The following is a 56,359-nucleotide window of genomic DNA, read 5'->3' as shown; positions in this document are numbered from 1 at the left end:
GTAGCGACCACGACGCGCAGGCCGGAGCCTCCGGAGTCGACGGCGAGCACGCCGTCCGTGCCCCTGTCGGGACCCGGTCCGCCGCTCGCCCCGTCGGTCACGGCAGGCGCCAGTCCACGGGTTGTCCGCCCTGCCCGATCAGCAGGTCGTTGGCCCGGCTGAAGGGTCGGGAGCCGAAGAAGCCTCGGTCGGCCGACATGGGGGAGGGGTGGGCGGACTCCACCGACGGCAGATTGCCGAGCAGGGGGCGCAGATTGCGCGCGTCACGCCCCCACAGGATGGACACCAGCGGCTTGCCGCGCCCGGCCAGGGCCCGTATCGCCTGCTCGGTGACCGACTCCCAGCCTTTGTCACGGTGTGCGCCCGGCTTGCGCGGGGCCGTGGTGAGCGCCCTGTTGAGCAGCAGTACGCCCTGCTGGCTCCACGGCGTCAGATCGCCGTTGGAGGGCTGGGGCAGGCCCAGGTCGGTGTTCAGCTCCCGGTAGATGTTGATGAGACTGCCGGGCAGCGGACGCACCTCGGGCGCCACCGAGAACGACAGCCCCACCGCGTGTCCCGGTGTCGGGTACGGATCCTGTCCGACGATCAGGACGCGTACGTCGTCGAAGGGCTGCTGGAAGGCTCGCAGGACGTTCGGTCCGGCCGGGAGATAGGTGCGCCCGGCGGCGATCTCCGCGCGCAGGAAGTCGCCCATCTCGGCGATCCGTCCGGCTACGGGTTCCAGGGCCTGCGCCCAGCCCGCTTCGACGATTTCATGCAACGGTCGTGGTGCCACGGGCGTCACCCTACTGCCGTAACGACAGTGGAGATCAACCGGTGGCCAATGCCTGCTGCCCGACCGGCAGTTCCCCCCGCCCGGATCATCCGACCACCGCGGCCCGCACGCACAGCACGTCCGGCAGGTGGGAGGCCAACTGCCGCCAGCTGTCGCCGTCGTCGGACGAGGCGAACAACTCGCCGTTGCGATTGCCGAAGTACACGCCCGCCGGGTCGGCGTCGTCGGTGCACAGCGCGTCGCGCAGCACGGTGCCGTAGTGGTCCTCCTGGGGCAGCCCCGCCGACAGGGGCTCCCAGCTCTCGCCCGCGTCCGCCGTGCGGAAGACCCGGCACCGGCGGTCGGCGGGCACCCGGTCCGCGTCGGCGTTGATCGGGAACACGTACGCCGTGCCGCCGCGGTGCGGGTGGGCGGCCGCCGCGAAGCCGAACGTGGACGGCAGGCCCTTGCCGATGTCCGTCCACTGCCCGCCCGCGTCGTCGCTGCGGTAAACACCCCAGTGGTTCTGCAAATACAGCCGGTCCGGGTCCGTCGCGTCCTGGGCGATCTTGTGCACGCACTGCCCGAACTCCGGGTTCGGATCGGGCAGGAACACCGCCGCGACACCGGAGTTGGACGGCGCCCAGCTCGCGCCGCCGTCGGCGGTGCGGAACACTCCGGCCGTCGAGACGGCGACCGTCACGGCCTGCGGGTCGCGCTCGTCGGTGAGCACGGTGTGCAGACCCTCACCGCCACCGCCCGGCACCCACTTCGAGCGGGTGGGGTGCTCCCACAGCGGCCGGACCAACTCGAACGTCTCCCCGCGGTCCTCCGAGCGGTACAGCGCGGCCGGTTCCGTGCCCGCGTACACCACGTCCGCCTCCCCTGCCGCCGGGTGCAGCTGCCACACCCGCTCCAGCGAAGCGCCGGTGTCCTTGGGGAACTTCACGGCGGGCCGGGCCGGTTCGGTCCACGTGCGGCCCAGGTCGTCGGAGTGGAACACGGACGGGCCCCAGTGGGAGCTGTCCCCGCCGGCCAGCAGGCGCGGACGATCACCGCGGGTGTCGACTGCGACCGAGTACACGGCCTGCGCGTTGAAGTACGGGCTCTCGTCGAACTCCCAGGAGTCACCGCGCCGCCGCCCGATGAACAGGCCTTTGCGCGTGCCCACGGCGAGTAGTACCTCGGTCATGCCGGTCACCTCCGCGACGTCTTTGTCCCAGACACCTGCCAGTCTGCACCCCGCCACTGACAGCCACCCCTGGGCGTCTCATCACCACAGGTCAGAGTGGTCGCAGCGGTTTGGCGCGGCACTCCGGGCGATCCTTTTCGGCCAGTCACCCGGGCGATTTCGCGCAGACGCCTGCGCGAGCGGGACCTCTCGTGCGACCGTCGCGTGGGGGACTCGACCTGAGCATCCGACGGCCTTCGCCCGTATGGGAAGGAGGTTGGATGGTCGTGCGCTCATGAGGAGGATGCCTTCGATGGCGTTCCGTGGTCCGAAGGTGTGGCTCTGGCGCTGGCGGCGCAATCCGCTCAAGCGCCGCGCCGACTCGGTGGAGACCTGGGTGGTGCTCGGCACCTGGCTGGTCACCGTTCTCGCGGGGGTGCTGGCAGGCCTCGCGGCAACCCAATCGGTGGAGCAGGGTCTGGCGCGTGAACGCGTCGAGTGGCGTGCCGTCGAGGGACACCTCACCGAGAAGGCGCCCGGCACGGCTGCCGAGCACTCCAGTGCGTCTACCGCCGACCGGGTGTGGGGCAAGGTCCGCTGGACCGCCCCGGACGGCTCCAGCCATACCGGCCAGGTCCGGGTCCGCCCGGGCAGCACCGTCGGCACCGAGGTCACCGTGTGGACGGATCCGCAGGGCCACCTGGTCACCAAGCCCGCCACCGCCGCCGAGGCCCAACTGCGGGCCGATCTCATCGGCGTCCTGGTAGGGGCCGGCGCCGCCCTGGTCCCGTTCGTCTGCGGCCGTATGGTCTGTGGCCGCCTGGAACGCCGCCGCATGGCCCAGTGGGACGCCGAGTGGGCCGGCTTCGACCCGCTGTGGGGGCGCAAGACCTGGGCCGACGGGGACACCTGACACGAGGAGCGGCGGGGCACGGCCCGGCGCCCGCCCCAAGGCCCACCGTGCCCGCCCGCCCTCACGCCTACCCGCCCTCCAGCGCCCCTCGGCAGATCCGCAGCAACTGCTCGTCCTGATAGACCTCGCTGCTGTACCTGGCGGTCGGGTCCTGATGGCGACGCCTCTCCGCCAGCTCCGCGCGCAGCAGGTCGTGGAGGGGCGCACCCGCCGGACCCAGGTCGGCCGCACACGCGGCGATCGCGCAGCGCGTGTCGGGGTCCTGGGCCCAGGCAGCCCGCAGCACCGGGACGGCCACGTCCGGGTCCCCGCCGATCCGCCACACGGCGCACGCGCCGTCCAGCCGCTCCCGGAAGTCGTCGGACCCGGTCATGCCGTACAGCTCGGGCAGCGCGGCACGAGCCGTCGGGCCCAGCAGCCCCAGAGCCTCGGCCGCCGCCCGGGAACGGAACCCTCGTGCGTCCGCCAACTCCCGCCTCAGCACAGGCAGTACGGCGGACGAGTCACCCTCCACCAGCCACAATGCCGCCGCCGCGTCGATCGCGGACTCCGTGTCCAACAGCCCCCGCAGCGTGGGTATCGCCTCGTGCGCGGCCGGCCCGAACGCCCCGAGCGCCTCCACCGCGGTCTTCACCACCACGTCGCGGGCCCGCAACTCGTCGGGCATGCCCAGCAGCAGGCGCAGCACCTCGGGCACGCACCGCGTGTCGCGCAGCGCCGTGAGCGCATGCAGCAGCGGGGCCGCCCGGTCGTACGTCTGGTGTGCGTCGACCGGCACGGCACTGAGCCTGCGCCGCAGTTCGGGGGCGAGGGGAGCCGCGGCCGGACCCAGGTGGACGATCAGGTTCCCCAGTTCGTCCGGCACGACGGGCGCGGCCAGCATCTCCGCCAGGACGGGCACGGCTCGTGGATCCCCGGTCCTGGCCAAGGACTTGACGGCCTCGCCCACGGTCGGCGCCCCGTGCTCCCACTGCCGTACCCGCAGCTCGGGACGTGAGACCACCAGCGCGTGGAGGTGGTCGGCGGCCGGGGCGGCCAGGGCGAAGAGATCGCCGAGGAAGGACTCCGCGGCCTCCCGCAACCGGTCCTCCGGCGTGTCCAGTTGGGCACCGATGAGCGTCACGAGCTCCCGGTAGTCGGCACGCCATCCGCGCAGCAGCCCCGACGACATCCACACCGCGTTGCACCGGTCGGCCACGGACGGACTGCTCAACTGCCCCGCCAGCAGGGCGATGCGGTCGGCCACCCGCCCGTCGAGCGCGTTGTGCAGGGTGCGCAGCAGCTGCGAGCCCTCCTCGTCCGACGGCCGCAGCTTCCGCAGTTTGCCGATGAGCGTGTCGGTGTCGGGCCGGTCGGGCTCCTCCGACCGGCACGGCGGCCGCTCGGACCGGTCCCGCAGCAGGCGTACGACGGTGGGCACCAGGTCGGCCGGAAGCCGGTCGGGCGCACAGCCCGCGAGCTGTCCCAGCGCGGCCAGCCGCAGCCCCGGGCCGAACGGTGGCGCGCTCTGGGCGGCCAGGAGGTCCACCGCGTCGGCCGCGTGTCCGGGGTGCCGTCGGGCGAAGATGCCCAGGCTCTCGGCGAGCGCGAGCAGCACCCGGTCGTCGCGCTCCACGGTGATCCGCTCGCGCAACAGGCCCAGCACCCGCGCCGGTTCGTCGTGGAACCGCACGAGCGCGACCGCCGCCGTCCGCCGGACCCCCGCGTCCCGATCCCCGGTCAGCCGGGCGAAGACCTCGGCACCCGCGCGGACGGAGGTGCACGCCATCGCGTAGGCGCCGTTCGTGATCCCCGCCCGGGTCTCGCCCTCCTGTCCGATGCTGACGAGCAACTCCACGATGCCGCCCCGCTCCTGCACCGCCTCGCTCTCCACGAGTTCGAAGAGAAACGGAATGCAGGCCAGCGTCGAGTCGTACACGTCCCCCTGGTGGTGCACCCCGCCGTACATCGCGTCGAGCGCGATCTCGCGCTCGGCGGGGTCGGCCGAGGCCAGCCCTCTCAGCAGTCCGGGCACGTCCTCGGCGCTGCCGTACGCATGCCGCATCGCGGCCCAGTCGACCTCGTCGATCCCGCTGAACACGTAGTCCTCCCCCGGCGAAGTGCCTCCTGATCGTGAGTCTGCACCACGCCACTGACAACGAAGCGGAATCGGGAGATGACTCTGCGCCAACTGTGCGCCGACGGCGGGGGAGTACTCAGTCGGCGGGCAGCGCGCGGTCCAGGATCGCGCCCAGATCGGCGATGTCGGGCAGGGTGCCGAAGGCGTGTCCCCAGTCGCCGGCCAGCCGGGTCGCGCAGAAGGCGTCGGCGACCGCGGGCGGGGCGTGCCGGACCAGGAGGGAGGCCTGCAGGGTCAGGGCCATCTGCTCCACCAGTCGGCGTGCGCCGGTCTCGGACCCGTTCACCAGCAGGCCCTCGAGGCGCGTCACGGCGGCGTCCAGCCGGGCGTCCGCGCCCTGGGCGAGGGCGAGTTCGTCGAAGAACGCCTGGGCGCTGCCGGGTTCGCGCCTGAGCGCCCGCAGCACGTCCAGCGCGTTGACGTTGCCCGAGCCCTCCCAGATCGACAGCAGCGGAGCCTCGCGGTAGTGGCGGGGCATGCCAGACTCCTCCACGTAGCCGTTGCCGCCGAGGCACTCCAGGGCCTCCGCGGTGAAGGCCGGACCGCGCTTGGTGACCCAGTACTTGCCGACGGCGGTCGCGATCCGGCGGAAGGCCGCCTCGCCCGCGTCCCCAGGCACCGCACGGTCGGCGGCCCCCGCCAGCCGCAGTGTGAGCGTCGTGGCCGCCTCGGACTCCAGCGCCAGGTCGGCCAACACGTTGCGCATCAGCGGCTGGTCGACCAACCGGGCCCCGAACGCGCTGCGGTGGCGCGCGTGATGCCCCGCTTCGACCAGCGTCTTGCGCATCAGAGTCGCCGACATCATCACGCAGTCCAGGCGCGTGCAGTTGACCATCTCGATGATCGTCTTGACCCCGCGTCCCTCGGGGCCGACCAGCCAGGCGACGGTACCGTCGAACTCCGGCTCGGAGGAGGCGTTGGACCGGTTGCCCAGCTTGTCCTTGAGGCGCTGGATGCGGAAGGTGTTGCGGCTGCCGTCGGGCAGGATCCGCGGCACCAGGAAGCACGACAGGCCCTCCGGCGCCTGCGCCAGCACCAGGAACACGTCGCACATCGGCGCCGACGTGAACCACTTGTGCCCACGCAGCGTGTACACGCCGGGCTCGGCCGTCGGCGTCGCCGCGGTCGTGTTCGTACGGACGTCGGAGCCGCCCTGCTTCTCCGTCATCCCCATGCCGGCCAGCAGCCCCGACTTCTGTGTCGGCACCCGCAGTTCGGGCTCGTACTCGCGGCCGGTCAGCAGGGGTTCGTAGACCTTGGCGAGGTCCGGCTGGGCGCGCAGCGCGGGGACGGCCGCGTACGTCATCGACGTGGGGCAGCCGTGCCCGGCGTCGGTGTGCCCCCACACCAACCCGCCCGCGCTCCGCGCCACATGGGCGCCGGGCCGTGCGTCCGCCCACGGTGCGCCTGCCAGGCCCTCGGCGACCGAGGCCCGCATCAGGTGGTGCCAGCTCGGGTGGAAGTCGACCTCGTCGATCCGGTTGCCGTACCGGTCGTGCGTGCGCAGCACCGGCTCGTGCACGTTGGCCTGCTCGGCCCACTCCTGCGCCTCGGCGCTGCCGGCCCGCAGGCCGAGGCGCCGGATGCCCTCCTCGGCCCAGCCGGCCCCCTCCCGGCGCAGCCCTTCCAGCAGGGCCGTGTCCTCGGAGGCGTCGTACGGCGCCAGGAGAGGAGGCTGGTTGGTGACTTCGTGCGTGGCGTGCAGCGGCTGCCGTGCGGGTGCGGGTGTCGAGACCATACGGCCATGTTGCATCTTTCCTGCGGCCGTGGCAATGATGCAACAAGAAGGCGCACGTAAGGTACGTGACCATGCGCATGAACGTCTCGGACCGGTCCGGCGAGGCCGGCCTGCGGCCCCTGTCCGCACGGTCGGTCGTGCTGAGCCTGCTGCTGGGCACACATCCGCCGCAGCTCGCGGTGAAGGACCTCGTCCGCGCGGTGGAGCCGTTCGGCGTCGGCGGCTCCACGCTCAGGGCCGCGCTCAGCCGGATGGTGGCCGCCGGCGACCTGCGCCGCACCGATGCCGTCTACCGCCTCAGCGACCGGCTGCTCGCCCGTCAGCGGCGGCAGGACGAGGCCGTACACCCCCGCACGCGCGCGTGGGACGGCGACTGGGAGATGCTGGTGATCACCGCGACAGGTCGCGAGCCCGCCGAACGCGCCGAACTGCGCGCCCGGTTGACCGCCCTGCGGCTCGCGGAACTGCGCGAGGGAGTGTGGCTGCGCCCCGCCAACCTGAACCGGCCCCTGCCGGACGACCTCGCATCCGTGGCCCAGTCCTACACCGCCCGCCCCGAGCTCCCGGCATCCGAACTGGCCGCGCTCCTGTGGCCCTTGGACGCCTGGTCCGCGACCGCCCGCTCCCTGCTCGCCCACCTCGCCGGGGCCGACCGCCCCGCCGACCGCTTCACGGCCTTCGCCGCGGTCGTACGCCACCTGCTCGCCGACCCGGTCCTGCCCCCTGAACTCCTCCCCGCCGACTGGCCGGGGGAGCCCCTGCGCGCCGCCTACGCGGAGTACCAGCGCGAGATCACCGGATCCCTCGGCGCCATCGAATGCGACGGAGCCGCTGGAGCCGGTGAGTGACGCCACGGCCTACTTGTAAGTGATGTCGCTGGTCGCGTACTTGCAGTACGTCGAGTCGGGGCCGGTGCCGTTCGTGGTCGGCTCGGCGCCCGTGTTGTTCCCGATGTACTTCTGGCAGGGGATGATCTTCTTGCTGGAGTCACCGACGATGGTGATCTTCTTCAGGGTCGCGCTGTCGCCGTAGTTGGTGTTGATGCCGACGAGCCGACTGCCCTTGTAGGTCGCCTCGATGGTGTTGAGGTTGATCGTCCGCTTGTACTGCGTCTTGCAGTTGCCGCAGGAGCGGACGAAGGTGCCGAAGGTCTGCGCGGCGAAGTTGGAGACGTTCAGGGTGCCCGCGCCGTTGAACTGGAACACCTTGTCGCCGGCCTCCTTCGCGCCACCGCCGGAGACGGTGTACACGTTGGACGACGAGGAGCCCAGGAAGGTCGCCGCGTCCTCGCCGACGTCCTCCCACCACACGTTCTGCAGGGTGCAACTGCCCAGGCAGTGGATGCCGTCGGCGGCCGGGGCGCCGATGATGACGTTCTTGAGCGTGGCGCCGGCCGCGAGTTCGAGGATCGGCCCCTGGTCCTCGTCCTGGCTGCCGCTGCCGAGGTCACCGCTGCCGTACAGACGCAGCATCCCGTAGTCCTTGGTGCCGGACACGGAGATGGTCTTGGTGACCGCCTGGCTGCCGCTCGCGGTGGGCCAGGTGGCGGCACTGGCGGGAGACAACGCGCCGGATGTCATGATCATGCCAACAGTGAGTCCGAAGGTCGCCACCGCGCCGGTGAGCGCACGTGGCCGGATGGAAGAAGTCATGTCCCGATTCCTTCTCCGAGGTGGGGGGAGTGGTCAGAGCTTTCCGGTGCCCGCGCCCGCGGTCACCGAGGCGATGACGGTCGAGGCGGGCTCGGCGGTGTAGCTGTAGGGCGGACTGGTGAAGGTGCCGACCTGCGAGACCTCGGTCGCGGCCCCGCCGAGGTCGTTCCCGCTCAGGTTGGCGTAGCCGTCCACGTCGCTGTCCCGGTTGGTGGTGACGGCGACCGCTGTGTCCCGGAAGACGTTGTTCTGGACGAGCATCTGGGCGCCCATGCGCGAGTGCACGGCGGTCGAGGCACCGACGACGTAGTTGTCGTAGAAGTGCCCGGTGCCGAAACGAAGGCTGGGGATACGGGAGTTGACCTGGTCGAACCAGTTGTGGTGGTACGTCACCCGCAGATGCCCGGTGTCCTCGCTCGCGTTGTTGTCGCTGTGGCCGATCAGCGATCCCTTGTAGTGGTTCTTGAAGGTGTTCCAGGAGACCGTGACGTAGTCGGAGGCGTGACTGATGTCGACCAGGCCGTCGTAGTAGTCCTTGCCGTGGTCGAGGTCGGACGAGAAGGCGTTGTGGTCGAGCCACACCTTCGTCGACGCCTGCACGGTGATGCCGTCGGCGGGCGCGACCGGCTTGCTGATGTTCAGGTTGCGGACGACGACGTTCGTCACCTTCTTCAGCCGCAGCCCGCCACCGGTGAACCCGGACGCCGAACCGACGCCCAGCACTGTGGTGTTGGACCCGATGTCGACCTGACCGCTCAGCGAGATCAGGCCGTTGACCTTGACCACCTTCGAAGTGCCGCCGGTGACCGCCGACTTGAAGGCGTCCAGCGTCGACACCGTGACCGCCGCGGCGCTTCCGCCACCGGTCGTCCCGGCGCCGAACCCGACCGGCGAGGACTCCGCCGCCCCCGCCGACCGGGGGAAGACGAGGACGGTGGCCACGGCGAGTGCGGCCACGGCCGCCGTCGTCAGGGCGGTTCTTTGCGGGTGTGCACGTGGGGGGCGAGTACGCATGCGGGTGCGTCCCTTCGGGAGGATTCCTCAGTTCGTGTACGTGATCGATGTACATCATGTTGAACGCCATGTGCGGGCCTCACGACCGTTCGGGGATGCCATGGCCCCTAACGGTCACACTGCTGAACGGAACGTAGAGGGCAAGCGCTTTCTAGTCAACGCTTTGCGCAGGGGGTGTTCCGTCTGTGCTGGTAGGTGGCAAGGGCTGTCTTAAACGGTCCGCAGTGTCGTCGTGGGAGCGCTTCCATGGCGGTCGTGTCCATGCCACTATGCCGAGCGAACGCCTGCCTTCCGCGAGAGGAGCATGGACGTGCCCACCCCCACCCGCACCGCCACGAGGAGACCGCCGCGGCCGGTCCTCCTGGCGTTCTTCGCCGCGCTGGTGCCGTTATTGGCGCTCGCACTCCTCGGCGCACCGCCGGCCGCCGCCCGCCCCCAGGCTCCGGCGGCCGTCCCCACCGCGACGCTCACCGAGGTCACGGACTTCGGCAGCAACCCCAGCGACCTGCAGATGTACGTTTACGTCCCCGGCAGCGTCACCGCGCACCCCGCCGTCCTGGTGGCCGTGCACTACTGCACGGGATCCGGCCCTGCGATGTACTCGGGCACCGAATTCGCCTCGCTGGCCGACCGGTTCGGCTTCGTCGTGATCTACCCGTCGGTCACCCGGGCCAGCAAGTGCTTCGACGTCTCCTCGCCCCAGGCCCTGCACCGGGACGGCGGCAGCGACCCCGTCGGCATCAAGTCCATGGTCGACTGGGTGAGTCGGACCTACGCCGCCGACCCGACGAGGATCTTCGCGACGGGCATCTCCTCGGGCGCGATGATGACGAACGTCCTGCTCGGCGACTACCCGGACGTGTTCGCCGCCGGCGCCGCCTTCTCCGGGGTCCCCTTCGGCTGCTTCGCCACCACCGACGGCTCCGAGTGGAACAGCGCCTGCTCGGGCGGCACCGTGCTCCACACCCCGCAGGAGTGGGGCGACCTGGCCCGCGGCGCCCACCCCGGCTACACCGGCCCGCGACCCCGTATGCAGCTCTGGCACGGCACCACGGACGACGTCCTGCGCTATCCCAACTTCGGGGAGGAGATCGAACAGTGGACGAACGTGCTCGGCGTCAGCCAGACCCCGACCTCCACCGACACCCCCGCCACCGGCTGGACCCGCACCCGCTACGGGGGCACCGGTGACCGTGCCCCCGTCGAGGCGATCAGCCTCCAGGGCGTCGGCCACAACCTCTACGCCTACGGCATGGCCGCCCGCGTCCTCACCTTCTTCGGCCTGGACGCCGACGGCCCCGCACCCCAACCCCCGCCGGGCGCCTGCAAGGTGACGGCCACGACCAACGCCTGGACCACCGGCCTGACCGCCTCCGTGACGATCACCAACACCGGCACGACGACGATCAACGGCTGGCAACTCGCCTTCACCCTGCCGACCGGCCAGACCATCACCAACGGCTGGAACGCCACGTATGCCCCGGCCTCCGGCTCGGTGACCGCGACGAACGCCTCGTACAACGCCACGATCGCGCCGAACGCGAGCGTGTCCGTCGGGTATCAGGCGACGCACACCGGGAACAGTGCGGCGCCGGGCACGTTCAAGCTCAACGGAACGGCCTGCACGGTCGGTTGACCGGAGGACACTGCTCTGGCTCATCTGGACGCCTTCCCGAGGCGGTGACACACTCACGCCACTGAGGCCGTGTCGCCGCCTCACAGGGGGGAGTCTGCTGGTGAGGGGTGTAAGGGGGAGTACTACAGGGGTTCGGTCGGTCCCCGGAGACGAGCGGTCCCATGGGCGCGTCTGACGAAGTTCGACTTCTTGAAATCACGATGCCGCAGGCAGGTTCGGCCGACGCGTACGCGGCCATGGACTCCGTGATTGCCTCTTTGGACCGACGCCGGGTCGTCTTGCATTTTGCGGGCGGCCTGCTCGGCCATGAGTCCGCAGCCTTGGCCTTGGGCGGTGCCGCCGAGGCCTATGACGGGGCGGGCGCATGTTCCGTCTTCCTTCTCCAGGGCGGCGGATTGAGGCAGACGCTGACACGGAATCTGCCGCGAGTTCTGCGTGAGGCTGTCTTCCAGATCGTCCTGGCGCGTGTGCTGTGGTGTGTTCTCGGCAAGGCCGCCGAGCGGTCGGTCCTCGGCGCACGCGGAGGGGCACAGTCCGGGAAGCTGCCCATTCCGACGGTCAATCGTGTCGCGGTCGAACTCTCCGCTCTCCAACGGGGAGACGAGCCCTACGCCACGACGGCTCCGCGAGTGGACGTGTCCTCCCTGACAGCGGCGGAGGAACGATGGCTCACCGAGTCGCTGTCGAGGGACAGGCAGTTACGGAGTCTCGGTCACTCGGTGCGGGAGGACGAGGGGCTGTTGATGTCGTCCACCCGTGCAGAGGCGGCGGAACACCACGGGAGCGGCCACGGTTCCCGTGCCGTCCTGGAATTGGCGACCGGTCTCCTGGTCCGGAAGGTGGTGAACGCGGTACGAGCGGTGATCGAACGGTTCCGGGCGGGCACCCATCACGGTCTCTACCCTACGGTCGTCGAGGAGATACTGCGCGAGTTCTGCCTCGCTCACCTGGGCGGCGCGGTATGGGCCGGGATGAAGGACGAAGCGGTCACGGCCTTCCGGTCTGGCGACGGGAGTTCGACAGGCCTGGGGCGCCATTTCCTCAACGGTTTCATCGACACCGTGTCGGGGCCGGAGACGAGGGAGGTCACGCTGGTCGGGCACGGCTCGGGTGTCCCCTTGATGAATGCGTTCCTGGCCGCGTTGGACGCTCGCAGGGGCTTGGCGGAGGGCATCCTTCCGGCGGACTTCCGGATACGCGACGTGGTCGCAGTGGCTCCGATGTGTACCTTCCCCGAACTGGCGTCGATGCTCAGGTGTAGGAACACGGCCTTCGAACGCTTCCGCATGTTCGCGCTGACGGACGAAGCCGAGCAGGCTGATCACCTCGTGCCCGTCGCCTATCCACGCTCGCTGCTGTATTTCGTCTCCGGCGTCCTGGAGCGCGACGCCAACGGTACGAGCGCGGTGCTTCCGCTGTCCGGCATGGCGCGCTGGTATGGGCCGGGGCAGACCGCGGGCGGTCCGGAGGCCGAGGAGGTACGTGTTCTGGCCGACGCTCAGCCGGCCTCGTTCATCTGGCTACCGGAGACCGGGCCGTCGGTCGGCGCGAGCGTCACCCGGTCCCATTCGGAGATACTCGCGGACCCCATGGTGCTCTCCAACCTGCAAGCATTGATTTCCAGTTGATACGGGGGACCTCCATGCGCCCACATCACTACGCTGTGATTTCCGGGATCAACCGGTACGTGTCGCTGGACGACCTCCGGGGGCCCGTGAATGACGCGGAGGCCTTTCAGCGGTGGCTCGTCGATCCCCACGGTGGCGACGTACCGGAGAAGAACATTGTCTGGGTGGAGGCATCCGCCGGGACGGACGCGATCGATGCCGACTCCGCACAGCCCACGGCGACCCGGATCTACAGGGCGTTCCTCGACGTCAACAAGCGGCTGAGTGCTGAACTGGAATCTTCGCCGGAGAGCCGGGAACAGTCGCGGCTGTACGGCTACCTGGCCGGACACGGCACGGCACCGGGCGGTACGGGGTGCGCGGTGCTGATGCCTTCCGCCGACGAGGATGGCCTGGTGGACCACGTGGAAGTCCAGCTCCTGGCCGACTGGTACGGGAGGTCCGGCCCCTTCAAAGAGGTCCTGTTCTTCGTCGACTGCTGTCGGGAGGACCTGCATCTGCTCCCGTGCGGGCCCCCGATGGTTCAGGAGTGGCTTTCCAACGATCCGGTCAGTGTCGTCCTCGGGTTGGCGGCCGAAGTGGGGCAGCAGGCGTTGGAGCCGCTGTCCGAGACCGACGGTATTCCGCTGCGCGGTTACTTCACGACAGCCCTGTTGGAGGGTATGGCGATGTCTACGGACGCGGCAGGGCGCGTGACGGTGGCGGGGCTGGACGGACATGTGCGCCGGCTGGTCCTGCGTCGTACAGACCGACGCCAACTGGCCTCCGTGCGCCAGCAGCGGGGGATGCCGGTCGTCGTGCGACGCACGAAGCCCAGAGAGACCCATCGCGTGCGGGTGCGTTGCACGGGTACCGCAAGGAACCTCGTGATCAGAGACGAGTACGAGGACATTCTGGCGCGGGGGGACGCACGCCATGAAACGCCGTGGGAGCTGGAGTTGCCCAACGGTGTGTACTGGGTAGGCCCCAAGGAATTCGCGGCCGGTGATCTCTCGTGCGAATTCGTGGTGGAGGGGAGGGACACAGATGTCCGCTACCCGGCCGGGACGACTTTGGAGTGACTGGGCTCCCTTCACGGACGTGCCCTGCACCGCCCCGCTGACCGGCACGCGGCCGGGCAGCGGGGAACACCGGCGGGCGGCGGACCGATGGAGCCGGCGCGCGACGCTCGGTTCGAGCGGTGAGACACCGTCGTTGGTGGTTCTGCTCCTTGGCCCACCACACTCGCTGCGCAGCGACGGCCCACTCGTCCGGCAGATCACGGACGAGACCGGCCGCGCACTGCATACAGGCGCGTGGGAGTCGGGGGGAACCGGCACCGAGGCATGGACGGCGTGGAGCAACCGAGTCCCGGCCGGCAGCTATCGCCTCGAATGGCGCAGCGGAGCCCTCACGCTCGCGCAAGCTCTGTGGGTGGAGCGGAACTGGACCACGGTGGCCTTCGTCCCTACGGGACGACGAGGGCTGGATCCCGCCCGTGCCGCCGTTCACACGATCCAGTGGGGGAGCGCGTGGGATCCGGACGACGAGATGACTCTCGCGCAGGAGGTTGTCCTCGCGGGTCTGCGGCAGAGCCGGTGCCTGGTGACGGGCGAGATGGTCGAGCGACTGTGTGGTGGAGCCTTCAATCCTCTGCAGGCCCTCGTGTGCGCAAGCGCGCTCCAAGCACCCGAACCGGTGGCGAACTCGGAAGACCGACGTCGCCAGTTCCGGCAGATCACCGAGGAGTTGGTCCGCAGGATGCCGTGGCATCCGGATGTCCGGGTACTGCGACCGGAACTCGACCGACTGAGCGACTACGCCGTCAGTTCGCCTCCGCTGATGACCGCTTCGTGCATGCGATTGCTCTCACGCGACGCGTCGAGAGACCGGGGCCAGAGTAGTCCACTCGTTCCAGGTTCCGCGGCCGAATACGCGACCTCCAGGCTCGCGAGCACCGGATTGTGGACGACCTGGCTGCGACAGACCGGTGCTTCGCACCGGGACACGCCCGTGCCAGTAGACAAGGTCATGGTGTTCCTGCGCCAGGCGGCTTCCGTGAACGACCTCACCGTCGACCAGGTGGTGGAACGACTGGGTGAACAGGAAGTCTGCCGTCGGACGTGGGTACCACGCCGGCTTGTCGGCGAAGCGGTCGGGCGCATCCGCGCTCCCCGGCGGAGCATCTACGCATCCGAGTCGGCGACGTCCGCACCGGGCAGGAAGGTGCGCAGCGAAGGCGACCCGCCCACCCAGGACGCCACGGTCAACCGCGCCTATGCCGCGCTGGGTGCCACGTATGAACTCTACCTGAACGCCTTCAGCAGGCATTCTCTGGATGGAGAGGGCTTGCCGCTGGTAGCGAGCGTGCACAGTGGCGAGGCCTACAACAACGCGTTCTGGGACGGTGAACGAATGATCTACGGGGACGGGGACGGGGAGATCTTCCTCGACTTCACCATCCCCGTCGACGTGACGGGCCACGAACTCACCCACGGTGTAGTCCAGTACACGGCCAACCTCTCCCACTACGGCCAGCCCGGCGCCCTGCACGAGTCGATTTGCGATGTCTTCGGCTCGCTCGTGAAGCAGTACACGCTGGGCCAGACGGCCGGCGAAGCGGACTGGCTCATCGGCGCGGGCCTGCTCGCACCACGCGTGACCGGAGTTGCGCTGCGCTCCATGAAGGCGCCGGGTACCGCGTACGACGACGAGGTGCTCGGCAAGGACCCGCAGCCCGCGACTATGGACAACTATGTCCGCACCGGCCGCGACGACGGCGGCGTCCACATCAACTCCGGAATTCTCAACCACGCGTTCTACCTGGTCGCGACAGCCCTTGGCGGATACGCCTGGGAGAGGGCGGGGCAGATCTGGTACGACGTTCTGACCGGCGGCGAGCTCGCGAGCAGTGCCCTGTTCGCCGACTTCGCCAAGCTGACCGTGAAGGCCGCGCGCGAGCGTTACGGCGACGGGGGCGAGGAACTCCAGGCCGTGTCGAAGGCGTGGGAACAGGTCGGTGTGCGGGTATGAGCCGCGGCAGCTCAAACCGACCGGTGGTACTGATCCGGCACCCGCACATCCCCGCCCAACTCCCGCGCCGCGTCCCGGGCCCAGGACGGGGATCGCAGCAACTCCCGGCCCAGGAGCACGGCGTCGGCGTCGCCGTTCGCGAGGATCTTCTCGGCGTGTTCGGTCTCGGTGATCAGGCCCACCGCCGCGACCGGCATTGAGGTCTCGGACCTGACGCGGGCCGCGAAGGGGACCTGGTAGCCGGGGGTGGTGGGGATGCGGACACCGGAGGCGTTGCCGCCGGTGGAGACGTCGAGGAGGTCGATGCCGTGGGCGTGCAGGTCGGCGGCGAGGCGGACGGTGTCGTCCGGCGTCCAGCCGTCGGTCTCCAGCCAGTCGGTCGCCGAGACGCGGAAGAACAGCGGCTTGTCGTCCGGCCAGACCTCGCGCACGGCGTCGACCACTTCGAGGGCGAAGCGGGCGCGGTTCTCGTACGAGCCGCCGTAGGCGTCGGTGCGGTGGTTGGAGTGCGGGGAGAGGAAGGAATTGATCAGGTAGCCGTGGGCGCCGTGGATCTCGGCGACCTCGAAGCCGGCGGCGAGGGCGCGGCGGGCCGCGTCCGCGAACTGGCCGACGACGTCCTGGATTTGATCGACCGTCAGTTCCGTCGGCACCTGGTGCCTGTCGTCGAACGCGATCGGGCTCGGTCCCAGCGGCTGCCAGCCGTGCGCCTCCGGTCCGACCGGCGCGCCGCCCTTCCAGGGGCGCTCGGTCGAGGCCTTGCGGCCACTGTGCGCGAGCTGGATGCCGGGCACCGTGCCCTGGGAGACGAGGAAGCGCGTGATCCGGCGGAACGCCTCGACCTGGGTGTCGTTCCAGATGCCCAGGTCGTACGGCGAGATCCGGCCCTCGGCGGACACGGCGGTGGCCTCGACGATGATCAGGCCCGTGCCGCCGGTCGCGCGGGCGCCGTAGTGAGCGAAGTGCCAGTCGTTGGGAGCGCCGGTCTCCGGGCCCTCCGGCGCGGCCGAGTACTGGCACATCGGGGGCATCCAGACCCGGTTCGGGATGGTGACATCGCGCAGGGTGAAGGGCTGGAAGAGGGAGCTCATGGTGAGCTGCTCCGTTCTCGCGGGACCGAGGGACGGTTCGTACGATAGGCATCGTAGTACGTGAAGTGTCAAACTACGAGACCTCTCGTACAATGGCTGTCGTGAGTACCACTACCCCCGCCGCCGGCAGTCGGGATCTGCCGCATCCCGTGCGCGACGACATCCGGTTGGAAGGCGTGCTGCACGCCTTCTCCGACCCGATGCGGCTGAGCATCGTGCGAGAGCTCGCCGCCGACGGCGACGAGCTCTCCTGTTCGCACTTCGATCTGCCCGTCACCAAGTCCACGACCACGCACCACTTCCGGGTGCTGCGCGAGGCCGGGGTGATCCGGCAGGTCTACCGGGGCACGGCCAAGATGAACGGCCTGCGCCGGGACGACCTAGACGACCTCTTCCCGGGACTTCTCGACACCCTCCTCACGGCCGCCGCTCGCCAGTCCCGCCGGCTCGGGGACGGCTGAACCGCCCTTCGAGGGAAGGTGGTTGAAGAGGAGGTTCAGGGCGATCGCCGTCACGCAGCCCGCGCTGATGCCGCTGTTCATCACCGTCTGGAACCAGTCGGGGAACTTCGCGTAGACCGTCGGCACGCCGACCGGCAGCACGCCCACGGCCACCGAGACCGCGACCACCGTGAGGTTGTGGTTGTCCTCGAAGTCGACCTGCGCCAGGGTCCGCAGGCCGCTCGCGGCGACCGTCCCGAACATCACCAGACCCGCACCGCCCAGCACCGGCGCCGGTATCGCCGCGACCACCGCGCCCAGCTTGGGCAGCAGGCCGAGCAGGACCAGGATGCCGCCGGCGGTGGCCACCACCCAGCGACTGCGCACCCGGGTCATCCCGACGAGCCCGACGTTCTGTGCGTACGCCGTGTACGGGAAGGTGTTGAAGATGCCGCCGAGGACGGTCGACAGGCCGTCGGCGCGCAGGCCGTCCGACAGCGAGCGGGGTTCGACCTTGCGCCCGGTCATCTCGCCGACCGCGATCAGGTCGCCGGTCGTCTCGGTCATCGTCACCAGCGCCACCACCAGCATCGAGATGATGGCCGACGCCTCGAACGTGGGCGCCCCGAAGTGGAACGGCGTGCTGATGCCCAGCCAGTCCGCGTCGCCGACCCCGCCGAAGTCGGTGAAGTCGAGGGGGACCGCCACCGCGAGGCCCACCACGATGCCGGTCAGCACCGCGATCCGGCTCAGGAAGGCCGGCGCGAACCGCTGCACGCCGAGCACCACCGCCAGCACGAACCCGGCCAGGGCCAGGTTCTTCGGCTCCCCGAAGTCCGGTGAACCGGCCCCGCCCGCGGCCCAGTTGCCGGCGACCGGCAGCAACGAGACGCCGATGATGAGGATCACCGTGCCCGTGACCAGCGGCGGGAAGAAGCGCAACAGTCTGCCGAAGACCGGCGCGAGCAGCACGATCGCGAGCCCCGCGACGATCACCGAACCGTAGATCGCGGGCAGCCCGCCGCCCGTCGTACCGATCAGCACCATCGGCGACACGGCCGCGAACGTACAGCCCTGCATGATCGGCAGCCGCACGCCGAACCGCCAGAACCCCACGCACTGGATGAGCGTCGCGATGCCGCACACCAGCAGATCGGCGGTGATCAGATACGCCAGATCCGCGGGCGACAGCTTCATCGCACCGCCCACGATCAGCGGCACGGCCACCGCGCCCGCGTACATCGCGAGCACATGCTGCAGGCCGAAGGCGGCGAGCTGCCGCACGGGTGGGACCTCGTCGACGGGATGGACGGGAGAAGTCGTCGTCATGGGTACTCCAGAGCGCCGGCAGGGGATGGCATCCCAACAGCACGAGACCGTAAGGGCTTTGAACAGTTTGTTGATGTCCGGGTCGTTGCCGATGTGTGTCTGCCCACCCGGCGCTGTCCCACGCCGCTAGGAGGACGTCGTACGCGCCGCGGCCAGCAGCGTTTCCCAGTCGGCCAGCTTGACCACACTCCGCCCCAGCGACGCCCCGAGCACGGCCTCGGCCCGCTCGATAGCCAGCCACCCCGGCCACGGGACCGGGTCGATGCCCTCGGCCCGGAGCACGGCGACCGGATCCACCGACAGGCCATCTCGTACGAGCGTGGGGGCGTCCGCGAGCAGCGAGGTCACCGTCTCCTTGGCGCACGGCCGGTTGGTGCCGATGACGCCCGTCGGGCCGCGTTTGATCCAGCCGGCCACGTACTCGCCGGGGGAGGGGGCGTCGTCGCGCAGGACGCGGCCCGCGCTGTTCGGGACGGTGGCGCTGCCCGGGTCGAATGGCAGCCCCTCCAGGGGGACTCCGCGATAGCCGACCGACCGCAGCACCAACTGGGCCTCGATGTCCTCGTGCTGGCCGGTGCCCGTCACGCCGCCGTGTCCGTCCGGCTCCGTCCGCTCGAAGCGCACCGCGCCCACGTGCCCGTCCTCGGCGAGGAGTTCGACCGGGCGGAGATAGAAACGCAGCCGGATCCGGCGTGCGGTGCCTTCGTCCGGCCGTGCCGCCCAGCCGCGCAGCACCTCGACGTTGCGGCGCTGTGCCGGAGGCAGGGCGGAGGGGTCGGCGTAGGCCGGGTCCAGGGCCAACTCCCCAGGATCCACGGTGACTTGGGTATCGGGCAGCCCGCCCAGCTCTCGTAGCTCCTTGGTGGTGAAGCGGCCCTGGGAGGGTCCGCGCCGGCCCACCATCTGGACGTCGGTCACCCGGCTCGCGGCCAGCGCGGTGAGCGCGGCCTGCGGTATGTCGGTCGGGCTGAGTTCCGCCGTGCCGCGGGCCAGCATCCGTGCCACGTCCACCGCGACGTTGCCCATGCCGATGACCACCGCCGAGTGGGCGTCCCGTACGAAACCGTCGTCGGCCGAGTCGGGATGGGCGCTGTACCAGGACACGAACTCCGTCGCCGACCAACTGCCCGGCAGGTCCTCGCCGGGGATCCCGAGATGCCGGTCGGTGGCGGCGCCGACGCAGTACACCACCGCGTGGTAGAGCGCCCGCAGTCGCGTGACCGGCAGCCCGCCGGGGCCGACCTGGATGCCGCCGAGGAACCGAACCCGCTCGTGCTCCAGGACCGTACGCAGGTTGTTCTGCAGGGACTTGATCTTCTCGTGGTCCGGTGCGACCCCGTAGCGCACGAGGCCGTACGGGCAGGGCAGTCGGTCCAGGACGTCGACGAGCACCGCGGAGTCCTGCTGGACCAGACTCTGGGCGGTGTAGACCCCGCTCGGCCCGGAGCCGACGACGGCGACACGCAGCACGGCGGTACTCCTTACGCCTTACGACAGGAGTTCGCTGACAGCTTCAGGATCGCACCGGTGGTGCTCGGCTGACAGGGTGCAGGCGCAGGCCGGGCGTGCGTGTCCGTTCGTATGGAATGTGATCATGCGGTTACGTTGCGTGTGTGCTAGAAGCATCCTTTTTTAATCTTTCTGATCGTTGTCCGACGGATGGCGCGGTGTCCGTGTGGCCCGCGTGGGAAGTGCGGGAGGACGAGGGCAGCACCTCGTGGTTCAACGTCCGGCTGGAGTTCGCCGACGGCGCCCGGGTCGACGCGCTCGCCGTGGTCGGCGAGGGAGGCGTCTCCGTGGAGGACGTCCGCGCCCAGCCGGCGCTGTCCCTGGACGACCTGGCGGTACTCGCCGACTGGATCGAGGACCCACTCTTCGAAGCGTGCGGCCTGGCCGCCGAACCGACCGACGGATCCGAAGGCGCGACCGCCTCCCGGCGCGCCCGCCCACCCTGGCCCCGCGGCATCGAGGGCCGCTGGCTCCTCGCGCAGGAGTACCGCGCGGCCCAGGAGGAGGGCGTCGACCCGGTCCTCGCGGTGATGTCGGCGACGGGCCACAGCCGCCGCAAATCCCTGCGGATGATCTCGCAGGCGCGGGACGCGGGCTTCCTGACGCCACGTCATGCCCGGCGCTGAAGCGGCCTATTGGCCTGCGGCGGGCGGCGGGACCCAGTGACGGCAATCGGATTCGGTCAGCTCATGTCCCGCATCCGCGCGATCTCGCTCGTCTGCTGGGCGATCACGTCGTCGGCCATCTCCTCGATCTGGATGTTGTTGCCCTGTGCCTTCACGTCGGTGGCCATGGTGATCGCGCCCTGGTGATGGGTGATCATCAGGGTGAGGAAGAGCTCGTCGAAGGCTTTTCCGTGGGCCGCGCGAAGGTTCTTCAGCTGGGCCTCGGTCGCCATGCCGGGCATCGAGGCGTGGTCGTGCGCGCCGCCCGTCTCGCTCTTGCCGTGCGTCTTCAGCCAGCTCTGCATCGTCGTGATCTCCGGGCCCTGGGACGCGGCGATCCGCGCGGCCAGCTTCTCGACCTGCGTCGACTCGGCCCGGTCGGCGGCGAGTTCGGTCATGTCCAGGGCCTGGGAGTGGTGCTGGATCATCATCCGCGCGTAGTCGACGTCCGCCGAGTTGGGCGAGTCGTCCTCGGCCCGCTGCTCGGCGGCGTCCGCGGCGGACAGGGTCCGGTTCTCCTCGCCCGGCTTGCCCGGCGCGATCACCGAAGGCCCGCTCGCGGCAGGCGACTTGGCGTCCGACCCGGAGTCGCAGCCGCTGACCGTGAGCAGGGCCAGGGCGACCAGCGGGGCCGCGACGAGGGACGCTCGACGGTAGGGCACAACGACCTCCTGTGGTGGGTGTGTTGGGGGACACCTCGTGAGTGCTGATGAACGTCCTAGCACGCTTCCGCAGTTGGATGATCAAAAACCTTCATTACGAGTACGTTGCCCACTGTTGATATGTGCATGGTGAAGACGATACTTCGGAGGTGCGTGAACCGTTCCGACACGAACGGAACCAGGGAGGAAACAGTGATCCTGTTCAACGATTCCCGAACGCGGCTCAGACGCGTGGGAGTTGCCACGGCCGCCGCCGGACTGCTCGCGGCGCTGCTGACCGCGGTCCCGGCCGCCGCGACCCCCGACCCGGGGGACGGCACGGCCACCGGCAAGGAGGTGTCCCGCAGTGCGCAGGCCGAGGCGCGAGCCGCCATCGCGAGCGGTGAGATACCCGGCCAGGACGAGATCGTCCACTCGGCCAACATCAAGCCCCTGGCGAACATCCCCAAGGAGGCCTTCACCGGCCTGAATTCGGACCTCGCCTTCCAGGGCAAGTACGCCTTCGCCGGCAACTACGACGGCTTCCGCATCTTCGACATCAGCAACCCGAAGGCCCCGAAGACGGTCGCCCAGGTGCTCTGCCCGGGCTCGCAGAACGACATCTCGGTCTCCGGCGACCTGCTCTTCATCTCCACCGACTCCTCGCGCAGCGACAGCAGTTGCAACAGCACCACGCAGCCCGCGACCGAGAAGTCCTCCTGGGAGGGCATGAAGGTCTTCGACATCAGCGACAAGCGGAACCCGAGGTACGTCGCCGCCGTCGAGACCGCCTGCGGCTCGCACACCCACACGCTGGTGCCCGAGCGCAAGAACGTCTACCTCTACGTCTCCTCGTACTCGCCCAGCGCCACCTACCCCGACTGCCAGCCGCCGCACGACGGCATCTCGGTCATCAAGGTGTCGCGCAGCCACCCCGAGAAGGCGGCGGTCGTCAACTTCCCGGTGCTCTTCCCCGGTGAGGGTCCCGACGGCGGAGGCAACCCCGGCGGGCCCACCAACCCGGGCGTCTCCAAGACCACCGGCTGCCACGACATCACGGTCCTGCCGTCCAAGGACCTCGCCGCGGGCGCCTGCATGGGCGACGGGATCCTGTTCTCCATCAAGGACCCCGAGAACCCGAAGGTGATCGACCAGGTCCAGGACAACGTGAACTTCGCGTTCTGGCACTCGGCGACCTTCAACCAGAAGGCCAACAAGGTCGTCTTCACCGACGAGTTGGGCGGCGGCGGAGCGGCCACCTGCAACGCGGCCATCGGCCCGGACCGCGGCGCCGACGGCATCTACGACATCGTCGGCAAGGGCGACAAGCGCAAGCTCGTCTTCCGCAGCTACTACAAGATCCCGCGCGCCCAGGCCGACACCGAGAACTGCGTGGCCCACAACGGCTCGCTGATCCCGGTCAAGGGCAAGGACCTCATGGTCCAGGCCTGGTATCAGGGCGGCGTCTCCGTCTGGGACTTCACCGACTCGGCCAAGCCGAAGGAGATCGCCTACTTCGAGCGCGGCCCGCTGAGCACGGACACCCTCCAGGTCGGCGGCTCGTGGTCGGCGTACTACTACAACGGCTACATCTACTCCAACGACATCGCCAAGGGCTTCGACGTCCTGAAGCTCACCGACCGGCGCACGGACCAGGCGAGCCGGGTCAGGCTGGGCGAGCTCAACGTCCAGTCGCAGCCGGACTATTTCGACTGACCGGACTGTCGTGACTGACCGGTCCGTCTCGACGGATCGGACTGCTCGGCCGGCCCCTCGCCGGTAGCGAAGAAGCGTGAAAGATCGGTCTCGCACGTCCCGCCGGACGCCTCCTGGGCGTCCGGCGGGAAGCCCATCTCCCAGTCGAGTCGATAGCGCTTGAACAACTCGGCGCGCAGCGTGGTGAGTTGCATCGGCACGTTCGGCAGCACCATCGCGTAGACGGACCCCATGAGCAGGGACCGCAGCATCGGATAGTCCCCGTCGACGTTCTGCGAACCGTGCCGGGTGACGGTGTCCCGCAGCAGCTCGGCGAGCCGCTTCTGTTCCGGGCACTGCACGAAACCCTCCGACTGCAGCAGCCCCGCCATGTGCTGGCGCATCAGCACCGGCCGGTCCCGGGCCAGCCCCAGCACGGCGTCGATGGCCCGCGCCATCCGCTCCCGCCCGTCCTCGGTGCGCGGCTCGCGCTCCAGCCCCTCCTCCAGCGAGCGGTGCATCACCCGGTGCACGGCCGACTGGACGAGCTGGCGCTTGCCCGGGAAGTAGTACGACACCAGGCCGCGCGCCGAGCCGGCTCTGTCCGCGATGTCGGCGAGCGTCGTCGCCTCGTACCCGCGCTCACCGACAACCTCGAGCGCGGCTTGCAGGAGCCGCTCCCGGGAACGTCTCCGCAACTCTTCATTGACCGAGGCGCTGCGCGGGGACATGCTGTAACTCCTGTGTTGACTGGCTGCCAGCCAACTATACTCAGCACGTCCCGTCCGGCGCCCCCATAGGGCCTGGTCAGGGCTGCCGTCCGTCTGGGGCGACGCGGGGGATCGTCTCAGGCGGGCGGCCTCTTCGCTCCGATGGTGTCCTGAGGCTACTTCCAGGACCCGCCGTGACCTGCCGAACTTCTGTCGCACGGCTGCGGAACCGTCCCTAGAGTGGGCACGAGTGCCGAGCCGAGGAGTGTGCGGGAGATGGAACAGGACCAGCAGATCCTGGCCAGGATCACGGCGATGGTCGACGACGAGCACAAGCTCCGCGCCGCCCTGGCGTCCGGTGAGATCGACGACACGACGGAACACCAGCGGCTCAGTGAGCTGGAGCGTGAGCTCGACCGCTGCTGGGACCTGCTGCGGCAGCGGCGCGCGAAGACGGAGTACGGGGAGAACCCGGACGAGGCGAACGCGCGCCCGGCATCGCAGGTCGAGGGCTACCAGGGCTGACCGTACGGTCGGGGCGGTCCGTGGCTGTGCCTGGCGGCGCCGGGCTCAGCCCACCAGCCCCAGTACCGGACGCAGCCCCTCCGGTCGCCGCTCCACCGGCAGGTGATCCACCAGGTGCACCCGGCAGCCCAGCGCCGCCGCACCCCCGTCCGCCCGCCGGTCGTCGCCGACCATCAACGTGTCCTCGGGAGCGACGCCGAGCGCGTCACAGGCAACGGTGAACAGCCGGGTGTCCGGCTTCTGGATGCCGTGCTCGTACGACAGGACGTACGCGCCCACGTACGGGTCGAGGCCGTGCGCCCTGAACACCGGGCGCAGGTCCCACCCGATGTTGCTCACCACACCGACGGCGATGTCACGCTCCCGCAGCGTGCTCAGTACCTCGGCGGCGTCGGGGTACGGCGACCAGGCATCCGGCACCTTGTGTCGCTCGTACAGCGCGTCGTACAACTCCGGCTCGGGCAGCGGTACTTGGCGGGCGGCGGCGGTGTACGCGGCCCGGTGCAGCTCCGCGCTCTCGTCCCGGATCCGCCACAACTCACCCAATTCCGCGGGCAGTCGCTCCGGTTGCGCCCCACCGGGCTGTGCCCCGGCCACCTCCAGCGCCTTGGCGGCCTGAGCCAACTCCGCCTCAGGGAGCGCCATCCCGGCCTCGTCCAGCACGGCACGCAGCCAGGAGTCGGTGGGCTCGATGCGGAAGAGGGTGCCGGAGAAGTCGAAGAGGACTGCGGTCATGAGTGGATCTTACGGGGCGGGTCTGCGCGGCCGGTGGGCGAGGCGGGTGCCGCGAAGCTCACGTGGACTGGTCCGTGCGTGTTCCCGCTGTCGGGTTGCCGTTCGGTCGGTTGTCGGCGTTCCAGCTGGCCAGGAGGCGGATCGCGTCGGCTTCGGGGGTGCCGGGTCGGGGGGTGTGGACGCTGAGTATCTGGTTGGAGGCGGCGTCGATGCGGAGGGTCTCGTAGGGCAGGGTGACCTCGCCGATGAGTGGGTGCCGGAAGGTCTTCGTGCCGACTCGATGGATTCGTACGTCGTTGGTCGCCCAGCGCGTCCGGAATGCCGTGCTGCGGGTCGCGAGTTGTCCGATCAGTTCGGTCAGGTCGGGGTCGTCGGGGTGGCGACCGGCCTCGATACGCAGCATCGCCACGGTGTCGGCCGTGATCCGTTCCCACTCGGGGAAAAGGTCCCGGGCCCTGGGCTCGTCGAGGAACAGGAAGCGGGCGCTGTTCGTCCGTCCGGGCAGGTCGTACATCGGAGCGATGAGCGCGCGACCCAGTGTGTTGACCGCAAGAATGTCGAACCGGCCGTTGAAGACCACTGCGGGTAGGTGGTCCATGGAGTCCAGTAGCACCCGGATTCCGGGGGTGACGGGTTCCTTCGCCGCGCCGGGGCTCCGCTTGCGGGCCGCTGGGGTCAGAGCGGCGAGCAGCCGGCCGAGGTGCGCGCGTTCGTCGTCGTCCAGACGCAGGACGTCGGCGACGGCGTCGACGACTCCGGCGGAGGGCCCGGTCGCCTGGCCGCGTTCGAGCCGCACGTAGTACTCCGGGCTGACCCCGGAGAGCAACGCGACCTCCTCCCTGCGCAGGCCCTTCACCCGACGGCGAGTGCCCTGCGGAGGAAGGCCGGCGTCGGCTGGGGTGACCCGGGCGCGGCGGGTGGTGAGGAACTCGCGGACCGCCACCCGCGCGGCCTCCTTCTCGTCCACCGGGCCGTCGCGGCCGCGCGGCGCGCTCTCCCGGCGTGGTCGGCGGTGCCGGTCGGTGAGCGGGCCGCCGCGATCGCCCGGATCGCCGACGGCATCAAGGGCGCCGTCGACCACTTCGCCGCCACCGTCACCTCCGAGATGGGTTCGCCGATCTCGTACGCCAAGGTCGTACGGGCCGGGCTGCCCTACCAGGTGGCGAGCAGCTTCGCCCCGCTGGCCGACGGCTTCGCCTGGGAGGAGGAACTGGGCAACGCGCTGATCGTGCACGAGCCGATCGGTGTCGTCGGCGCCATCACGCCGTGGAACGCCCCTCTGTACCAGACCGTCGCGAAGGTCGTGCCGGCGTTGCTCGCCGGTTGCACGGTGGTGCTCAAGCCCAGCGTGGTCACCCCGCTCACCGCCGCCCTGTTCGCCGAGGTGACCGCGCCCGCGGGGATCCCGGCGGGCGTCGTCAACGTCGTGTACGGCACCGGGCCGGTGATCGGCGAGGCGATCTCCGGCCACCAGGGCATCGACATGGTGTCGTTCACCGGATCCACCGGCGCCGGCAAGCGGGTGTCGATCGGTGCGGCCGGCACGGTGAAGCGGGTCGCGCTGGAGCTGGGCGGCAAGTCGGCCAACATCATCCTCGACGACGCCGACCTGCAGAACGCCGTGGACCTCGGCATTGAGTACGCCTGGATGAACAGCGGCCAGACCTGCGCCGCGTGGACGCGGATGCTGGTGCCCGCGAGCCGGCACGACGAGATCGTCGAGCTCGCGGTGGCCGCCGCCGGTTCCTACGGCGTGGGCGACCCGACTGACCCGGCCACCCGGATCGGTCCGATGTCCTCGGTCGCCCAGCAGAGGCGGGTGTCCGGCTACATCGAGCGCGGCATCGCCGACGGGGCCACGGTCGCGTTCGGCGGCTCCGGCCCGGTCGAGGGCCTCGAACGGGGCGCCTACGTCCGCCCGACGATCTTCGCCGACGTCGCGCCGGACGCCGTCATCGCCCAGGAGGAGATCTTCGGCCCGGTGCTCTCGGTGATCCCCTACGCCGACGAGGCCGAGGCCGTCGCCATCGCCAACAACTCCGTCTACGGCCTGGGCGGCAGCGTGTTCGGCGAGCCGGACCACGCGCTGGCCGTGGCGAAGCGCATGCGCACCGGCCAGGTCATCGTCAACGGCGGGGAGTTCAACCTGACCGCGCCCTTCGGCGGGTACAAGCAGAGCGGCAACGGCCGGGAGTTGGGCAGGTTCGGCCTGGCGGAGTTCCTGGAGGTCAAGGCCATCCACCGCTAGGAAGATGCCGGCTTCCCTCCGGGGCCGCCGGTCGGCGCAGGAGCTCCCACCTCACCGCATGATCCCCCCGCCCGCCCAGCGGCCATGGCCGAACGGGTCACCGCGACCACGGTCGAGTCCACCGGCAGCCACGCCGTGTACGTCTCGCAGTCGGCCATCGTCGCCGACCTGATCAAGAAGGCCGCCCGGCCGGTGAGTTGAGCGAACCACCTGTTGTGCTCGGAATTTCCGGGCTGTCCGGGAAGGGCGAGCGCGCACGCGGGGGCGGCATATCGCCCTCGACATCAATGAGCGTTTCACCGCCCTGTTGACCGAACGCTTCGCCGGCCTCGACGCGGTCACGGCGGATGCCCGTGACGTCTCCACCGTCCTGGCCGAGCGCGGCCTAGGTCAGGCAGATGTCATCGTCAGCGGCCTGCCGTGGGCGTATATCCGTCCGGCGCCCCAGGCGACGGCCCCCACCGCTCATGCACCACCACCGCGACCGCCACCACCATCGCCCCCAACAGCCAACCGCCCACCACGTCCGTCGGCCAGTGAACGCCCAGCCAGACCCGGGTCAGACCGACGCCGAGCACGGAGATCACGGACGCCGCCAGGGCCGTACGCCACAGGGTGCGGCCGGGGGAACGGCGGTGCAGGAGCCACAGGAGGAGGCCGCAGGCGATCGCGGCGGTCATGGCGTGGCCCGACGGGTAGGCCGCGTAGTGGGCCGAGTCGACCGGGTCGGGCCAGACGGGGCGTGGGCGGTCGACGGCGGCCTTGAGGGACTGCTGCAGGAGGGTGCCGAGCGCGCAGGTGGCCGTCAGCCAGAGTGCCGTCCACCAGGCCGAGCGACGCCAGGCCAGCCACACCACGACCGCCGCGCACGCGACGCGCATCGTCCAAGGGTCCCAGACCCAGTCCGTGAGGATCCGGAAGGCATGGGTCACACCTCGCTCGTCGACCGCCCAGCCATGGGTGGCGCGGGCGATGTTGTCGTCGAGGCCGGTCAGGGGGTGCCACTCGACCGCGACCAGGGCCAGCAGCAGCGCGGAGCACAGGGCCAGGGCGGTGGCGCTGCGGACGGCGGTGCTGTGGCGGGGCGGAGAGTCGACGGGCAGGGTGTGCATACGACGATCCTCGCCGACCGGTGGGGCGGGAGGCCAATGCGGGGGCTGTCGCCGTGCCTGTTGCCGGGGCTACCCGAGCGCCCGCAGCCCCGGTACGAACGCCACCAGCACCGGCACCACGGGTACCAGCGCGGCCGTCGCCGTCAGGCCCAGGCGGCGGGCCGCGGTGAGGCGGTCGGGCGGGGCGAGGAGCCGGTGGCCGCGTTGCGGGACGTGGGCGTGCGGGGTGGGGGAGGGGCCGAACACGCCCCGGTCCTCGTTGAGTTCGACGAGCGCGAGCGCGGTCGTGAGGCGCCCGTGGCGACGGGAGGCCATGTCGTCGGCGGAGAGTTCGACCAGGCGGTGCATCTCGTCGCGGAACGCCGCGAACACCGGCACCTGCGGGAACCCGCCCGCCAGCGCCCCCGAACAGTGCAGCAGCCAGTCGTGCCGGGCCAGTGCGTGTCCCCGCTCGTGTGCGAGGACGGCGTCCAACTGCCGTCCCTTGAGCCGACGCAGCGCCTCGGTGGTCACGACGAGTCCGGGCGCCGCGCCCGGCAGCCACCACGCGTCCGCGCGCTCGCCCTCCAGCACCACCAGTCGACCCCGCATCGGCTCCTCGCCCGGCAACAGCGGTGCCTGCACGAGGAGTTGGGCCCGGCTTCGCCGACGGCGCGCCCGCGCCCGTACGACCTCACGGACCAGCATCGCCCCGCTCCACGCCCCGGCACAGGCCAGCGTCACCGCGGTCGCCGCCGCCCAGGGGCCGGTGGCCCGCAGCGCGTACGCCTCCGCCACGCCATGCGGTGCACCGGCGAACACATGACCGCGCACCGCCTGCCAGGCCGCCGCCGCGCTCAGCGTCATCGACAGCGCACAGCAGAGCAGTACGGCCGCCACCACGCACTGCCAGACCCAGAGGGCGACCACGGGTTCACGGTCCGGCCAGTCGGCCCGGGCGAGCAGCCTCGGGGCGACCACGGCGGCGAGAGCGCCGAGCAGCAACAGTGCTGCGGGGACCATCATGGCGATCACCCTATGAGCGCGGGGCCGCTCGGCACACGGTCCCTTACGCCAAAGTGACGCAGGCAACGGTTTCGCGTACGGCGTGGCACCGCGCCTCAGAGCGTGAGCAGCATCGCCACCATCCCGATCCCCATCGACAGGCGGCAGGCCCGTGCCAACTCCGGCCGGTCGCTCCAGCCGACGCTCCCGCCACCGGCGGTCACGGGTATCAGGCGGACGCCGGAGAGCAGGACGTACCCCGTGAAGTAGAGGAGCAACACCCCTGTCACCAGCGGGACTCCGGACGAGACGCCGTGCTCGGCGTGGTGTCCGGGGGAGACGGCCATCACGACCGCCATGTAGACCATGGCCGAGACGCCCACCAGATGATGCAGATGGTGCGGGCTCGTACGCGCCGCCCACAGGGCGCGCAACCCGGCGGCGCCGAATACGGCGGCGTAGCCGGGCCAGGTCCAGGACGGCGGGCTGAACACCGCCGCCGGTACGGCCATCGCGGCCATCCCGAAGCCCATCAGCGCCTCGCCGCCCGCGGCCCGGCGCTGCTCCTCGACCCTGCTGCGCATCCGCAGCAGACAGTAGGCCCCGGTCGCCGCGCACAGCGCGACCAGCAGCCAGCCGGGCGAAGCCGGTCCGTGCACGCGCACCTCCCCGCTCGACGGTGTCGGACAGTCCGTCGATGCCCACGACACGCGGCGCTCACGCGAGCGCAAGGGGGTACACGGGGAGCATTCGAGGGAGCACAGCAGGTGAGCGGCGGCATCCGTGGGCGGCGTCTGGGGGTGGCGGCCGCCTCACGATATCATTCACAGGTAAAACACCTGCTAAAGTAATTCTTCATGAGCAGTGCGACCCCCGCCCCCGCCGCCCCACGCGTACGCCGTCTCCCGCTGGCGGGTGTGCTGCGTATGAGCCGCCCCTCGGACATCTGGTTCAAGCCCGCACTGAGCGTCGTAGTCTCGACGGCCCTGCCCAACCTGATCCTCATGGCGTTGGGCCGGCTCGATCTGGCGATGTACACGATGGCCGGGTCGCTCTGCGCCCTGTACGCCCACAACCGCCCTTACGCCGCCCGGGCCCGCACGCTGGCCTGGGTCGTGCTCGGCATGATCGCCGGCCTCGCCGTCGCCCTCACCGCGGCCTCGCTCACCGACAGCGCCGTCGTGCTCGTCACCGTCGGCGCCCTGCTGGCCGCCGTACAGAAGGCGCTGTGCGACGCGACGCGCCTCGGCCCGCCCGCCCACGTGATCTTCACCTTCATCACCTCGTCCGCCCTCTTCGCGCCGCAGACACTCGGCCAGATACCCGGCCACCTCGCCCTGGCCGCCGCGGCCGGCGCCTGGGCCTGGCTCGTCGGCATGGCACCGGTCCTGCTGCGCCCGCACGGACCGGAACGCCGGGCCACGGCGCAGGCGCTCAATGCGGCTGCCGCGTACGTCACTGCCCGCGCCACCGGTTCCGTCGCCCAGGGCCGCGACCGCGCCCGAGTCGCGGCAGCCGCCGCCATCCAGGCCGCCTGGCAGTCCCTCCTCGCCACCGGCTCCCGTTCCGCCCGCACCCGACGCGCCCTCGAACGCCTCGTCGTCCGCGCCGAGATCGCCCTCGCCGCGCCCGCCGACACCGACCCGGAGCGGCTGCGCTCTTGGGCGCGCGAGTTGTGCGGCAGGGGGCCCATCCCGGTGGTCGGAACCCCTGAAGCGGCCGACGAACTCCTCGGCGCCGAAGCCGAACTCGCCGCTCCCGCCCGCCCGTTGTGGCACCGGCTCGGCCCCCTCGCCCCGCTCGCCGTGCGCACCGCACTCGGCTGCGCCCTGGCCGGCTACGTCTCCCTCGCCCTCGGCGTCGGCCGCCCCTACTGGGCCCTGGTCACCGCCGCCTCCCTCTACCAGGCCAACATCGCCCTGACCTGGACGCGGGGTGTGCAGCGGGTCGTCGGCAACCTCGCCGGCGTCCTCGTCTTCGCCGCCGTCATCCCGCTCGCCCACCTCGCCCCGGCGGCCCTCGTCCTGTGCTGCCTCGCTTTCAACTTCGGCGCCGAGGCGTTGATGGGCCGCAACTACTGGCTCGGCAGCGTCTGTGTGACCCCGATGGCGCTGCTGGTCACCGAGTTCGCCGGATTCCAGGAGCCCGGGCGGCTGATCACCGAGCGGGTCGTCGACACGCTCGTCGGGGCGCTGGTCGGCTTCGTCGCCGCAGTCGCCGTGACCAACCGGCGCGCGGGCGACCGGGTGGAGGAGGCGCTGGCCGCCGTGGAGCACGCTCGCGAGCGCGCCGCCGGCCTGCTCGCGACAGCGGGTCCGGACCCCGACTCCCGCCTCCTCGCGACGCCGAGCCAGGCCCCGCTCGCCCTGGAATCCGCCCGTCGCGGGCTCGCCGCCGCCCTGGTCGACCTGCGCGCCACGTTCGACGCCGCGTCCGGCGAGTGGTGGCAGCGTGCCCTGCCCCAGGAGCGGGTCGTGCGCGCCGAACAGGCCGGACACCGTACCCTCGCCGAGACGGTACGGCGTCAGGGACGGCACCTGGACGCGCGTAGGAGCACGAGCTCGGAGGGCGTTCGACCATGACGGCAACCAACCGGGAAACGGATCCGCGCCCCCAGGGCGGCGACACCGTCTCCGCGGTCGTCCGGCAGTGGCAGGCCGTCCATCCCGACCTCGACACCGGGCCCATGGAGATCATCGGCCGGGTCAACCGCTGCGCCGCCCTCCTCCAGCAGGCGGAGGACGCACCGCTGCGCCGGGCGGGTCTCAGCCGCCCCGAGTTCGACCTGCTCGGCGCGCTGCGCCGCACCGGCCACGAGCTGACCCCCGGTGAACTGGCCCGCGAGACCTTCTCCTCGGGCGCCGCCGTCACCAAGCGCCTCAAGCAGTTGACCGAGCGCGGCCTGGTCGAGCGCCGGGGCGACACCCGCGACCGACGCGTCGCCCACCTCCGCCTCACCGACGCCGGCCGCGACCTCGTCGACGGGATCCTGCCCGAACAACTCGCGTACGAGACCGCCGTGCTGTCCGTCCTCGATCCCCAGGGGCAGGGTGAACTCGCCGGACTGCTGGGCGAGTTGCTCGGACGGCTGGAAGGCAGCCTGGGCGCGCTGCGGGTCTGAGCGTCCCCGGCCGACCGGGCTTCCGAAACTTCCGGAATCCGCCCCACCGTTGACGTGATCGGCATGCTGTCCCTACCTTCGACCAGGCCGGTTCGGACTGTCGACTGGTGTGCGGAATATCGAACGAAGGAGGGGTGCCGTGACTGTGGACCGGCTCACCGTCGACCTGGGTGCGGAGACGGGCCCCTTCCACGGCGGCGCCAGCGGCACGCTCTACGGGCTCTACGGCGACGGAGTGCCCAGCCGCGCCGTCGTCGAGGGTATGTACGTCCGCACGGTCACCACCAAGGCCCAGGACGGCGTCCAGCACCCCGGCGCCGACGCCCTGGAGATCCTTCCGTCCTTCGTCGCGGCGGGGGGCCGGGACGTCTACGTCTACCTGCCCGACATCCACCGCGGCTTCCCCTACGAATGGCCGGGCGCCACCGGCGCGGAACGGCTCGCCACCTACCTGGAGAGCGTCCGCCGCCAGGTCGTCCAGGTGCTGACGCTGGGCGCGCTCAAATCCCATGTCGTGTACGTCCCGTTCAACGAGCCCGAGGGCAACATGTTCGGCACGGGGGAGTGGGGCTACGACCAGGTCTCCTGGCACACCGAGCCGCGCCCCCACTTCGCGGCCTGGCGGCAGGCATACCACCTCATCAAGGGCCTGGACCCTCAGGCGCGTATCGCCGGGCCCAACACCTGTGTCCTGTATCCCGAGGTGCGCGGCTTCCTGGAGTTCGCCAAGGAACAGGGTGTACTCCCCGACGTGATGACCTGGCACGAGCTGTCCTCGCCGGACGAGGTCCGTACGAACGTCGCCAAGTACCGGGAAATGGAACGGGAGTTGGGCATCGGCCCACTGCCGGTCAACCTCAACGAGTACGCGCACAACTACCACTTGTCCGTCCCCGGGCAGATGATCCAGTGGATCGCCGCCGTCGAGGAGTCGAAGGTCGACGCCGACATGGCCTACTGGAACATCGCCGGCAACCTCAACGACTCGGCCGTCGAGGCCAACAGGGGCAACGGGCAGTGGTGGTTGTTCAACGCGTACGGGCAGTTGACCGGGAACACCGTCCGCGTGACCGCGCCGCATCCCAACGTGCAGTACACGCTCCAGGGAGTCGCCGCGCTCGACCGGGACAAGCGGCAGGCCAGGGTGCTCTTCGGCGGGGCGGCGGGTGCGGGGGAGCTGGTCGTCGAGGGGATCGACGCGGAGGTCTTCGGGGCGGCGGTCCATGTTCGGTTGTCGGAGATTCCCTGGAGTGGCCAAGTTGGCGACTCCGAAGGGCCGTTGCGCCTGCTGGACGGTGAACTGCCCGTCGTGGACGGCACGGTGACGCTGCCCCTGACCGACCTCGACGCGATGTCCGCCTACCAACTGATCCTGGCGCCCGGTGGCAATGGTGCCTCACCCCTGCCGCCCTCACTCGTCTGGCGACGGACGTACGAGGGCGAGGACGCGACGTACACGGGCTCCGGCTACTCCCGGAACGGTCCCGAGGGTTCGCCTTCCGACGTCGACAAGTTCGCCACATCCGGGGGGTACCACGTGGGCGGCCTGCGCACCGGCTCCGACGGCGTGCTGAGCTTCGACGTCGAGGTCCCGCACGACGGCACGTACGAGGTCCGAGTCTTCGCCAACTCCCACAACCTCGCGGACCTGGTGCGCGAGCACGGGCCCACCAACGTCTTCCTGCGCGTGGACGGCGCGCGACCGCGCGAACTGCTGCTGCCGCTCGGCTACAAGTGGGCGGTGTGGGGTCACACCGACACCCAGGTCGACCTCACGGCAGGCCCGCACCGCATCACGCTCGCGGCCCGGGACCCCGAACTCGGCGCGACCGAGGGCGATGCGGTCATCGACAAGCTCGACCTCGTCCTGCGCGACGACCGGGACACGGACACGTACGACGCCGAGTACGCGGCGCTGGGCGCGGGTGCCGAAGTCGGCTACGACCACCTCGGTGCGTCGGGCGCCGGCACCGCCGTACTCCCGCGCGGCGGCACCGTCACCTTCTGGGTGCACGCGGGCGACGACGGCGAGGCGACCGTGACCGTCGACCAACTCGGCCCCGGCGAGGGCCTGCTCACGGTCAACGGCGAGGAACTGGGCCCGGTCCGGCGTGGCCCCGTCCCGCTCTTCCTGGCCGGAGGGATCAACAAGGTGACAGTGACCGGGACTTCGGAGCGTCTGGTCGTCGACCGGCTCCGGGTCGGTCCCTCGCGCGGACTGCTGTCCACCACGGTCCACGCGGCCGAAGAGGGCACCCTCACCGGCACGGCGAAGGTGACCGCGCACTCCCGCGCGACCGGCGGCAAGGCGGTCGAAGGCGTCGGCGCCGGCCCGGGCAACGCGCTCACCCTGACCGTGACAGCCGCGCACGCGGGCCGCCACGCCCTCACGATCCGCTACTCGAACGGCGAACAGGCCCCCGCGACCCACTACAACCCGGACCCGATCTGTCGCCACGCCGACATCTCCGTCAACGGGGCCGCCCCGCACCGCGCCTTGTTCCCCACCACCTTCCACTTCAACGACTTCCGCCGCCTCTCCGTCCCCGTCACCCTCGACGAAGGCACCAACACCCTCGCCTTCACCGCCGACGAACTCCCGGACTTCGACGGCCAGTCGAGAAATCCGTACGGCCAACGCTCGGCCTACGCCCCGGTCATCGACCAGGTCACGGTGACCCGACTCGCTCCGTGACGGCTGGTCGGTCAGGGCCGCGAGACGTCGAGCGGCAGATCTCGGTGGAAGACGGCCATGGTCCGACCGGGGCCGTTGTAGTCGTCGATGATCTCCGCGTCGAAGCCGAGGCCGCGGTGGAAGGCGATCGAGCCGGCGTTCTCGATCGACGTGATCGCCTTCAACCTCCGTGCGCCGTGACGTTCCGCCGCTTCGGCGAACGCCGCGTACAGCCGACGGCCGAGCCCGGTGCCACGGGCGTCGTCCCGCGTGGCGATCAGATGCACGTACCCGGTGCCGTCCGGGGTGACGAACCCGAAGACGTACCCACGGATTCCGTCCTCGGCCCGGGCGACCAGACAGGTGGAACCGAACTCCTGCACCAGGGCCAGGAGATGCAGCGACCGAAGATCGCGTTCGCCCCAGTAACGGGGGTGATCAGCCAGCACCTGGTGGAAGTCGGCGACACCGGCCGACGCGATGTGTATCCCCATGACGACGATCATGGCAGGCGTCCCGGCCTCGATCGCTCCCGAAGCCGCAAGCCCCGTCCCCAGGCCCGGTCATCCGGCGAAACCCCTTCGCCCCGGCACCGCCACCGACGTACGCTCGGCCCTGTACCGCATCGCATGGCGGCCTCCGACCGACCTCACCACCCCGGAGCCCCCGCATGCCCGCGTCCACCGTGCGCCCCTTCCACCGCGCCGACCGTGACCAGCTCACCGACCTGGTCAACGCCCATGTCGCCGCCGTCCTGCCCGGAGTGTCCGTCTCGGTGAACACCGTGCTCAGCCAACTGGAGCGGCAGCCCGGCGAGTTCATCACCGATCCGTGGGTGAGCGAGCGCGTGACGCTCGTCGCCGAGTCGCGGCGCCATGTCGTGGGCGCCGCGCACCTGTTGCGCTACCGAGCCGACGACCAGGTCGGTGAGACCTATCGGGACGCCGGCGAGATCGACTGGTTCGTCTGCCATCCGCCGGCCTCCTTCCGGCCGGACGCCGAACAGGCCGCCGACCAGCTCATGGCGGCGTGCCTGGCCCAACTGGCCAGGTGGGACGTCCGGGTTCGGTACGCCGACGGTTCCGTGCCCGCCCCCGCGGTCTACGGACTGCCGCGCAACTGGCCGCACGTCCGTGCCGTCTACGAGCGGGCGGGCTTCCGGCACGTCGGGGACACCGAGGTCATCCTGATCGCGCGCGTGGCCGATCTGCCGACGCCCGCACCTGGGCCCGGCACGACATTCGAGCGCACTCTGGGCGTGTGCGGGACCCGCTTCACGGCATACGCCGACGGCCTTGCTCTCGGATTCGTCGAGGTCGACACGAGCCTGTCCCGGCCCGAGCGCCACGCGCGTGTGACAGGCCTCGCCGACATCGGCAATCTGCACATCGAACCGGCGGCACACGGCGCCGGTCTGGCGCGTCGGCTGCTCGCCGAGGCCGCCGACTGGCTGCGGCTGAGCGGAGTGGACCGCCTTCTCACCTACGAGGCGGCCGCCGACCAAGCGGCGGTCGACCGGCTGTGCAACGTCGGATTCCGGGAACTCACCCGCACCGACCGCCGCTGGGAGCACCGACCCGGCTGACCTCAGATGCCGGGCCGGTACCGGATCGGATGGGCGGCCGGTACCTCCACCAGCACGATCCGCGTGCCGTCCGGATCCTCGATCCACATCTCGACCAGCCCCCAGGGCTCCTTCACCGGCGGCCGCACGACGGTGACCCCCTTGGCCCGCAACTCCTCGTGCGCCGCCGCCGCGTCCACGACCTGGAGCCACAGCTGTACGGCGGGGGAGGGCGGGTTCTCGGCGCGGCCCGAGAGCTCCAGGAAGCCGCCGCCGAGGAAGTACACGGTGCCGCGCTCGGGGCCCGTGCCGAACTCGCGGTGGACGGCGAGGCCCAGTTGATCGCCGTAGAAGGTCCGGGAGCGCTCGGGGTCGGTGGGGCGGAGGAGGATTCTGCTGCTCAGTACATGCACCATGCACCCTGACCCTAGTGGCGGCGTTACGCTCGTCCCTGCCCGCACCGCGCCACCGATCGGAGCCGCCCAATGGAGACCGCCGCCACCGGACTGACCTTCCGTGATGCCACGGACGCCGACATCGACGCCCTGGTCGCGCTGATCGAGTCGGCGTACCGTGGCGACGACAGCCGGGTCGGATGGACCACCGAGGCGGACATCCTGGAGGGTCAGCGCACCGACCCGGAGGGCGTCCTCGCCGTCATCAAGTCGCCCGACGGCCGGCTGCTCACGGTCGAGCGGGAGGGCGTGCTCGTCGCGTGCTGCCAGCTCGAACACCGCGGTGACCACGCCTACTTCGGGATGTTCGCGGTCAGCCCGCAGCAGCAGGGCGGCGGTCTGGGCAAGGTGATCATCGCCGAGGCGGAGCGCGCGGCGCGCGAGATGTGGGGCGTCACGGAGATGCATATGACGGTGATCTCCGTACGCGACGACCTGATCGCCTGGTACGAGCGCCGCGGCTACCGCCGTACGGGACGGATGACGCCGTTCCCGTACGGCGACGAGCGCTTCGGTGTTCCGCAACGTGCCGACCTGCAGTTCGAGCTGCTGGTCAAGGAGTTGGCGTGACGTTCACGCGGTGAAGCGGCCGGTGCGCTTGATCTCCGGATAGTCGGTGGTCGCGCCGTCCAGTTCCAGAGCGCGCACCAGCCGCAGATGATCCTGCGTGTTCACCACCCACCCGATGATCCTCAGGTCCGCCTTGCGGGCCTCCTCGACGACCTCCAGGGTGACCCGGCGGATGTTGAGACAGAGGGTCGTGGCTCCGGCGTCGACGGCCCGGGTGACGATGTCGGGGCCGAAGTGGCTGCCGATCAGCGCCGTGCGGACACCGGGCACCAGCCGGCCGATCTCGGCGACGGCCTCGTCGTGGAACGAGGACACCTCGACGCGGCCGACGAGATCCCGCCGCAGCAGCACCTCGGCCAGCGCGCGCGCCGCCGCCACGTCCTTGATCTCGGCCTGTAGCGGCGCCTTCACGGCGTCCAGGACCTCCTCGAAGACCGGTACGCGCTCCCCGCGCCCCGCGTCCAGGGTGCGCAGCTCGGCGAGGGTCTTCTCGGCGATCGGACCCGTGCCGTCGGTCGTGCGGTCGACATCGGTGTCGTGCATGACGACGAGGGCGCCGTCCTTGCTCAGGTGCAGGTCGAGTTCGATGACGTCGAGACCGCCCTGTTGGGCGGCGACGAAGGAACGAAGGGTGTTCTCGGGTTCGACACCCATGATCCCGCGGTGACCGATGGTAAGGAAGTTCAAGGTTCAACTCGCTTCCGTCGACGGCGGCTCGAAGCCCGCGCGGACCGGAGCGGACGGCCGCGCGGGCAGATCCGCAGCCTAATGGCCACGCCCCGCGATGTACCCGTGCGTACACCGGGGATCGGAGTGACAGGAAGTGGCGCGGATCGACCGATGGCCGGTTTCGCCACCCGCCTTCCCGGGTAGCGGCGCGATGGCCCTTTGGTGGCCTGCGAGGCTTCGTACGGGAAAAAGTTCCGTTACGAATAGAGACGGCAGGATAACTTCCCGAGACCCCCCTTGCTGGGAGGAAGGTTGTGTGTATACGGTTTCCATACGCGAGGTTCTCCCGTGGAAGGTGGGGCATGACGGAAATTCTTGTGCAGGCGGCTGAGGGAGAGCGGATCACTCCCGCGACCAGGGTGGTCGAGCACCCGGCGTGGCCGGTGCTCAAGGACGCCGTGGAACGGATCCGGCCATGGCAGTCCAAGGACGGATCGATCGACTTCGAGGCCGAGGGCGCACCTTTCCGCGCGGACGCGGAGGACGCCGTACGACGGGTCGTGTCCGCCGTGGCGGAGCTGACCCCACTGCTTCCGCACGACCGCGCCTACCACGAGGCCCTGGCCGCCGATCTGCGCCGCTGGGCCGAGGGCGGCTTCCAGGTGCCCGACTTCCTCGACTCGCTGCTGGCCTTCCAGCCCGCCGCGAGCCGCGCGGACGGCCTCCAGCACCTGGTCGTCTTCCCGATGTACACGCAGAACGGCAACCCGGACCGCAACCTGGAAGCGGTCGTGCTGCGCATGGTCTGGCCCGACTGGCTGGCCGAGCTGGAGCGCACGCGCTACGACAACGCGCTGTTCTGCGGCATCACCTTCGAGGACTTCACGGCCGGCTACGACACCAATTCCGCCGTCCTCTTCCCGGAGACGATCGCCGTGCGCGAGGCGCCGGAACGGTTCTCCTGGGGCGGCATCTTCTGCGACCGCGAGGCCGCCCGCTTCCGCCGGGTCACCGAGGCCGCCGTCGACATCCTCGGCGTCGAGCTGCCCGCGGACGTCGCCGCGATGGTCCACGACCAGAAGCGCTGCGAGGAGGCCTTCGTCCTGTGGGACATGGTCCACGACCGCACCCACAGCCACGGCGACCTGCCCTTCGACCCGTTCATGATCAAGCAGCGCCAGCCGTTCTGGATGTACGGCCTCGAAGAGCTGCGCTGCGACCTCACCGCCTTCAAGGAGGCCGTCAAGCTGTCGGCCGACGGCGTCCCGCAGGCCCGTGACGTGCAGTACGCGGTCCTGTTCGACCGGATGTTCCGCTTCCCCGTCACCGGCGAGCGCGTGCGCAACTACGACGGTCTCGGCGGCCAGCTCCTCTTCGCCTACCTGCACAAGCACGACGTCGTCCGCTGGACCGACAACAAGCTGCACATCGACTGGCAGCGCGCCCCCGAGGTCACCAACCGGCTGTGCGCCGAGATCGAGGACCTCTACCGCGCCGGCATCGACCGCCCCAAGCTCGTCCACTGGTTCAAGGCCTACGAGCTGGTCTCCACCTATCTCGCCCCGCACCCGGGCTCCCGCTGGGCCAAGGGCCCCGACGCCCTGGACCTCAGCCTGCCGCCGCGGAAACTCGTGGATGACGTGCTTCCGGACGAGTTTCCCCTGAGCATGTTCTATGAGGCCCTCTCCAAGAAGCTGAAGAACGTGATCGCCGAGACCAAGGGCATCACGGCGGAGAGCGCCGAGCGGATCGCCGCGTGAGCGACCGCACCACCAGTACCACTGCTCAGGAGGCGAAGAACATGGGGAACGGCGCTCTCAGCGGTGCGGTGATCGCGGTGGCCGGCGCGGGCGGACCCGCGGGCAGGGCGGCACTGCTGCGCCTGGCCGAGGCCGGCGCGACCGTCGTCGGCGCGGACAACGACCCGGAGCGGCTCGCGGAGGCCGTGGACGCGGCCCGCTACGCCTCCGGCGGCGCCACGGTCACCGGTGAGCCGGTCGACCTGCTGAACCTGGAATCCACCCGCGACTGGGCCACCCACATCGAGAAGGAGTTCGGCCGCGTCGACGGCCTGGTCCACCTCGTCGGCGGCTGGCGTGGCAGCGAGACCTTCACCAAGACCAGCCTCGACGACTGGGACTTCCTCGAACTGCTGCTGATCCGCACGGTCCAGCACACCTCACTGGCCTTCTACGACGGACTGCAGCGCAGCGACCGCGGCCGGTACGTGCTGATCAGCGCCGCCGGCGCGACGAACCCGACCGCGGGCAACGCCCCCTACGCCGCCGCCAAGGCCGCCGCCGAGGCCTGGACGCTCGCGCTCGCCGACGCCTTCCGCAAGGCGGGGGGCACCGACGTGCTGAACTCCGCGGCTGCGATCCTGGTGGTGAAGGCGTTGGTGCACGAGGCGATGCGCGCCGAGCGGCCCAACGCGAAGTTCGCGGGCTTCACGGACGTCAAGGACCTGGCCGACGCCATCGTCGGCGTCTGGAGCGAGCCCGCCGCCGAAGTGAACGGAAAGCGCCTGTGGCTGACCGAGCAGCCGTGAACCCTCCCCGGACCGACGCGCGTCGCCATCACGACCCGGAGATCCGCGGCTTCGCCAGCGACAACTACGCCGGCGCCCACCCGGAGGTGCTGGCCGCCCTGGCCCTGGCCAACGGCGGCCACCAGGTCGCGTACGGCGAGGACGACTACACGGACAACCTCCAGGCGATCGTCCGCAGCCACTTCGGGGCCACCGCGGAGACCTTCCCGGTCTTCAACGGCACCGGCGCCAACGTCGTCGCGCTCCAGGCGGTCACCGACCGCTGGGGCGCGGTGATCTGCGCCGAGAGCGCGCACATCAACGTCGACGAGGGCGGCGCCCCCGAGCGCATGGGCGGCCTCAAGCTCCTCACGGTGCCCACGCCCGACGGCAAGCTCACGCCCGAACTCATCGACAAGCAGGCGTACGGCTGGGACGACGAGCACCGTGCGATGCCGCAGGTCGTCTCGATCACCCAGAGCACCGAACTCGGCACGCTCTACACGCCGGACGAGATCCGCGCGATCTGCGGCCACGCCCACGCGCACGGCATGAAGGTGCACCTGGACGGCTCCCGCATAGCCAACGCGGCGGCCTCCCTGGACGTCCCGATGCGGACATTCACCAACGCGGTCGGCGTCGACATCCTCTCCCTGGGCGGGACGAAGAACGGCGCGCTGTTCGGCGAGGCGGTCGTCGTCATCGACCAGGACGCCGTCAGCCACATGAAGCACCTGCGCAAGCTGTCGATGCAGCTCGCCTCCAAGATGCGCTTCGTGTCGGTGCAGTTGGAGGCCCTGCTCGCCAAGGACCTCTGGCTGCGCAACGCCCGCCACGCCAACGAGATGGCCCAGCGCCTCGCCGAGGGCGTCCGCGCGGTGCACGGCGTGGAGATCCTCTACCCGGTGCAGGCCAACGGCGTCTTCGCCCGGCTCCCGCACGACGTGAGCGAACGGCTGCAGAAGCGGTTCCGGTTCTACTTCTGGGACGAGGCCGCGGGTGTCGTGCGCTGGATGTGCGCGTTCGACACGACCGAGGACGACGTGGACGCGTTCTTGGCGGCGCTCAAGGAGGAGATGGCGCGGTAGGCGTGCCGAAGATCTCGACGCATAGATATGCGGTCGCCTGAAAAGTCATTGACTCTCGGGGGATCGCATTTCTATGCTCTGCAGGCATGGAGCTGATCCAGAACAAGCCCGACCTGTCCTCTTACTTGGCCGCCGACGAGGTCATCGACCACGATCATCCGCTCGTACGGGAGACGGCCGCGCGACTGGCCCGGAATGCGGCGGACTCGTATGTCTATGCACAACTGGCCTTCGAGTTCGTGCGCGACACCATTCCGCACTCGCAGGACTCGGGCGACATGAGGGTCACGTGGCGCGCCTCCGGCGTGCTGGAGCAGGGCACCGGCATCTGCCACGCCAAGGCCCACGCCCTGGCCGCCCTGCTGCGGGCCGAGGACATCCCCACCGCGCTCTGCTATCAGCGGCTGGCGCGCGGCGACGGCGACGGTCATGTCGTCCACGGCCTGGTCGCCGTCCGCTTCAACGGCGCCTGGCATCGGCAGGACCCCCGCGGCAACAAGCCGGGCGTCGACGCCCGGTTCTCGCTCGACGGTGAACGGCTGGCCTGGGTACCCGATCCGAAGTCCAGTGAGATGGACTACCCGGTACTGTACGCTGAACCACACCCGGCCGTACTGGGCGCCCTCAAGGCGGCACCGGACCGGCCGCAGCTCTGGCAGACCCTCCCCACCGCACTCTGAGGCAGACGATGACTCTCTCCCTGACCGTGTCCGACGAGGTACGGGCCCTCGCGCCCGGCTTCACCCACGTCGCCATCGAGGCGCACGGACTCGTCAACGGCCCCAGCATGGAGGAGAGTTCGGCCCTCCTCGACGACGCGGCCCGCCGCCTCACCGCACGCCTGGACGGCCGCGCCCCGCACGAGGACCCGCACATGGTCGCCTGGCGCGAGGTCTACACGGCGTTCGGCTCGAAGCCCTCACGCACCCGCAACTCGGCGGAGGCACTGGCCAAGAGGGCCCTCTCGGAGGCCGGCCTGCCCCGGATCAACCTGCTCGTCGACCTCTACAACGCCATCAGCGTCGCCCACCTGATCCCCGTCGGCGGCGAGGACCTCGACCGGATCCAGAGCGGAATGCACCTCGTACGGGCCACCGGCCAGGAGGACTTCGTGACCGTGGCCGGCGGCGAGGAGACCGTCGAACACCCCGACGCGGGCGAGGTCGTGTGGCGCGACGAGGTGGGCGTGACCTGCCGCCGCTGGAACTGGCGCCAGGGCCCCCGCACCCGCCTCACCGAGGAATCCGTCTCGGCGCTCTTCCTGCTGGAGAGCCTCGCCCCGATGCCGGTCGCGGAGGTCGAGGCGGCGGGAGCTGAACTCGCCGAGTTGCTGGGGAAGTTCAGCCCGGGGGCACGGATCGACGTGCGCGCGGCGTCCGGGGTCTGAGCACGGGCTGCTCGCCGGAGGCGTGCCGACGGCTGTCAGGCCGTCGGTCCGACGTCAGCGGGCCTCCGCCGCCTTGACCTCTTCCGGCGTCGGAGCCGTGCCGCCCAGGTGGGCCGGCATCCACCAGGTGTCGTTGGCGTCCTTGGGGCGGACGGGGTAGGCGCGCTGGGCGGCTTCCAGGAGTTCCTGGACGCGCTCGCGGAGTTGGCGGGTGATGGCGCCCGCGTACTTGTCGCGGGAGGCCTCGATCGCCTCGCCCACACGGATCGTGATCGGGATGTGGCTGCGCTTGAAGTTGCGCGGGTGGCCCTTGGTCCACAGGCGCTGTGTGCCCCACACCGCCATCGGGATCAGCGGAACCCCGGCCTCCTGCGCCATGCGCGCGGCGCCCGACTTGAAACTCTTGAGCGTGAACGACGGCGAAATCGTGGCCTCCGGGAAGACCCCGATGATCTCGCCGGACTTCAGCGACTCCAGTGCGTGCGCGTAGGCCGTCTCACCCTGCTTGCGGTCCACCGGGATGTGCTTCATTCCGCGCATCAGCGGGCCGGAGATCTTGTGCCGGAAGACGGACTCCTTCGCCATGAAGCGAACGAGACGTTTCTGCGGGAGGGCCGCCATGCCGTCGAAGACGAAGTCCAGGTAGCTGATGTGGTTGCTCACCAGCACGGCACCGCCCGAGCGCGGGATGTTCTCCGAACCCTGGCAGTCGATCTTCAGGTCCCACGCCTTGAACAATGCCTGGGCGAAACCAACGACGGGACGGTAGACAAGCTCGGCCATGGACGGAATGGGCCCTTCCTTCTCGGCCAGGGAAGGGAGCTCCCGGCGGGAAAGCTACGCAGCCGTAGGTTTACGGCATCTCGCAGATCGTGCCCCAAGAACGGCCGGGGAGCCACCCCAAGTGCCTGTGAACGGCGAGATCCTCGTCACGTCTGCCCCGAGTGATCCACCTCGGGCTTTTAAGTGCCCTTTACTTCCTGATCACTCCGCGCTTGCCGTGACGCGGCGCAGAACCAGGTACATCTCGCACCCCAGGCAGTACCCGAACGCGGTATTGAGGAAAGCCGCCGCGAGCGCGGCACCCGTCGCCGCCAGTCCGAGCCACTCGGGACCCACCGTGAAACCGAGGAGCCCGACGACCGCGAAGGCCAGTCCGACCGCCTGCGCGAACCGCGGCGGCTCCGGCGGCTCGAACTCCGTCGGCGGCCCGATCCGGGGACGTACGACCTTCCGGAACAGCCAGCCGTACGGCGACCGCCCCACCCCGCCTGCCGCGCCGAGCGCGAACGCGAGCGTCTGCCAGGCGAGCAGCCAGACGTTCCCGGTGATCAGCACGACCGCCAGCACGACGGTCGTCAGGGCCGCTCCGAAGCGGGGGCCCCGCACATCGATGTCCATGAATCAAGCATTCCGTACGGGGAACGATTTCAGTCAGCGGGAATCTTTGCAGTCTCGTGAATGCTTGGACCCAAGATGACCGGACTCGTGGTGTGCGTGGCGGTGCTCGCGGTGGCGAGCGCCTACGGAGTGCTGCAGCGGCGGCGGAGCGGGAGGGTACGGGTGCGCGGGCGCGACGACGGAAAGCGGCTCGGCGCGGGCGAGTTGGGCGCCGAACTCGGCGAGCGGGCCACGCTCGTCCAGTTCTCCAGCGCCTTCTGCGCGCCCTGCCGGGCGACTCGACGGGTCCTCGGCGAGGTCGCGGACCTGGTCCCGGGCGTGACCCACGTCGAGATCGACGCCGAGGACCACCTGGACCTCGTCCGTGAACTCGACATCCTCAAGACCCCGACCGTCCTGGTCCTCGACGCCGACGGCCGGGTCGTTCGGCGTGCCACCGGCCAGCCGCGCAAGGCCGACGTGATCGCGGCACTGGGGGAGGCGGTTTGACGACTGTGTCGCGGACGGTGAGGCATCTCCCATATGCCGGAACGTACTTGACTGCGCGCACCACCTATCGTCAACCTGACTGTATGCCTTCGGAACTCCTTCTCTTCGGGCGGGTCCACGTGGATCTGGCCCGCACCGCGAGTGCGCGCTGTCCGGGCTGCTGAGCAGCCACGGACCCGCTCGCCCCTCTTCCCAGAAGGAACAACTCCATGACGGCCACGCCCGACATAGGCGCCCGTACCCCTCAACTCGCCTCTCCCGACCTGCTGCGCTCCGTCTTCCGCCGGCATGCGGCGGGCGTCGCGGTGATCACCGCACTCGGTGAGACGGGCCCGGTCGGCTTCACCGCCACCTCCCTCACCTCCGTCTCCGCCGAGCCCCCGCTCCTCTCCTTCGGCATCAGCACCGGCGCCTCCAGCTGGCCGGCGATATCGGCCACCGAGCACATCGGCGTTCACATACTCGGGGAGCACCAACAGGAGTTGGCGGCCACCTTTGCAAGGAGCGGCGCCGACCGCTTCGGGGAACCCACGGCATGGCGCGAGGGTCCCGAAGGAGTTCCGGTCCTCGACGACGTCCTCGCCTGGCTCGTCTGCCGGGTCCACGCGCGCGTGCCCGCGGGGGACCACCGGGTCGTCCTCGCCGAGTTCGTGCTCGGCGACCCCGCCGGTCCCGGCCGTCCGCTCCTCTACCACCAAGGGCACTTCAGCGGTCTGCGGGACTGAACGTCCCCTGCGTCGCTGGGCCGCCGTTCTGCGGAGCCGTCGGGTTCCGATTACGCTGCGTTGCACAGGTCACAGTTCAAAGCGCTTGCTTAGCGGGCAGGAACTGGGTGTACTGGCGAGTAATATTTCGTTCGGAGCGCAGCCCGCCCCGACCGGGATCGGCCGCTTGGGGCGCCTATGCTGCCTGCAAGAGGCAGCCGAAAAAAAGACGAAGCAGTAGGAGAGCCGGCGTGAGCTTGAGGATCGTTGTCACTGTGAAGTACGTGCCCGACGCCACTGGCGACCGGCACTTCGCCGATGACCTGACCGTCGACCGGGACGACGTGGACGGTCTGCTCTCCGAACTGGATGAGTACGCGGTCGAGCAGGCGCTGCAGATCTCGGAGAACTCCGACGACGACGTGGAGATCACCGTCCTGACGGTGGGTCCCGAGGACGCCAAGGACGCGCTGCGCAAGGCGCTTTCCATGGGTGCGGACAAGGCGATCCACGTAGAGGACGACGACCTGCACGGCACGGACGCGATCGGTACCTCGCTGGTGCTGGCGAAGGCGATCGAGAAGGCCGGCTTCGACCTGGTCGTCTCCGGCATGGCCTCCACCGACGGCACCGCGGGCATCGTCCCGGCCCTGCTCGCGGAGCGCCTGGGCGTCCCGCAGGTCACGCTGCTGTCCGAGGTCTCCGTCGAGGACGGGGTCGTCAAGGGCCGCCGTGACGGCGACACCGCCTCCGAGCAGTTGGAAGCCTCCCTCCCCGCGGTCGTGTCGGTCACCGACCAGTCGGGCGAGGCGCGTTACCCGTCCTTCAAGGGCATCATGGCGGCGAAGAAGAAGCCGGTCGAGGCCTGGGACCTGTCCGACCTGGAGATCGAGACGGACGAGGTCGGCCTGGAAGGCGCCTGGACCGCCGTCGACTCCGCGGCCGAGCGCCCGGCGCGCACCGCCGGCACGATCGTCAAGGACGAGGGCGAGGGCGGCAAGCAGCTCGCCGAGTTCCTCGCGGGCCAGAAGTTCATCTAAGGCCCAACTCGCTTACCGCCCCTCAGACTTCGCAAGCACGCAGGAGACCATTCCCATGGCTGAAGTTCTCGTCTACGTCGATCACGTGGACGGTGCCGTCCGCAAGCCCACCCTGGAACTGCTGACCCTGGCCCGCCGCATCGGCGAGCCCGTCGCCGTCGCTCTCGGCAACGGTGCCGCCGACACCGCCGCCACGCTCGCCGAGCACGGCGCGGTGAAGGTCCTCACGCACGACGCGTCCGAGTACGCCGACTACCTGGTCGTCCCCAAGGTCGACGCCCTCCAGGCCGCCGTCGCGGCCGTCTCCCCGGCCGCCGTCCTGGTGCCGTCCTCCGCCGAGGGCAAGGAGATCGCCGCCCGTCTCGCGCTGCGCATCAAGTCCGGCGTCCTCACCGACGCCGTCGACCTGGAAGCCGGCGACGAGGGTCCGGTGGCCACCCAGTCGGTGTTCGCCGCCTCCTTCACCACCAAGACCCGCGTCTCCGTGGGCACCCCGGTCATCACGGTCAAGCCCAACTCCGCCGCCGTGGAGGCCGCTCCGGCCGCCGGTGCGGTCGAGGCGCTGAACGTGACGTTCTCCGACCAGGCCACCGGCACCAAGGTCACCGCGCGCACCCCGCGCGAGTCGACCGGCCGCCCGGAGCTGACCGAGGCCGCGATCGTGGTCTCCGGCGGCCGGGGCGTCAACGGCGCCGACAACTTCGCGATCATCGAGGCCCTCGCCGACTCCCTCGGTGCGGCCGTCGGCGCCTCCCGCGCCGCCGTGGACGCGGGCTGGTACCCGCACACCAACCAGGTCGGCCAGACCGGCAAGTCCGTGTCGCCGCAGCTGTACATCGCCAACGGCATCTCCGGCGCGATCCAGCACCGCGCGGGCATGCAGACCTCCAAGACGATCGTGGCGGTCAACAAGGACGCCGAGGCCCCGATCTTCGACCTCGTCGACTACGGCGTCGTCGGCGACCTCTTCGACGTCGTCCCCCAGCTCACCGAAGAGGTCAACACCCGCAAGGGCTGATCCGGTTGGGGTTGCCCCTGACTTGTGCTACGGCTTTACGAGGCCCCCGCGACCGTTTCGACGGTCGTGGGGGCCTCTGCTCATCCCAGGGTCAGTGACGCCTGTACGGGCAGGTGGTCGCTGGGGAACTGGCCGTTCAGGGAGAAGGTGTTGATCGTCGCCCGGTTCGTCCGGACACCCGGGGAGGTCAGGATCCAGTCGATGCGGTCGCCGTTCGGCGCGGGTTCCCGGTAGCTGTGGAAGGTCCCGTACAGGGCGCTGCGCTGTTCCGCCGCGTTCCACGTGTCGACGAGTCCCGAGCCCACCAGGGTGTCGTAGGCCGGGTTCTTGTGCGCGGCGACGTTGAAGTCGCCGGTGACCACGACGGGCAGGGTGCGGTCGAACTCCGCGATCCGCTGGGTCATCAGCGTGGCGCTGCGCTCGCGCGCGTACTGGCTTACGTGGTCGAAGTGGGTGTTGAGGACGTAGAACTCCCGCCCGTCGTCGGCGAGATCGCTGAATCGGACCCAGGTGACGATGCGGGGGAAGGCGGCGCCCCAGGTCTTCGAGCGGATGACCTCCGGGGTGTCGGAGAGCCAGAAGGTGTAGTGCTCGACGGGGACCAGGCGCCGCAGGTCGTAGTAGATCGCCGTGGACTCGTCGCGGCTGCCTCCCTCGCGGCCGGTGCCGATCCAGTCGTAGTCCGGTCCGAGGTCGGCGTCGATGTCGCGCAGTTGCTGGTAGAGGCCTTCCTGGGTGCCGATGATCTGGGGGCGCGCGCTGCGCAGCAGTTCGCGCATCACCGGTCGGCGGTCGTGCCAGCTGTTGGGTTCGGCGGTGCCGGCGAAGCGCAGGTTGAAGGTCATGACGTCGAGGAGGGGTGCGCGGCGCACTCGACCCGCTCGTGCCGAGGTGGAGGGGGCCGAGGAGGTGGATGACGCGGACGAGGGGGGAATCGCGGCGCTGGAGAGGGGCACGGTGACCGCCGCGGCCAACACGGCTTTGAGGCCCAGGCGGCGGGTGACTCGGCGAGAGCTCGGCACGGAGGCTCCTTCGGTGGCAACAGCCGGACGCGTCGTGAGTATGGCGAGTCGTGCGTGTGAAGGGGCGTGCGTGTGGTGTGTCGTGCGTTGCACAAGGGAGATACCCGGGAGTCATACCCGCGGGTGAGATGGGCGTGAACATGTCGGGATGGCTGTGTGGCTTCCCGTGGACACGGTGTTGACCATCCCGAAGATGCCCAGATAACTTCATTCAACGGATTGTTGATTCCGTACAGTGGAAAACAGGAGGGTGCGGGATGGGTCAGGGCCAGCAGGAGAACGTGTCGACGAGCCTCGCGGGTGCCGTCAGTGAGGAGATCAGCGCCTCCCTCGCCCCGGTCGACGCCGAACTGGAGCGCCGCTACCCCGGAGACCCCGGCAGCCGCCAGCCCGTCCACACCGTGTACGTGCCCGGTGACGTCTTCGCCGCCGACACCATCCGTTCCTGGGGCGACCGGGCGCTCGCCGCCCTCGACGAACACGCCCCCGACGCCGCCTCCTTCGCCGCGGTGCTCGGTCTGAGCGACGACCTCGCAGAGCCCGTTTACGCGCGCGTGCGTGCCAAGTTGGAGCGCGAGCCCATCGAGGACCTCCGCGTCGACTTCGAGGACGGCTACGGCCCCCGCCCCGACGCCGAGGAGGACGAGGCGGCGGCCCGCGCGGCTCGCCTGATCGCGGAGGCGTACGAGAAGGGGACCGCGGCGCCGTACATGGGCATCCGTATGAAGTGCATGGAGGCGCCGGTGCGGGACCGGGGCATCCGCACCCTGGACATCTTCCTCACCGGACTGATCGAGGCCGGCGGGCTGCCCGACGGGCTGGTGCTGACGCTGCCCAAGGTGACGTACCCGGAGCAGGTCACCGCCATGGTGCGGCTCCTGGAGGCCTTCGAGAAGGCGCGCGGTCTGGAGCCCGGGCGGATCGGCTTCGAGATCCAGATCGAGACCAGTCAGTCCATCCTCGCCACCGACGGCACCGCCACCGTCGCCCGCATGATCCAGGCCGCCGAGGGCCGCGCCACCGGACTGCACTACGGCACCTTCGACTACAGCGCCTGTCTCGGTGTCTCCGCCGCCTACCAGGCCAGCGACCACCCGGCCGCCGACCACGCCAAGGCGATCATGCAGGTCGCGGCGGCGGGCACGGGCGTGCGGGTGTCCGACGGCTCGACGAACGTGCTGCCCGTGGGGTCGACCGAGAAGGTCCACGCCGCGTGGCGACTGCACTACGGACTGACCCGCCGGGCTCTGGCCCGCGCGTACTACCAGGGCTGGGACATGCACCCCGGCCACATCCCCACCCGCTACGCCGCCGTCTTCGCCTTCTACCGCGAGGGCTTCGAGCAGGCCGCCCTCCGCCTCACCCGGTACGTCAACCGGGCCGGCGGTGACGTCATGGACGAGCCCGCGACCGCCAAGGCCCTCGGCGGCTATCTGCTGCGCGGTCTGGACTGCGGCGCTCTCGACATCGCCGAGGTGTCCCGCGCGACCGGGCTGACCCGGGCCGACCTGGAGGGCTTCGCGGCGCCGCGCCGGGGCGACCTGACGGTCTCGGCCAAGTAGCGGCCCTGTCACAGCCGTCACCAGCGGCTGGCGTTGTCACCCGCGCCCCGTAGTCTGTGTCGCACGCATTGACGTGTCACAGGAACGGGGCAGCGGTGTCTTCGGGGGATTCCTTCAACGGAAAGAGTCAGGCGGACGGGACGGGCCGACTGCTCGCCGGGCGCTATCGCGTCGTCGCCCAGCTCGGGCGCGGCGGCATGGGTGTCGTCTGGCGTGCGATCGACGAGGTGCTGGGCCGCGAGGTCGCGGTCAAGGAACTGCGTACGTACAACGACGCGGACGGGCCCGAACTCGCCGATCTGCGGCTGCGGATGCAGCGTGAGGCCCGTGCGGCGGCCCGGATGCGGCATGCCGGAGTCATCGCGGTACACGACGTGGCGGAGGTCGACGGCCGCCCGCTGATCGTCATGGAGCTGGTGGATGGCCCGTCCCTGGACGACGTGCTGCGCGAGCGCGGCACCCTCGACGCGCGCGAGGTGGCCGGGATCGGCGCCAAGGTGATGGACGCGCTGGCCGCCGCCCACCGCGCGGGCGTCCTGCACCGTGACGTGAAGCCCGGCAACATCCTGCTGGAGCGCTCGGGCCGCGTCGTGCTCACCGACTTCGGCATCGCGACCATGGACGACCCGGGCGACGGCTCGGCCACCCACCTCACCCGCAGCGGCGAACTCGTGGGCTCCCTGGACTACTTGGCCCCCGAGCGCGCCCAGGGCGCCGACCCCGGACCGGCGTCCGACGTATGGGCCCTGGGTGCCACGCTGTACGCCGCGGTCGAGGGCGCCTCGCCCTTCCGCCGTACGTCGACGTACTCGACCCTCACCGCCATCGTCTCCGAGCCCCTTCCCGAGCCCCGCCGCGCCGGCCCGTTGGCTTCGGTCCTGGGCCGGCTCATGGACAAGCGCCCCGAGGCCCGCCCGGACGCCGAGCACGCCCGCGACCTGCTCCAGGCGGTGGCGGACACGGTTCCCACGGATGTCCAGACGACGACCCTGCGGGAGAGCGGTACGCCCGCGACACCGCCGCGCGAGGCGACGGAGGTCGGCCTCCCGTCGGTGCCCCCGGGATTCGGGCCGGTGGAGCCGGTGGCGGGTCAGGACGCCGGATCGGCCGCCGCGACGGAGTCCGGGGAGCAGGGGCAAGTGGGCCCGGTGGCTGGGCAGTTCGGCCCGGCGGCCGCGGGATTCGGTGGCGGGGAGCAGGCCGGCCCGGCCGCCCAGGGCTTCGGGCCGCCCGAGTCGGCGACGCCCGCGCCCGGGGCGCAGACTCCAGCGACCGGCGGAGCCGACGTGCACGGCTTGGGGCCTGCGATGCCGGGAGCCCCGGACCCGTCCGACACCGGCACCATGACCCCCGCCTCCGCCCGGCGCCGCAAGGGCAAGGTCCTGCTCGCGGCCGTTGCCGTCACGCTCGTCGTCGCGGCGGCCGGCACCTCCGTCGCCCTGTTGAACAACAACGGCGACGCCAAGAAGGAGACGGAGTCCGGCGCGTCCGTCGACGCCGGCGGCACCCCCGCGTCGGCGGTGACCGGCAGCCCCGACGCCGACCGCTCGGCCGACGACAAGCCCACCGAGCAGGGCGACAAGGAGTCGCCGAGTGCGAGCAAGGGAGCCGGTGGGAAGGACACGGACGGTCCCACCGACTCGGGCAACACCCCGGCCCCGGGCAAGACCTCCGGGAGCGGCGGCACCACGGGCGGCGGCACCAGCGGTGGTGGCGGGACCACGGGCGGCGGCTCCGGCGACGGCGGTACGACGGGCACGGGCGGTACGACCGGTGGCGACGAGCCCACCGAGGACCCGGCCTGCACGTCCATAGGCGGCGGCAAGTACAACTGCACGGTCTGGCAGACTGCCAAGTCCTACACGGCCTCCGGCACCGAGGTCGGTGTCCTCGGCTCGGGCACCAACTACTTCTTCTGCCAGGAGAACCTGGGCCGCCGCGAGACGTCCGGCAAGTGGACCAACGTCTGGTGGGCGAAGACGGACGACGACCGTGGCAACACGAACGTGTACGTGAGCGACGTCTACATCAAGGGCGGGGACAACGACGCTCCGGTCCCCGGGCTCCCGGTCTGCTGATCCCGTACGAACCTCTCCAGGCCGGACGCCGTCACCCGCTTCTCCCGCGCGAACAGGCGCGTGCCCCGCTCGCACAGCCGGCGGTCGGCACGCGCCCGCGCGCAGAACTCCTCGGGCGTGACACCGAACAGCTCCCTCAACCGTGCTGACCCCACGAGGAGTTCGGTGAGCAGCTCCCGCTGGCCCGGGTGCGGGCGTGGCGCGCCGGTGCCGTCGTGCAGGACCCCGCGGCGGTTGACGTAGGCGTACACGCCGGCCAGTGCCGTGCCGTACTCCGTCTCGATCCGTACCGCCGGCGAACTCAGCCAGGCCCGGCGGTAGTTGCCGTAGGGCAGCGGCACGCCCTCGCTGGCGTCGACGACCGCGAGTTGCTCGCCGTCGAGCCAGATCACGAACAACTCCCGTACCGCGCCCGGGGCTTCGACCGGTGACGCCGACACGTACCCCATGCGGCTGACGTGCGCGGAGACGCCCACGTCGAGGCCCGTGACCCGGGTCTTCACCATCGGGATGGGCGAGGTGATCCCGTACTCGGCCATCTTGTGGCGGAGTTGACCCGGGCAGGCGTTGGAGCCGACGGCGAGGACGGGCGCGCGGTTCTCGTCCACCAGGCGGTCGAGCGGGAAGAAGCGATCGTCTTCGAGCGGCAGGTACCGGTCGCCGTCGAGCAGCCCGGACCCCGCCGGCCACGCCCCCGGGTAGAGCAGCGGATGGTCACGGGGGGCCTCCGCCAGACCCAGTGCCTCCAGCGTGCGGTCCGCCATGCGCGCCTCAGACCGCCGGGGGCACTTCGCCCGAACCGCGGGCGATCAGGCGGGTCGGCAGTTCGATGCGCTCGGGGGCGATCAGGGTGCCGTCCAGCTGGCGGAAGAGGCGTTCCGCGGCCGTGCGGCCGAGGGCGGCCGCGTCCTGGGCGATGACGGTGACGCCCGGCTGCAGCAGGTCGGCGAGCTCGAAGTCGTCGAAACCGACCAGGGCGGTCGGGCGGCTGTGCTCGGCGAGCACGCGGACCACGGTGACCGTCACCCGGTTGTTGCCCGCGAAGATCGCGGTGACGGGGTCGGGTCCTGCCAGCATCTCCTCGGCCGCCCGGCGCACCCGCTGCGGGTCCGTGACGCCCAGGGACATCCAGGAGTCCTCGACCTGCGTCCCGGCGTCCTCCAGGGCGGCCCGGTAGCCGCGCAGCCGCTCGGCGGCCGTGTGGATGCGGGGCATGTCGCCGATGAAGCCGATCCGGCGGTGGCCGTGGGCGATGAGGTGGGCGACGCCGTCGCGGGCGCCGCCGAAGTTGTCGGACAGGACCACGTCGGCGTCGATCCGCCCGGCCGGCCGGTCCACGAAGACCGTGGCGACGCCCGCCTTGAGCTCGGGCTCCAGGTAGCGGTGGTCGTCGCCGGCCGGGATCACCACCAGCCCGTCCACCCGCCGCGCGCACAGTGCCAGCGCCAACTCCTGCTCGCGGTCCGGGTCCTCCGCGCTGGAGCCGTTGATCAGCAGGGCGCCGTGTGCGCGGGCCACCTCCTCGACCGCGCGGCTGAGCGGGCCGTAGAACGGGTCGGCGAGGTCCTCCAGGACCAGACCGATGCTCGCGGTGCGGCCCTTGCGCAGCACGCGCGCGCTGTCGTTGCGCCGGAAACCCAGCGCGTCGATGGCCTCCTGGACCCGGCGCTCGGTCTCCGGGGTGACCCCGGGCTCGCCGTTGACCACGCGGGACACGGTCTTCAGGCCGACGCCGGCGCGCGCGGCCACGTCCTTCATGGTGGGACGATTGCCGTAACGAGTGGCGTTGAGGTGGTCTGAGCGACGGGCGGTCTCTGGCACGATGCGCTGTCCTGTCCTGTCTCGTCCCATGGGGATGCGTCGGACCATGAGGTTGTATGAGGATGTGGCGTCGAGCATAGAGCCTGGACAACGTTGTCATATGCAAGAGAGACTGTCCACCGCAATCTCCGGCCTGCGCCCCCACCGCGAGACCGGCCCACACTTCTCCGTGGTTGAAGGGGGAACTTTCCCCCGGCCGGCGGAGATCCAATTGGTTGACGGGGAGATCCGACACTGATGCACACCGACTTCGTGGCCGCGCTCGACATCGGCGGCACCAAGATCGCCGGGGCGCTGGTGGACGGCCACGGCCAGATCGTGGTGCGCGCCCAGCGCGCGACACCCGCGCAGGACGACGGCGAGACCGTGATGGGAGCCGTGGAGGAGGTCCTCGGCGAACTCACCGCCGCACCCGAGTGGGGACGCGCCACGGCGCTCGGCATCGGCAGCGCCGGCCCGGTGGACGCCACCGCGGGCACGGTCAGCCCGGTGAACGTGCCGGGCTGGCGCGACTTCCCGCTGGTCCGTCGAGTTCAGGAGGCGGCCGGCGGGCTGCCGGTCGAGCTGATCGGCGACGGCGTGGCGATCACGGCGGCCGAGCACTGGCAGGGCGCGGCCCGCGGCCACGACAACGCGCTGTGCATGGTGGTCTCCACCGGCGTCGGCGGCGGCCTGGTCCTCAACGGCCAACTGCACCCCGGCCCGACGGGCAACGCGGGTCACATCGGCCACATCAGCGTCGACCTGGATGGCGACCTGTGCCCGTGCGGCTCGCGCGGCTGCGTGGAGCGCATCGCGAGCGGGCCCAACATCGCCCGCCGCGCCCTGGAGAACGGCTGGCAGCCGGGCCCCGACGGCGACACCTCGGCCGCCGCCGTGGCCGCCGCCGCACGCAATGGCGACCCGGTCGCGGTGGCCTCCTTCGACCGCGCCGCCCGGGCGCTGGCCGCCGGTATCGCGGCCACGGCGACCCTGGTGGAGATCGACATCGCGGTGATCGGCGGGGGCGTGGGCAAGGCGGGCGACGTGCTGTTCACGCCGCTGCGCAAGGCCCTGGGCGACTACGCGACGCTGTCCTTCGTGCAGCGCCTGGAGGTCACGCCGGCCCAGATGGGCACGGACGCCGGTCTGGTGGGAGCGGCCGCGGCCGCGCTCGCCCGGCGGACGGACGCGGCCACGGTCTGACAGCCCTCGGCAGGAACGTTCACCCCTGCTGCTGGGCCCCACGGGGGCTCAGCAGCTCAGCTGCGCGCCCGCCCAGTCCGCGTGGTCGGAGTCGAACCCGTCCCCGCCGTTGGTGACGACGAGCCGGACCACCTGGGCGCCGGTCACGTCCGCGGTGATCGGCTGGGCCGGCATCGCGTTGGTGAGGGTGCCGGTCGAGGCGACCTTGGTGCCGTCGGCCCAGATCTCGAAGGCGACGGTGCCGTTCGCGCCCTTCTCGTCGTCGACGCCGACGTCCGCGGTGACCTTCTCGCACGCCTTGCCGGTGTAGAACTCGACGTCGCTGTCGGCGTGTACGCCGAGCCCCTTGGCGTACACGACTCCGCCGATGGTGATCGGATTCCCGTCACCCGCGGCGCTCTCCCCGTTGCTGGTGTTGCGCTCCACCGGCCCCCAGCCGCTGGTGGCCGACAGCCACGGCAGATCCCCGAGCCCGGAGACACCCGCGGGCGGCGCCACGACCACGGACGCGGTCAATGGCAGGACGCTCTCGACGCGGGCCCCCTTCGGCGAGCGGTAACTCGCCTTGAGCTTCAGGTCGTACGACCCTGTCGGTGTCCCCTTCGGCGCGGTGAGCGACCACTTGCTGCGCAGCGATCGGCCCGTCCTCAGTTCCTTGGCCTT

General features: G+C 70.6%; 54 protein-coding genes (2 of these 54 only partly in view). 28 read left to right on the top strand and 26 right to left on the bottom strand.

Annotation, left to right across the window (positions count from 1 at the left end; translation table 11 throughout):
* The 3 genes from M2283_RS32560 to M2283_RS32550 all read right to left on the bottom strand — a co-directional run.
* On the bottom strand, positions 1-101 hold the start of the coding sequence (locus M2283_RS32560; protein ID WP_280880041.1) for an N-acetylglucosamine kinase. Its footprint begins 913 nt before the window's first position; the window shows 101 of its 1,014 coding nt (coding positions 1-101); its start codon is at positions 99-101; the stop codon falls past the left edge of the window.
* On the bottom strand, positions 98-775 hold the full coding sequence (locus M2283_RS32555; RefSeq protein WP_280880040.1) for a uracil-DNA glycosylase: 678 nt from the start codon (positions 773-775) through the stop codon (positions 98-100). Before M2283_RS32555 ends, M2283_RS32560 begins: the two co-directional genes overlap by 4 nt.
* Positions 776-860: 85 nt before the next feature.
* Positions 861-1,946, bottom strand: a complete 1,086-nt coding sequence (locus M2283_RS32550) for a WD40/YVTN/BNR-like repeat-containing protein (protein ID WP_280880039.1) — start codon at positions 1,944-1,946, stop codon at positions 861-863.
* A gap of 292 nt (positions 1,947-2,238) precedes the next feature.
* Here M2283_RS32550 and M2283_RS32545 point away from each other — a divergent pair, with 292 nt between their 5' ends.
* Entirely contained in the window at positions 2,239-2,838 is a 600-nt protein-coding gene (locus M2283_RS32545; RefSeq protein ID WP_280880038.1) for an Rv1733c family protein, read from the top strand.
* A 67-nt stretch (positions 2,839-2,905) separates the two neighbouring features.
* Here M2283_RS32545 and M2283_RS32540 read toward each other — a convergent pair whose 3' ends face one another.
* Entirely contained in the window at positions 2,906-4,918 is a 2,013-nt protein-coding gene (locus M2283_RS32540; RefSeq protein WP_280880037.1) for a HEAT repeat domain-containing protein, read from the bottom strand.
* A gap of 115 nt (positions 4,919-5,033) precedes the next feature.
* On the bottom strand, positions 5,034-6,695 hold the full coding sequence (locus tag M2283_RS32535; protein WP_280880036.1) for an acyl-CoA dehydrogenase family protein: 1,662 nt from the start codon (positions 6,693-6,695) through the stop codon (positions 5,034-5,036).
* Between the two features lie 71 nt (positions 6,696-6,766).
* Between M2283_RS32535 and M2283_RS32530 the strand changes: the two genes are divergently transcribed.
* Positions 6,767-7,543 carry a PaaX family transcriptional regulator C-terminal domain-containing protein gene (locus tag M2283_RS32530; protein ID WP_280880035.1) on the top strand — a complete coding sequence of 259 codons (777 nt, stop codon included), beginning with the start codon at positions 6,767-6,769 and terminating at the stop codon, positions 7,541-7,543.
* A 9-nt stretch (positions 7,544-7,552) separates the two neighbouring features.
* On the opposite strand, the gene M2283_RS32525 is transcribed toward M2283_RS32530, so the two are convergent.
* The gene (locus M2283_RS32525) at positions 7,553-8,347 is read right to left on the bottom strand and encodes a pectate lyase (protein ID WP_280880034.1); all 795 of its coding nucleotides are present in this window, start codon (positions 8,345-8,347) and stop codon (positions 7,553-7,555) included.
* 33 nt (positions 8,348-8,380) lie between these two features.
* Positions 8,381-9,361 carry a pectate lyase family protein gene (locus tag M2283_RS32520; RefSeq protein WP_280880033.1) on the bottom strand — a complete coding sequence of 327 codons (981 nt, stop codon included), beginning with the start codon at positions 9,359-9,361 and terminating at the stop codon, positions 8,381-8,383.
* A gap of 304 nt (positions 9,362-9,665) precedes the next feature.
* Here M2283_RS32520 and M2283_RS32515 point away from each other — a divergent pair, with 304 nt between their 5' ends.
* The 4 genes from M2283_RS32515 (at position 9,666) to M2283_RS32500 (ending at position 15,637) form a co-directional block, all read left to right on the top strand.
* Positions 9,666-10,997, top strand: a complete 1,332-nt coding sequence (locus M2283_RS32515) for an extracellular catalytic domain type 1 short-chain-length polyhydroxyalkanoate depolymerase (RefSeq protein WP_280880032.1) — start codon at positions 9,666-9,668, stop codon at positions 10,995-10,997.
* A 161-nt stretch (positions 10,998-11,158) separates the two neighbouring features.
* Positions 11,159-12,625, top strand: a complete 1,467-nt coding sequence (locus M2283_RS32510; RefSeq protein WP_280880031.1) for a hypothetical protein — start codon at positions 11,159-11,161, stop codon at positions 12,623-12,625.
* 14 nt (positions 12,626-12,639) lie between these two features.
* Positions 12,640-13,686, top strand: a complete 1,047-nt coding sequence (locus tag M2283_RS32505; protein ID WP_280880030.1) for a caspase family protein — start codon at positions 12,640-12,642, stop codon at positions 13,684-13,686.
* A gap of 931 nt (positions 13,687-14,617) precedes the next feature.
* On the top strand, positions 14,618-15,637 hold the full coding sequence (locus M2283_RS32500) for a M4 family metallopeptidase (RefSeq protein ID WP_280880029.1): 1,020 nt from the start codon (positions 14,618-14,620) through the stop codon (positions 15,635-15,637).
* 11 nt (positions 15,638-15,648) lie between these two features.
* Here M2283_RS32500 and M2283_RS32495 read toward each other — a convergent pair whose 3' ends face one another.
* Positions 15,649-16,728: an NADH:flavin oxidoreductase/NADH oxidase gene (locus tag M2283_RS32495; RefSeq protein ID WP_280880028.1), complete on the bottom strand. Its 1,080-nt coding sequence runs from the start codon at positions 16,726-16,728 to the stop codon at positions 15,649-15,651.
* Positions 16,729-16,820: 92 nt separating this feature from the next.
* Between M2283_RS32495 and M2283_RS32490 the strand changes: the two genes are divergently transcribed.
* On the top strand, positions 16,821-17,189 hold the full coding sequence (locus tag M2283_RS32490; protein WP_280880027.1) for an ArsR/SmtB family transcription factor: 369 nt from the start codon (positions 16,821-16,823) through the stop codon (positions 17,187-17,189).
* Here M2283_RS32490 and M2283_RS32485 read toward each other — a convergent pair.
* Positions 17,109-18,497 carry a nucleobase:cation symporter-2 family protein gene (locus M2283_RS32485; protein ID WP_280880026.1) on the bottom strand — a complete coding sequence of 463 codons (1,389 nt, stop codon included), beginning with the start codon at positions 18,495-18,497 and terminating at the stop codon, positions 17,109-17,111. The two genes, M2283_RS32490 and M2283_RS32485, sit on opposite strands and share 81 nt — an antisense overlap.
* 126 nt (positions 18,498-18,623) lie before the next feature.
* Positions 18,624-19,967 carry an FAD-dependent oxidoreductase gene (locus tag M2283_RS32480; protein WP_280880025.1) on the bottom strand — a complete coding sequence of 448 codons (1,344 nt, stop codon included), beginning with the start codon at positions 19,965-19,967 and terminating at the stop codon, positions 18,624-18,626.
* A gap of 197 nt (positions 19,968-20,164) precedes the next feature.
* On the opposite strand from M2283_RS32480, the gene M2283_RS32475 reads away from it, so the two are divergent.
* The gene (locus M2283_RS32475) at positions 20,165-20,632 is read left to right on the top strand and encodes a DUF6214 family protein (protein WP_280880024.1); all 468 of its coding nucleotides are present in this window, start codon (positions 20,165-20,167) and stop codon (positions 20,630-20,632) included.
* 56 nt (positions 20,633-20,688) lie between these two features.
* On the opposite strand, the gene M2283_RS32470 is transcribed toward M2283_RS32475, so the two are convergent.
* Complete coding sequence (locus M2283_RS32470; protein WP_280880023.1) at positions 20,689-21,333, bottom strand: DUF305 domain-containing protein; 645 nt, start codon at positions 21,331-21,333, stop codon at positions 20,689-20,691.
* A gap of 192 nt (positions 21,334-21,525) precedes the next feature.
* Between M2283_RS32470 and M2283_RS32465 the strand changes: the two genes are divergently transcribed.
* Positions 21,526-23,028, top strand: coding sequence for an LVIVD repeat-containing protein (locus M2283_RS32465; protein WP_280880022.1), 1,503 nt, complete (start codon positions 21,526-21,528; stop codon positions 23,026-23,028).
* On the opposite strand, the gene M2283_RS32460 is transcribed toward M2283_RS32465, so the two are convergent.
* The gene (locus M2283_RS32460; protein WP_280880021.1) at positions 23,016-23,738 is read right to left on the bottom strand and encodes a TetR/AcrR family transcriptional regulator; all 723 of its coding nucleotides are present in this window, start codon (positions 23,736-23,738) and stop codon (positions 23,016-23,018) included. The two genes, M2283_RS32465 and M2283_RS32460, sit on opposite strands and share 13 nt — an antisense overlap.
* A 255-nt stretch (positions 23,739-23,993) precedes the next feature.
* Here M2283_RS32460 and M2283_RS32455 point away from each other — a divergent pair, with 255 nt between their 5' ends.
* The gene (locus M2283_RS32455) at positions 23,994-24,242 is read left to right on the top strand and encodes a DUF2630 family protein (protein ID WP_280880020.1); all 249 of its coding nucleotides are present in this window, start codon (positions 23,994-23,996) and stop codon (positions 24,240-24,242) included.
* Between the two features lie 45 nt (positions 24,243-24,287).
* Here the strand turns inward: M2283_RS32455 and M2283_RS32450 are convergent, their stop codons facing one another.
* Positions 24,288-24,977 (bottom strand): HAD family hydrolase, encoded by a 690-nt coding sequence (locus tag M2283_RS32450; protein ID WP_280880019.1) that lies wholly within the window; start codon positions 24,975-24,977, stop codon positions 24,288-24,290.
* Between the two features lie 58 nt (positions 24,978-25,035).
* The gene (locus M2283_RS32445) at positions 25,036-25,944 is read right to left on the bottom strand and encodes a helix-turn-helix transcriptional regulator (RefSeq protein WP_280880018.1); all 909 of its coding nucleotides are present in this window, start codon (positions 25,942-25,944) and stop codon (positions 25,036-25,038) included.
* Between M2283_RS32445 and M2283_RS32440 the strand changes: the two genes are divergently transcribed.
* Positions 25,849-27,225 (top strand): aldehyde dehydrogenase family protein, encoded by a 1,377-nt coding sequence (locus M2283_RS32440; protein ID WP_432423162.1) that lies wholly within the window; start codon positions 25,849-25,851, stop codon positions 27,223-27,225. The two genes, M2283_RS32445 and M2283_RS32440, sit on opposite strands and share 96 nt — an antisense overlap.
* A gap of 407 nt (positions 27,226-27,632) precedes the next feature.
* Here the strand turns inward: M2283_RS32440 and M2283_RS32435 are convergent, their stop codons facing one another.
* The 3 genes from M2283_RS32435 to M2283_RS32425 form a co-directional block, all read right to left on the bottom strand.
* Positions 27,633-28,337, bottom strand: a complete 705-nt coding sequence (locus M2283_RS32435; RefSeq protein ID WP_280880016.1) for a phosphatase PAP2 family protein — start codon at positions 28,335-28,337, stop codon at positions 27,633-27,635.
* 69 nt (positions 28,338-28,406) lie between these two features.
* Positions 28,407-29,342 (bottom strand): M56 family metallopeptidase, encoded by a 936-nt coding sequence (locus M2283_RS32430; RefSeq protein ID WP_280880015.1) that lies wholly within the window; start codon positions 29,340-29,342, stop codon positions 28,407-28,409.
* Positions 29,343-29,437: 95 nt separating this feature from the next.
* The gene (locus M2283_RS32425; RefSeq protein WP_280880014.1) at positions 29,438-29,980 is read right to left on the bottom strand and encodes a DUF5134 domain-containing protein; all 543 of its coding nucleotides are present in this window, start codon (positions 29,978-29,980) and stop codon (positions 29,438-29,440) included.
* 198 nt (positions 29,981-30,178) lie between these two features.
* On the opposite strand from M2283_RS32425, the gene M2283_RS32420 reads away from it, so the two are divergent.
* The 3 genes from M2283_RS32420 (at position 30,179) to M2283_RS32410 (ending at position 35,137) form a co-directional block, all read left to right on the top strand.
* A complete protein-coding gene (locus M2283_RS32420) occupies positions 30,179-31,903 on the top strand; it encodes an FUSC family protein (RefSeq protein WP_280880013.1) in 1,725 nt (574 codons plus the stop codon).
* Entirely contained in the window at positions 31,900-32,442 is a 543-nt protein-coding gene (locus tag M2283_RS32415; RefSeq protein WP_280880012.1) for a MarR family winged helix-turn-helix transcriptional regulator, read from the top strand. Before M2283_RS32420 ends, M2283_RS32415 begins: the two co-directional genes overlap by 4 nt.
* A gap of 118 nt (positions 32,443-32,560) precedes the next feature.
* Positions 32,561-35,137 carry a cellulosome protein gene (locus M2283_RS32410; protein ID WP_432423161.1) on the top strand — a complete coding sequence of 859 codons (2,577 nt, stop codon included), beginning with the start codon at positions 32,561-32,563 and terminating at the stop codon, positions 35,135-35,137.
* A gap of 11 nt (positions 35,138-35,148) precedes the next feature.
* On the opposite strand, the gene M2283_RS32405 is transcribed toward M2283_RS32410, so the two are convergent.
* Positions 35,149-35,622, bottom strand: coding sequence for a GNAT family N-acetyltransferase (locus M2283_RS32405; RefSeq protein ID WP_280880010.1), 474 nt, complete (start codon positions 35,620-35,622; stop codon positions 35,149-35,151).
* Between the two features lie 164 nt (positions 35,623-35,786).
* On the opposite strand from M2283_RS32405, the gene M2283_RS32400 reads away from it, so the two are divergent.
* Complete coding sequence (locus tag M2283_RS32400) at positions 35,787-36,701, top strand: GNAT family N-acetyltransferase (RefSeq protein WP_280880009.1); 915 nt, start codon at positions 35,787-35,789, stop codon at positions 36,699-36,701.
* A gap of 2 nt (positions 36,702-36,703) precedes the next feature.
* Here the strand turns inward: M2283_RS32400 and M2283_RS32395 are convergent, their stop codons facing one another.
* Positions 36,704-37,096 carry a VOC family protein gene (locus M2283_RS32395; RefSeq protein WP_280880008.1) on the bottom strand — a complete coding sequence of 131 codons (393 nt, stop codon included), beginning with the start codon at positions 37,094-37,096 and terminating at the stop codon, positions 36,704-36,706.
* Between the two features lie 69 nt (positions 37,097-37,165).
* Between M2283_RS32395 and M2283_RS32390 the strand changes: the two genes are divergently transcribed.
* Complete coding sequence (locus M2283_RS32390; RefSeq protein WP_280880007.1) at positions 37,166-37,705, top strand: GNAT family N-acetyltransferase; 540 nt, start codon at positions 37,166-37,168, stop codon at positions 37,703-37,705.
* Between the two features lie 3 nt (positions 37,706-37,708).
* Here M2283_RS32390 and M2283_RS32385 read toward each other — a convergent pair whose 3' ends face one another.
* Complete coding sequence (locus M2283_RS32385) at positions 37,709-38,392, bottom strand: glycerophosphodiester phosphodiesterase (protein ID WP_280880006.1); 684 nt, start codon at positions 38,390-38,392, stop codon at positions 37,709-37,711.
* A 344-nt stretch (positions 38,393-38,736) separates the two neighbouring features.
* On the opposite strand from M2283_RS32385, the gene M2283_RS32380 reads away from it, so the two are divergent.
* From M2283_RS32380 to M2283_RS32360, 5 genes are all read left to right on the top strand, one after another.
* The gene (locus tag M2283_RS32380; protein ID WP_280880005.1) at positions 38,737-40,134 is read left to right on the top strand and encodes a DUF6421 family protein; all 1,398 of its coding nucleotides are present in this window, start codon (positions 38,737-38,739) and stop codon (positions 40,132-40,134) included.
* Positions 40,135-40,175: 41 nt separating this feature from the next.
* The gene (locus M2283_RS32375; RefSeq protein ID WP_280880065.1) at positions 40,176-40,922 is read left to right on the top strand and encodes an SDR family oxidoreductase; all 747 of its coding nucleotides are present in this window, start codon (positions 40,176-40,178) and stop codon (positions 40,920-40,922) included.
* A complete protein-coding gene (locus M2283_RS32370) occupies positions 40,919-41,989 on the top strand; it encodes a threonine aldolase family protein (protein WP_280880004.1) in 1,071 nt (356 codons plus the stop codon). The genes M2283_RS32375 and M2283_RS32370 overlap by 4 nt, the downstream gene beginning before the upstream one ends.
* Before the next feature lie 86 nt (positions 41,990-42,075).
* Positions 42,076-42,669, top strand: a complete 594-nt coding sequence (locus M2283_RS32365) for a transglutaminase family protein (protein WP_280880003.1) — start codon at positions 42,076-42,078, stop codon at positions 42,667-42,669.
* A gap of 8 nt (positions 42,670-42,677) precedes the next feature.
* Complete coding sequence (locus M2283_RS32360) at positions 42,678-43,376, top strand: B3/B4 domain-containing protein (RefSeq protein ID WP_280880002.1); 699 nt, start codon at positions 42,678-42,680, stop codon at positions 43,374-43,376.
* Positions 43,377-43,430: 54 nt separating this feature from the next.
* Here M2283_RS32360 and M2283_RS32355 read toward each other — a convergent pair whose 3' ends face one another.
* Positions 43,431-44,159: a lysophospholipid acyltransferase family protein gene (locus tag M2283_RS32355; RefSeq protein ID WP_280880001.1), complete on the bottom strand. Its 729-nt coding sequence runs from the start codon at positions 44,157-44,159 to the stop codon at positions 43,431-43,433.
* Positions 44,160-44,360: 201 nt separating this feature from the next.
* Positions 44,361-44,777: a DUF4395 domain-containing protein gene (locus tag M2283_RS32350; RefSeq protein WP_280880000.1), complete on the bottom strand. Its 417-nt coding sequence runs from the start codon at positions 44,775-44,777 to the stop codon at positions 44,361-44,363.
* Positions 44,778-44,852: 75 nt separating this feature from the next.
* On the opposite strand from M2283_RS32350, the gene M2283_RS32345 reads away from it, so the two are divergent.
* The 4 genes from M2283_RS32345 (at position 44,853) to M2283_RS32330 (ending at position 48,028) form a co-directional block, all read left to right on the top strand.
* A complete protein-coding gene (locus M2283_RS32345; protein ID WP_280880064.1) occupies positions 44,853-45,266 on the top strand; it encodes a TlpA family protein disulfide reductase in 414 nt (137 codons plus the stop codon).
* Positions 45,267-45,475: 209 nt separating this feature from the next.
* Positions 45,476-45,991, top strand: coding sequence for a flavin reductase family protein (locus M2283_RS32340; RefSeq protein ID WP_280879999.1), 516 nt, complete (start codon positions 45,476-45,478; stop codon positions 45,989-45,991).
* A gap of 230 nt (positions 45,992-46,221) precedes the next feature.
* Positions 46,222-47,010: an electron transfer flavoprotein subunit beta/FixA family protein gene (locus tag M2283_RS32335; RefSeq protein ID WP_280879998.1), complete on the top strand. Its 789-nt coding sequence runs from the start codon at positions 46,222-46,224 to the stop codon at positions 47,008-47,010.
* A 55-nt stretch (positions 47,011-47,065) separates the two neighbouring features.
* Positions 47,066-48,028 carry an electron transfer flavoprotein subunit alpha/FixB family protein gene (locus M2283_RS32330; protein WP_280879997.1) on the top strand — a complete coding sequence of 321 codons (963 nt, stop codon included), beginning with the start codon at positions 47,066-47,068 and terminating at the stop codon, positions 48,026-48,028.
* A gap of 80 nt (positions 48,029-48,108) precedes the next feature.
* On the opposite strand, the gene M2283_RS32325 is transcribed toward M2283_RS32330, so the two are convergent.
* Positions 48,109-49,050, bottom strand: a complete 942-nt coding sequence (locus M2283_RS32325; protein WP_280879996.1) for an endonuclease/exonuclease/phosphatase family protein — start codon at positions 49,048-49,050, stop codon at positions 48,109-48,111.
* Between the two features lie 257 nt (positions 49,051-49,307).
* On the opposite strand from M2283_RS32325, the gene M2283_RS32320 reads away from it, so the two are divergent.
* Both M2283_RS32320 and M2283_RS32315 read left to right on the top strand, forming a co-directional pair.
* Entirely contained in the window at positions 49,308-50,612 is a 1,305-nt protein-coding gene (locus M2283_RS32320) for a DUF6986 family protein (RefSeq protein ID WP_280879995.1), read from the top strand.
* 95 nt (positions 50,613-50,707) lie between these two features.
* A complete protein-coding gene (locus tag M2283_RS32315; RefSeq protein ID WP_280879994.1) occupies positions 50,708-52,690 on the top strand; it encodes a serine/threonine-protein kinase in 1,983 nt (660 codons plus the stop codon).
* On the opposite strand, the gene M2283_RS32310 is transcribed toward M2283_RS32315, so the two are convergent.
* A complete protein-coding gene (locus M2283_RS32310) occupies positions 52,636-53,454 on the bottom strand; it encodes a hypothetical protein (protein WP_280879993.1) in 819 nt (272 codons plus the stop codon). The genes M2283_RS32315 and M2283_RS32310 overlap by 55 nt on opposite strands.
* Before the next feature lie 7 nt (positions 53,455-53,461).
* Positions 53,462-54,541 (bottom strand): LacI family DNA-binding transcriptional regulator, encoded by a 1,080-nt coding sequence (locus M2283_RS32305; RefSeq protein ID WP_280879992.1) that lies wholly within the window; start codon positions 54,539-54,541, stop codon positions 53,462-53,464.
* Between the two features lie 207 nt (positions 54,542-54,748).
* Here M2283_RS32305 and M2283_RS32300 point away from each other — a divergent pair, with 207 nt between their 5' ends.
* A complete protein-coding gene (locus M2283_RS32300; protein WP_280879991.1) occupies positions 54,749-55,696 on the top strand; it encodes an ROK family protein in 948 nt (315 codons plus the stop codon).
* A gap of 48 nt (positions 55,697-55,744) precedes the next feature.
* On the opposite strand, the gene M2283_RS32295 is transcribed toward M2283_RS32300, so the two are convergent.
* Positions 55,745-56,359: the final stretch of an NPCBM/NEW2 domain-containing protein gene (locus M2283_RS32295; RefSeq protein WP_280879990.1), read on the bottom strand. 1,422 nt of this gene lie beyond the right edge of the window; 615 of the gene's 2,037 nt are visible here — the last part of the coding sequence; its start codon lies off the right edge, out of view; the stop codon is at positions 55,745-55,747.

This window comes from Streptomyces pseudovenezuelae (assembly GCF_029892565.1).
In the GTDB taxonomy this organism is placed as follows: Bacteria; Actinomycetota; Actinomycetes; order Streptomycetales; family Streptomycetaceae; genus Streptomyces; species Streptomyces pseudovenezuelae_A.
The sequence above is the reverse complement of the archived record's forward strand: the minus strand, read 5'-3'. Positions and strand labels throughout refer to the sequence as shown.

Excerpts from the sequence above, each read along its gene's own strand:
- M2283_RS32550 (WP_280880039.1), bottom strand. The coding sequence starts at position 1,946 with ATGACCGAGGTACTACTCGCCGTGGGCACGCGCAAAGGCCTGTTCATC.
- M2283_RS32545 (WP_280880038.1), top strand. The coding sequence starts at position 2,239 with ATGGCGTTCCGTGGTCCGAAGGTGTGGCTCTGGCGCTGGCGGCGCAAT.
- M2283_RS32535 (WP_280880036.1), bottom strand. The coding sequence starts at position 6,695 with ATGGTCTCGACACCCGCACCCGCACGGCAGCCGCTGCACGCCACGCAC.
- M2283_RS32530 (WP_280880035.1), top strand. The coding sequence starts at position 6,767 with ATGCGCATGAACGTCTCGGACCGGTCCGGCGAGGCCGGCCTGCGGCCC.
- M2283_RS32525 (WP_280880034.1), bottom strand. The coding sequence starts at position 8,347 with ATGACTTCTTCCATCCGGCCACGTGCGCTCACCGGCGCGGTGGCGACC.
- M2283_RS32520 (WP_280880033.1), bottom strand. The coding sequence starts at position 9,361 with ATGCGTACTCGCCCCCCACGTGCACACCCGCAAAGAACCGCCCTGACG.
- M2283_RS32515 (WP_280880032.1), top strand. The coding sequence starts at position 9,666 with ATGGACGTGCCCACCCCCACCCGCACCGCCACGAGGAGACCGCCGCGG.
- M2283_RS32510 (WP_280880031.1), top strand. The coding sequence starts at position 11,159 with ATGGGCGCGTCTGACGAAGTTCGACTTCTTGAAATCACGATGCCGCAG.
- M2283_RS32505 (WP_280880030.1), top strand. The coding sequence starts at position 12,640 with ATGCGCCCACATCACTACGCTGTGATTTCCGGGATCAACCGGTACGTG.
- M2283_RS32495 (WP_280880028.1), bottom strand. The coding sequence starts at position 16,728 with ATGAGCTCCCTCTTCCAGCCCTTCACCCTGCGCGATGTCACCATCCCG.
- M2283_RS32490 (WP_280880027.1), top strand. The coding sequence starts at position 16,821 with ATGGCTGTCGTGAGTACCACTACCCCCGCCGCCGGCAGTCGGGATCTG.
- M2283_RS32485 (WP_280880026.1), bottom strand. The coding sequence starts at position 18,497 with ATGACGACGACTTCTCCCGTCCATCCCGTCGACGAGGTCCCACCCGTG.
- M2283_RS32460 (WP_280880021.1), bottom strand. The coding sequence starts at position 23,738 with ATGTCCCCGCGCAGCGCCTCGGTCAATGAAGAGTTGCGGAGACGTTCC.
- M2283_RS32455 (WP_280880020.1), top strand. The coding sequence starts at position 23,994 with ATGGAACAGGACCAGCAGATCCTGGCCAGGATCACGGCGATGGTCGAC.
- M2283_RS32450 (WP_280880019.1), bottom strand. The coding sequence starts at position 24,977 with ATGACCGCAGTCCTCTTCGACTTCTCCGGCACCCTCTTCCGCATCGAG.
- M2283_RS32435 (WP_280880016.1), bottom strand. The coding sequence starts at position 28,337 with ATGCACACCCTGCCCGTCGACTCTCCGCCCCGCCACAGCACCGCCGTC.
- M2283_RS32430 (WP_280880015.1), bottom strand. The coding sequence starts at position 29,342 with ATGATGGTCCCCGCAGCACTGTTGCTGCTCGGCGCTCTCGCCGCCGTG.
- M2283_RS32420 (WP_280880013.1), top strand. The coding sequence starts at position 30,179 with ATGAGCAGTGCGACCCCCGCCCCCGCCGCCCCACGCGTACGCCGTCTC.
- M2283_RS32415 (WP_280880012.1), top strand. The coding sequence starts at position 31,900 with ATGACGGCAACCAACCGGGAAACGGATCCGCGCCCCCAGGGCGGCGAC.
- M2283_RS32405 (WP_280880010.1), bottom strand. The coding sequence starts at position 35,622 with ATGATCGTCGTCATGGGGATACACATCGCGTCGGCCGGTGTCGCCGAC.
- M2283_RS32400 (WP_280880009.1), top strand. The coding sequence starts at position 35,787 with ATGCCCGCGTCCACCGTGCGCCCCTTCCACCGCGCCGACCGTGACCAG.
- M2283_RS32395 (WP_280880008.1), bottom strand. The coding sequence starts at position 37,096 with ATGGTGCATGTACTGAGCAGCAGAATCCTCCTCCGCCCCACCGACCCC.
- M2283_RS32390 (WP_280880007.1), top strand. The coding sequence starts at position 37,166 with ATGGAGACCGCCGCCACCGGACTGACCTTCCGTGATGCCACGGACGCC.
- M2283_RS32380 (WP_280880005.1), top strand. The coding sequence starts at position 38,737 with ATGACGGAAATTCTTGTGCAGGCGGCTGAGGGAGAGCGGATCACTCCC.
- M2283_RS32375 (WP_280880065.1), top strand. The coding sequence starts at position 40,176 with ATGGGGAACGGCGCTCTCAGCGGTGCGGTGATCGCGGTGGCCGGCGCG.
- M2283_RS32365 (WP_280880003.1), top strand. The coding sequence starts at position 42,076 with ATGGAGCTGATCCAGAACAAGCCCGACCTGTCCTCTTACTTGGCCGCC.
- M2283_RS32360 (WP_280880002.1), top strand. The coding sequence starts at position 42,678 with ATGACTCTCTCCCTGACCGTGTCCGACGAGGTACGGGCCCTCGCGCCC.
- M2283_RS32355 (WP_280880001.1), bottom strand. The coding sequence starts at position 44,159 with ATGGCCGAGCTTGTCTACCGTCCCGTCGTTGGTTTCGCCCAGGCATTG.
- M2283_RS32350 (WP_280880000.1), bottom strand. The coding sequence starts at position 44,777 with ATGGACATCGATGTGCGGGGCCCCCGCTTCGGAGCGGCCCTGACGACC.
- M2283_RS32345 (WP_280880064.1), top strand. The coding sequence starts at position 44,853 with ATGACCGGACTCGTGGTGTGCGTGGCGGTGCTCGCGGTGGCGAGCGCC.
- M2283_RS32340 (WP_280879999.1), top strand. The coding sequence starts at position 45,476 with ATGACGGCCACGCCCGACATAGGCGCCCGTACCCCTCAACTCGCCTCT.
- M2283_RS32330 (WP_280879997.1), top strand. The coding sequence starts at position 47,066 with ATGGCTGAAGTTCTCGTCTACGTCGATCACGTGGACGGTGCCGTCCGC.
- M2283_RS32320 (WP_280879995.1), top strand. The coding sequence starts at position 49,308 with ATGGGTCAGGGCCAGCAGGAGAACGTGTCGACGAGCCTCGCGGGTGCC.
- M2283_RS32310 (WP_280879993.1), bottom strand. The coding sequence starts at position 53,454 with ATGGCGGACCGCACGCTGGAGGCACTGGGTCTGGCGGAGGCCCCCCGT.
- M2283_RS32305 (WP_280879992.1), bottom strand. The coding sequence starts at position 54,541 with ATGGGACGAGACAGGACAGGACAGCGCATCGTGCCAGAGACCGCCCGT.
- M2283_RS32300 (WP_280879991.1), top strand. The coding sequence starts at position 54,749 with ATGCACACCGACTTCGTGGCCGCGCTCGACATCGGCGGCACCAAGATC.